46 protein-coding genes (1 of these 46 running past the window's edge) are annotated in these 44,035 nt (G+C 75.6%); 16 read left to right on the plus strand and 30 right to left on the minus strand.

Annotated features, from left to right (window positions below; translation table 11 throughout):
* The 8 genes from VKZ81_RS05090 to pta form a co-directional block, all read right to left on the minus strand.
* Nucleotides 1-464: the 5' end (the start) of a proton-conducting transporter transmembrane domain-containing protein gene (locus VKZ81_RS05090; RefSeq protein ID WP_324240233.1), read on the minus strand. 1,015 nt of this gene lie to the left of the window's left edge; only the first 464 of its 1,479 coding nucleotides appear in the window; it begins with the start codon at nucleotides 462-464; its stop codon lies off the left edge, out of view.
* Nucleotides 464-1,117 (minus strand): hypothetical protein, encoded by a 654-nt coding sequence (locus VKZ81_RS05095; RefSeq protein ID WP_324240234.1) that lies wholly within the window; start codon nucleotides 1,115-1,117, stop codon nucleotides 464-466. Before VKZ81_RS05095 ends, VKZ81_RS05090 begins: the two co-directional genes overlap by 1 nt.
* 3 nt (nucleotides 1,118-1,120) lie before the next feature.
* Complete coding sequence (locus VKZ81_RS05100; protein ID WP_324240235.1) at nucleotides 1,121-2,068, minus strand: respiratory chain complex I subunit 1 family protein; 948 nt, start codon at nucleotides 2,066-2,068, stop codon at nucleotides 1,121-1,123.
* On the minus strand, nucleotides 2,065-4,065 hold the full coding sequence (locus VKZ81_RS05105) for a proton-conducting transporter transmembrane domain-containing protein (RefSeq protein ID WP_324240236.1): 2,001 nt from the start codon (nucleotides 4,063-4,065) through the stop codon (nucleotides 2,065-2,067). Before VKZ81_RS05105 ends, VKZ81_RS05100 begins: the two co-directional genes overlap by 4 nt.
* Nucleotides 4,062-4,541, minus strand: coding sequence for an NADH-quinone oxidoreductase subunit B family protein (locus tag VKZ81_RS05110; protein WP_324240237.1), 480 nt, complete (start codon nucleotides 4,539-4,541; stop codon nucleotides 4,062-4,064). Before VKZ81_RS05110 ends, VKZ81_RS05105 begins: the two co-directional genes overlap by 4 nt.
* Entirely contained in the window at nucleotides 4,538-4,864 is a 327-nt protein-coding gene (locus tag VKZ81_RS05115) for an ArsR/SmtB family transcription factor (protein WP_324240238.1), read from the minus strand. The genes VKZ81_RS05110 and VKZ81_RS05115 overlap by 4 nt, the downstream gene beginning before the upstream one ends.
* A 79-nt stretch (nucleotides 4,865-4,943) precedes the next feature.
* Nucleotides 4,944-7,604, minus strand: coding sequence for a cation-translocating P-type ATPase (locus VKZ81_RS05120; RefSeq protein WP_324240239.1), 2,661 nt, complete (start codon nucleotides 7,602-7,604; stop codon nucleotides 4,944-4,946).
* 87 nt (nucleotides 7,605-7,691) lie between these two features.
* A complete protein-coding gene (pta, locus tag VKZ81_RS05125) occupies nucleotides 7,692-9,755 on the minus strand; it encodes a phosphate acetyltransferase (RefSeq protein ID WP_324240240.1) in 2,064 nt (687 codons plus the stop codon).
* A gap of 149 nt (nucleotides 9,756-9,904) precedes the next feature.
* Here pta and VKZ81_RS05130 point away from each other — a divergent pair, with 149 nt between their 5' ends.
* Nucleotides 9,905-10,378: an Hsp20/alpha crystallin family protein gene (locus tag VKZ81_RS05130; protein WP_324240241.1), complete on the plus strand. Its 474-nt coding sequence runs from the start codon at nucleotides 9,905-9,907 to the stop codon at nucleotides 10,376-10,378.
* Nucleotides 10,379-10,511: 133 nt separating this feature from the next.
* Here VKZ81_RS05130 and VKZ81_RS05135 read toward each other — a convergent pair whose 3' ends face one another.
* Nucleotides 10,512-11,339 (minus strand): hypothetical protein, encoded by an 828-nt coding sequence (locus VKZ81_RS05135; RefSeq protein ID WP_324240242.1) that lies wholly within the window; start codon nucleotides 11,337-11,339, stop codon nucleotides 10,512-10,514.
* Nucleotides 11,340-11,528: 189 nt separating this feature from the next.
* Here VKZ81_RS05135 and VKZ81_RS05140 point away from each other — a divergent pair, with 189 nt between their 5' ends.
* From VKZ81_RS05140 to VKZ81_RS05150, 3 genes are all read left to right on the plus strand, one after another.
* Nucleotides 11,529-13,019 (plus strand): bifunctional aminoglycoside phosphotransferase/ATP-binding protein, encoded by a 1,491-nt coding sequence (locus VKZ81_RS05140; RefSeq protein ID WP_324240243.1) that lies wholly within the window; start codon nucleotides 11,529-11,531, stop codon nucleotides 13,017-13,019.
* Nucleotides 13,020-13,153: 134 nt separating this feature from the next.
* Entirely contained in the window at nucleotides 13,154-13,807 is a 654-nt protein-coding gene (locus VKZ81_RS05145) for a response regulator transcription factor (RefSeq protein WP_324240244.1), read from the plus strand.
* A gap of 124 nt (nucleotides 13,808-13,931) precedes the next feature.
* Nucleotides 13,932-14,918 carry an Acg family FMN-binding oxidoreductase gene (locus VKZ81_RS05150; RefSeq protein ID WP_324240245.1) on the plus strand — a complete coding sequence of 329 codons (987 nt, stop codon included), beginning with the start codon at nucleotides 13,932-13,934 and terminating at the stop codon, nucleotides 14,916-14,918.
* 21 nt (nucleotides 14,919-14,939) lie between these two features.
* Here VKZ81_RS05150 and VKZ81_RS05155 read toward each other — a convergent pair whose 3' ends face one another.
* On the minus strand, nucleotides 14,940-15,524 hold the full coding sequence (locus tag VKZ81_RS05155) for an Rv1733c family protein (protein ID WP_324240246.1): 585 nt from the start codon (nucleotides 15,522-15,524) through the stop codon (nucleotides 14,940-14,942).
* Between the two features lie 204 nt (nucleotides 15,525-15,728).
* On the opposite strand from VKZ81_RS05155, the gene VKZ81_RS05160 reads away from it, so the two are divergent.
* From VKZ81_RS05160 to VKZ81_RS05170, 3 genes are read left to right on the plus strand one after another with little or no spacing between them, the layout of a single operon-like run.
* A complete protein-coding gene (locus VKZ81_RS05160) occupies nucleotides 15,729-16,727 on the plus strand; it encodes an Acg family FMN-binding oxidoreductase (RefSeq protein WP_324240247.1) in 999 nt (332 codons plus the stop codon).
* A 7-nt stretch (nucleotides 16,728-16,734) separates the two neighbouring features.
* A complete protein-coding gene (locus VKZ81_RS05165) occupies nucleotides 16,735-17,439 on the plus strand; it encodes a universal stress protein (RefSeq protein ID WP_324240248.1) in 705 nt (234 codons plus the stop codon).
* On the plus strand, nucleotides 17,436-18,416 hold the full coding sequence (locus VKZ81_RS05170; protein ID WP_324240249.1) for an Acg family FMN-binding oxidoreductase: 981 nt from the start codon (nucleotides 17,436-17,438) through the stop codon (nucleotides 18,414-18,416). Before VKZ81_RS05165 ends, VKZ81_RS05170 begins: the two co-directional genes overlap by 4 nt.
* Before the next feature lie 24 nt (nucleotides 18,417-18,440).
* On the opposite strand, the gene VKZ81_RS05175 is transcribed toward VKZ81_RS05170, so the two are convergent.
* Nucleotides 18,441-19,328 carry a universal stress protein gene (locus VKZ81_RS05175; RefSeq protein WP_324240250.1) on the minus strand — a complete coding sequence of 296 codons (888 nt, stop codon included), beginning with the start codon at nucleotides 19,326-19,328 and terminating at the stop codon, nucleotides 18,441-18,443.
* Nucleotides 19,329-19,501: 173 nt separating this feature from the next.
* Here VKZ81_RS05175 and VKZ81_RS05180 point away from each other — a divergent pair, with 173 nt between their 5' ends.
* Nucleotides 19,502-19,966, plus strand: a complete 465-nt coding sequence (locus VKZ81_RS05180; RefSeq protein WP_324240251.1) for a pyridoxamine 5'-phosphate oxidase family protein — start codon at nucleotides 19,502-19,504, stop codon at nucleotides 19,964-19,966.
* Here VKZ81_RS05180 and VKZ81_RS05185 read toward each other — a convergent pair.
* The 8 genes from VKZ81_RS05185 to eda all read right to left on the minus strand — a co-directional run bounded on the left by VKZ81_RS05185 (nucleotide 19,957) and on the right by eda (nucleotide 26,633).
* The gene (locus tag VKZ81_RS05185) at nucleotides 19,957-21,372 is read right to left on the minus strand and encodes a DUF4389 domain-containing protein (protein WP_324240252.1); all 1,416 of its coding nucleotides are present in this window, start codon (nucleotides 21,370-21,372) and stop codon (nucleotides 19,957-19,959) included. The genes VKZ81_RS05180 and VKZ81_RS05185 overlap by 10 nt on opposite strands.
* A gap of 175 nt (nucleotides 21,373-21,547) precedes the next feature.
* Nucleotides 21,548-21,946, minus strand: coding sequence for a VOC family protein (locus VKZ81_RS05190; protein WP_324240253.1), 399 nt, complete (start codon nucleotides 21,944-21,946; stop codon nucleotides 21,548-21,550).
* Nucleotides 21,930-22,385 (minus strand): MarR family winged helix-turn-helix transcriptional regulator, encoded by a 456-nt coding sequence (locus VKZ81_RS05195; protein ID WP_324240254.1) that lies wholly within the window; start codon nucleotides 22,383-22,385, stop codon nucleotides 21,930-21,932. Before VKZ81_RS05195 ends, VKZ81_RS05190 begins: the two co-directional genes overlap by 17 nt.
* Before the next feature lie 30 nt (nucleotides 22,386-22,415).
* Nucleotides 22,416-22,886, minus strand: a complete 471-nt coding sequence (locus VKZ81_RS05200) for a cupin domain-containing protein (protein ID WP_324240255.1) — start codon at nucleotides 22,884-22,886, stop codon at nucleotides 22,416-22,418.
* Nucleotides 22,887-22,933: 47 nt separating this feature from the next.
* The gene (locus VKZ81_RS05205) at nucleotides 22,934-23,923 is read right to left on the minus strand and encodes a helix-turn-helix domain-containing protein (RefSeq protein WP_324240256.1); all 990 of its coding nucleotides are present in this window, start codon (nucleotides 23,921-23,923) and stop codon (nucleotides 22,934-22,936) included.
* Nucleotides 23,924-24,005: 82 nt separating this feature from the next.
* On the minus strand, nucleotides 24,006-25,031 hold the full coding sequence (locus VKZ81_RS05210; RefSeq protein ID WP_324240257.1) for a methyltransferase: 1,026 nt from the start codon (nucleotides 25,029-25,031) through the stop codon (nucleotides 24,006-24,008).
* Between the two features lie 77 nt (nucleotides 25,032-25,108).
* On the minus strand, nucleotides 25,109-25,969 hold the full coding sequence (locus VKZ81_RS05215) for an SIS domain-containing protein (protein ID WP_324240258.1): 861 nt from the start codon (nucleotides 25,967-25,969) through the stop codon (nucleotides 25,109-25,111).
* 22 nt (nucleotides 25,970-25,991) lie between these two features.
* Complete coding sequence (gene eda, locus VKZ81_RS05220; RefSeq protein WP_324240259.1) at nucleotides 25,992-26,633, minus strand: bifunctional 4-hydroxy-2-oxoglutarate aldolase/2-dehydro-3-deoxy-phosphogluconate aldolase; 642 nt, start codon at nucleotides 26,631-26,633, stop codon at nucleotides 25,992-25,994.
* 148 nt (nucleotides 26,634-26,781) lie between these two features.
* On the opposite strand from eda, the gene VKZ81_RS05225 reads away from it, so the two are divergent.
* The 4 genes from VKZ81_RS05225 to VKZ81_RS05240 all read left to right on the plus strand — a co-directional run bounded on the left by VKZ81_RS05225 (nucleotide 26,782) and on the right by VKZ81_RS05240 (nucleotide 29,764).
* The gene (locus tag VKZ81_RS05225; RefSeq protein ID WP_324240260.1) at nucleotides 26,782-27,513 is read left to right on the plus strand and encodes an SDR family NAD(P)-dependent oxidoreductase; all 732 of its coding nucleotides are present in this window, start codon (nucleotides 26,782-26,784) and stop codon (nucleotides 27,511-27,513) included.
* Between the two features lie 100 nt (nucleotides 27,514-27,613).
* Nucleotides 27,614-28,111 carry a nuclear transport factor 2 family protein gene (locus VKZ81_RS05230; RefSeq protein ID WP_324240261.1) on the plus strand — a complete coding sequence of 166 codons (498 nt, stop codon included), beginning with the start codon at nucleotides 27,614-27,616 and terminating at the stop codon, nucleotides 28,109-28,111.
* Nucleotides 28,112-28,252: 141 nt separating this feature from the next.
* Nucleotides 28,253-29,020 (plus strand): oxidoreductase, encoded by a 768-nt coding sequence (locus VKZ81_RS05235; RefSeq protein ID WP_324240262.1) that lies wholly within the window; start codon nucleotides 28,253-28,255, stop codon nucleotides 29,018-29,020.
* A 3-nt stretch (nucleotides 29,021-29,023) separates the two neighbouring features.
* Nucleotides 29,024-29,764: an SDR family oxidoreductase gene (locus VKZ81_RS05240; protein ID WP_324240263.1), complete on the plus strand. Its 741-nt coding sequence runs from the start codon at nucleotides 29,024-29,026 to the stop codon at nucleotides 29,762-29,764.
* On the opposite strand, the gene VKZ81_RS05245 is transcribed toward VKZ81_RS05240, so the two are convergent.
* Nucleotides 29,765-30,655 carry a LysR family transcriptional regulator gene (locus VKZ81_RS05245; protein WP_324240264.1) on the minus strand — a complete coding sequence of 297 codons (891 nt, stop codon included), beginning with the start codon at nucleotides 30,653-30,655 and terminating at the stop codon, nucleotides 29,765-29,767.
* 190 nt (nucleotides 30,656-30,845) lie between these two features.
* Here VKZ81_RS05245 and VKZ81_RS05250 point away from each other — a divergent pair, with 190 nt between their 5' ends.
* The 3 genes from VKZ81_RS05250 to VKZ81_RS05260 all read left to right on the plus strand — a co-directional run bounded on the left by VKZ81_RS05250 (nucleotide 30,846) and on the right by VKZ81_RS05260 (nucleotide 33,139).
* Nucleotides 30,846-31,115, plus strand: a complete 270-nt coding sequence (locus tag VKZ81_RS05250; RefSeq protein ID WP_324240265.1) for a hypothetical protein — start codon at nucleotides 30,846-30,848, stop codon at nucleotides 31,113-31,115.
* A gap of 74 nt (nucleotides 31,116-31,189) precedes the next feature.
* Nucleotides 31,190-32,377 carry a low temperature requirement protein A gene (locus tag VKZ81_RS05255; RefSeq protein WP_324240266.1) on the plus strand — a complete coding sequence of 396 codons (1,188 nt, stop codon included), beginning with the start codon at nucleotides 31,190-31,192 and terminating at the stop codon, nucleotides 32,375-32,377.
* 546 nt (nucleotides 32,378-32,923) lie between these two features.
* Nucleotides 32,924-33,139 carry a hypothetical protein gene (locus VKZ81_RS05260; RefSeq protein WP_324240267.1) on the plus strand — a complete coding sequence of 72 codons (216 nt, stop codon included), beginning with the start codon at nucleotides 32,924-32,926 and terminating at the stop codon, nucleotides 33,137-33,139.
* A 7-nt stretch (nucleotides 33,140-33,146) separates the two neighbouring features.
* Here VKZ81_RS05260 and VKZ81_RS05265 read toward each other — a convergent pair whose 3' ends face one another.
* The 9 genes from VKZ81_RS05265 to VKZ81_RS05305 form a co-directional block, all read right to left on the minus strand.
* Nucleotides 33,147-33,941: an SDR family oxidoreductase gene (locus VKZ81_RS05265; RefSeq protein ID WP_324240268.1), complete on the minus strand. Its 795-nt coding sequence runs from the start codon at nucleotides 33,939-33,941 to the stop codon at nucleotides 33,147-33,149.
* A 128-nt stretch (nucleotides 33,942-34,069) separates the two neighbouring features.
* Entirely contained in the window at nucleotides 34,070-34,675 is a 606-nt protein-coding gene (locus tag VKZ81_RS05270; protein WP_324240269.1) for a TetR/AcrR family transcriptional regulator, read from the minus strand.
* Between the two features lie 57 nt (nucleotides 34,676-34,732).
* Nucleotides 34,733-35,713: an adenosine deaminase gene (gene add, locus VKZ81_RS05275; RefSeq protein ID WP_324240270.1), complete on the minus strand. Its 981-nt coding sequence runs from the start codon at nucleotides 35,711-35,713 to the stop codon at nucleotides 34,733-34,735.
* Nucleotides 35,710-36,606, minus strand: coding sequence for a dihydrodipicolinate synthase family protein (locus VKZ81_RS05280; RefSeq protein WP_324240271.1), 897 nt, complete (start codon nucleotides 36,604-36,606; stop codon nucleotides 35,710-35,712). Before VKZ81_RS05280 ends, add begins: the two co-directional genes overlap by 4 nt.
* Nucleotides 36,603-37,418 (minus strand): enoyl-CoA hydratase-related protein, encoded by an 816-nt coding sequence (locus VKZ81_RS05285; protein ID WP_324240272.1) that lies wholly within the window; start codon nucleotides 37,416-37,418, stop codon nucleotides 36,603-36,605. Before VKZ81_RS05285 ends, VKZ81_RS05280 begins: the two co-directional genes overlap by 4 nt.
* On the minus strand, nucleotides 37,415-38,596 hold the full coding sequence (locus tag VKZ81_RS05290; RefSeq protein WP_324240273.1) for a CaiB/BaiF CoA transferase family protein: 1,182 nt from the start codon (nucleotides 38,594-38,596) through the stop codon (nucleotides 37,415-37,417). The genes VKZ81_RS05285 and VKZ81_RS05290 overlap by 4 nt, the downstream gene beginning before the upstream one ends.
* A complete protein-coding gene (locus VKZ81_RS05295) occupies nucleotides 38,593-39,936 on the minus strand; it encodes an FAD-dependent oxidoreductase (RefSeq protein ID WP_324240274.1) in 1,344 nt (447 codons plus the stop codon). The genes VKZ81_RS05290 and VKZ81_RS05295 overlap by 4 nt, the downstream gene beginning before the upstream one ends.
* Before the next feature lie 7 nt (nucleotides 39,937-39,943).
* Nucleotides 39,944-41,248, minus strand: a complete 1,305-nt coding sequence (locus VKZ81_RS05300) for an MFS transporter (RefSeq protein ID WP_324240275.1) — start codon at nucleotides 41,246-41,248, stop codon at nucleotides 39,944-39,946.
* A 153-nt stretch (nucleotides 41,249-41,401) separates the two neighbouring features.
* Nucleotides 41,402-42,007, minus strand: a complete 606-nt coding sequence (locus VKZ81_RS05305) for a helix-turn-helix domain-containing protein (RefSeq protein WP_324240276.1) — start codon at nucleotides 42,005-42,007, stop codon at nucleotides 41,402-41,404.
* Between the two features lie 212 nt (nucleotides 42,008-42,219).
* On the opposite strand from VKZ81_RS05305, the gene VKZ81_RS05310 reads away from it, so the two are divergent.
* Nucleotides 42,220-43,410: an AI-2E family transporter gene (locus VKZ81_RS05310; RefSeq protein WP_324240277.1), complete on the plus strand. Its 1,191-nt coding sequence runs from the start codon at nucleotides 42,220-42,222 to the stop codon at nucleotides 43,408-43,410.
* Between the two features lie 109 nt (nucleotides 43,411-43,519).
* Here VKZ81_RS05310 and VKZ81_RS05315 read toward each other — a convergent pair.
* The coding region (locus VKZ81_RS05315; RefSeq protein ID WP_324240278.1) for a DsbA family protein at nucleotides 43,520-44,035 on the minus strand (516 nt) is incomplete at its 5' end.

Here is a 44,035-nt window from a genome sequence, read left to right on the forward strand (position 1 = left end):
ACCGCCGCGCGCGTGCGCCGCTGCCCGACCAGGAACGCGGTGACGATCGTGGTGCCCTCGACGGCGACCCACAGCACGCCCAGGTCGGCGGCCAGCACCGCGAGCGCCATCGCCGCGAGGAAGGCCTGCACGAGCACGACGTGGCGGGTGGCCGTGCGCGGCTCGATCCGCCCGGCCGCGAGCTCGGTCGCGAGGTGCGCGGGCGTGGCCAGCGCGACCAGCACCGCCACCGCGGCGATCGCGATCAGCATGAACGCGCTCACCGCGTCGGCGCGCAGCAGCGGCCCGGCCTCGAGCGGCCCCCGGACCACCACCTCCCGGGCGAGCAGCGCCGCCGCGAGCAGCGACAGCACCGCCGCCACCGCGGCCAGGCCCGCCGTCGCGCGCCGCCATCCGGCGGCGGCGTAGCCGAGGGCGCCGAGCGCGGGTACCGCGAACGGCGCCACCACCAGCAGGGTCTCCATCAGTCGTGCAGCTCCCGCAGCTCGTCGAGGTCGGTGTCGCCGAACGCCTCCCGCATCCGGCCGGTGAGCACCTGCAGCACGAGCACGACGAGCAGGACGTCCAGCGCCACCCCGATCTCGACGACCAGCCCGATGCCCGAGGTGGTGAGGAAGCCGACCGCCGTGATGCCGTTGTCCATCAACAGGAACCCGACCAGCTGCGACACCGCGTGCCGGCGCGTCACCAGCACGAGGAACCCGATCAGGACCACGGCGATCGCGAACGGGACCGCCCGCGACGCCGGCGTCGGCGCGAGATCCACCAGCGGCCGCGACACGGCGAGCGCGAGCAGCGTGAGCGCGGCGGCCGCGAGCAGCGACGTGGCGACGTTGATGACGGGCCGGGTCTCGCGCTGCACCTCGCCGGCGCCGGCGAGGGCGCGGCGCAGCAGCCACGGCAGCACCGCGCCGCGCAGCACGAGGCACCCGACGGCCACCGCCGCCAGCTCGGCCGAGCCCTCCTCCCGGGCCAGCGCGGCGACCAGCGCCGCGAGCGCGACGCCCTGGACCGCGAAGACCCGCACGATGACCGGCAGCTCGCGCCGCCACAGCACGAGCACGGCCGTGAGCAGCAGGGCGCCGGCGGCGAGGTTGAGCAACTGGATCGCGTGCACCACTCACCCCAGGACGTAGGCCGCGGTGACGGCGAGCACCGCGAGCAGGAACGAGCCGGCCAGGAGCTCGGGCACGCGGAACAGCCGCAGCTTGGCCAGGAACACCTCGGCGCAGGCCAGCGCGGCGCCGAGCGCCCCGACCTTCACCGCGAAGGCGACCGCGCCGACCAGCAGCGCCGGCACGCCGGGTTCGGTGGCCACCCCCCACGGCACGAACAGGTTGGCCAGCAGGCCGAGGTACACCGTGAGCCGCATGGCCGTGCCGAGCTCGACGAGCGCGAGCCGCGGTCCGGCGTACTCCAGCACCATCGCCTCGTGCACCATGGTCAGCTCCAGGTGCGTCGACGGGTTGTCCACCGGCAGCCGCCCGGTCTCGGCGATGATCACCATCGCGAGCGCGACCGCGGCCAGCAGGCTCGCCGGGGACACCACCCGCGCCGGGTCGTCGAGCGTGGAGCCCACGATCTCCGGCAGGCTCGTCGAGCCGACCCGCACCGACAGCGCGAAGATCGCCACCAGCGCGGTGGGCTCGACGAGGGCGAGGATCGTGACCTCGCGGCTCGCGCCCATCCCGCCGAACGCGGTCCCGGTGTCCAGCCCGGCCAGGGCGATCGCGACGCTGCCGTGCGCGAGCAGGGCCACCACGACGATCAGGTCGGCGACGGCGGGCAGCGCCGACGCGGTGCCGACGAAGGGCACGACGACCGCGACCACCAGCGTCATCGCCACCATCAGCACCGGCGCGACCCGGAACATCTCGCTCGTGCCGCGCGGGGTGATGGTCTCCTTGCGCAGCTGCTTGCGCAGGTCCCGCCACGGCTGGGCGATCCCGGGGCCCGCGCGGCCCTCCAGCCGGGCCCGGACCTGCCGCATCATCCCGAGCAGCAGCGGGGCCCCGCCGACGACCAGGACGGCCTGCAGCAGGCCGCCCACCAGCCCGAGCGCGCTCACCGGGTCACCACCATCAGCACGAGCAGGCCGCACAGCGTGGCGAACCCGTAGGTCAGGTAGCGGTGCACGCTGCCGTCGGCGAGCCTGCGCCCGGCCCGGCCCCATCCGCGCACCGCGGCGAGCACGGGCTCGTAGAGGCGGTGCTCGACCCGGTCGCGCAGGGTGCGCCGGTAGGCCACCGCCCGCACGAGGTAGCGGGACTCCTCGTAGTGGGTCACGTCGACGTCCTGGTCGGGGGCGAGCACGTTGTCGAACACGCGCTGCAGCGGCTCGGCGAACGAGGTGGCGGTGTACTCCATGCGGGCCGACATGGGCCCGCCGCCGCAGTCCCACAGCCGCGCCCGCCGGGCGGACCGCCGGGAGACGACCGCGGCGACGAGCGCGGTCGCGACGGCGAGCGCGGCGACCAGCAGCAGCGGTGACATCGTCCCCGACACGCCCGTGAGCTGGATCGTCACCGCGCCGGTCACCGCGGGGCCCGAACCGGTCACCCCGCCCGCGACGCCCGCCACGGCCGGGAGGACGACGGTGGGCAGGACCGCGAGCCCGACGCAGGCGAGCCCGGCCAGCGCCATCCCGGCCAGCATGGTCGGCGGGCTCTCGTGCGCCTCCGCGGCGGCGGCGCTGCGCGGCCGGGCGAGGAAGCCCACCCCGAAGGCCTTGACGAACGTCGCGACGGCGAGCCCCGCGGTGAGCGCCACCGCGCCCACCGCCACCGGCAGCACGATCGACGACGCCACCACCGTGCCGCTGCCCGCGCCGTGGACGAGCGCCTGCAAGAGCACCCACTCGCTGACGAACGCCGCGCCGGGTGGCAGCGCCGACGCCGTCAGCGCGCCCAGCCCGAACGCCACCGTCGTGAACGGCATGACCGGGCGCAGCCCGCCCATGGCGTCGAGGTCGCGCAGGCCGGTGCCGTGCAGCACCGAGCCCGCCGCGAGGAACAGCAGCGTCTTGAACGCGGCGTGCGCCACCACGTGCAGCAGCGCGGCGGTGAGCGCCAGCGCGGCGAGCACGGCGTCGCCGCTCGCGGCGAACATGCCGCCCGCGCCGACGCCGACCAGCACCAGCCCCATGTTCTCGGTGGTGGAGTAGCCCAGCAGCCGCTTGAGGTCGCTGCCCACCGCGGCCTGCAGGATGCCGTACACCGCGGACGCGGCGCCGAGCACCAGCACGGCGAGCCACCACCACGGCGCGCCGCCGCCGAGCAGGTCGAACCCCACGCGCAGGATCCCGTACACGCCGAGGTTGACCATCGCCGCCGACATCAGCGCCGACACGTGGCTGGGCGCCTCGGGGTGCGCCCGCGGCAGCCACGCGTGCAGGGGCAGCACGCCCGCCTTGGAGCCGAACCCGACCAGGCAGCAGACGAACACCAGCCCGGCCGTCTCGGGCGCCCGGGCCTGCTCCCGCACGGCCGCGAACGAGCCGTCGCCGGTCGCGCCGGCCAGCACCAGGAGCCCGACGAGGATCGCCACGAACCCGAGGTGGGTCATCACCGCGTACCAGCGGCCCGCCGAGGCCACCTCGGCGCGCTTGCCGTGCTCGGCGAGCACCAGCAGCAGCGACGCGAGCGCCATCAGCTCCCAGCACACGAGCAGCGTGCCGATGCTGCCCGCGGCCGGGACGAGCAGCAGCGATGCGACGAACACCGGCAGGGCCGCCTGCACGGCGCGCCCGTCGAGCCCGCCGCGGGCGTAGCCGATCCCGTACACGCCCGCCGCCACCGCGACCGCGCCGGTGACGGCGAGGAACACCCCGCCGAGCGGGTCCACCGCGAGCTCGACGCCGGTGAGCGGCAGCAGCCAGGGCAACGCCGCCGACCAGGCGACGCCCGCCATCGCCGCCACCCCGGCGAGGGTGGCGAGCGCACCGGCCGCGGCGACGCACGCGCCCACCACCACGGGCCGGACCGTGCGCGGCACGACGAGGCCCGCCACGCCCCCGCCGAACCCGGCGACGAGCGCCGCGACGAGGGCAACCCCTGTGACGTTCATCGGCCGGTCAGGCCCCTCAGCGCCGCGACGATGGCCTCCGGCCGGGGCGGGCACCCGGCGACCTCCGCGTCCACCGGGACGATCTCGGAGACCGGCCCGACCACGCCGTAGGCGCCGGCGAACACCCCGCAGTTGCGGGCGCAGTCGCCCACCGCGACCACGACCCGGGGCCGCGGCACGGCCTCGTAGGTCCGCCGCAGCGGCTCGGCCATGTTGCGCGTGACGGGCCCGGTGACGATCAGCGCGTCGGCGTGCCGCGGCGAGGCGACCAGCCGCGCCCCGTAGCGCTCGGCGTCGTGGACCGGCCCGAAGGCCGACCCGATCTCCACCTCGCACCCGTTGCACGACCCGGCGTCGACGTGCCGGATCTGCACCGAACCGGAAAGCGCCGGGGCGGCCGGGCCGGCCTCCGGCGCGGGCGGCGCGGGCTCGGCGACCCGCCCGGTCCGCCGGATCTTCCGCCAGAGCCCGATCACGACGAGGTCCTCTCGTCGAGCAGCTCGAGCTGGCCGGACAGGACACCGGTGAGGATCGACCGGGCCACCGCCAGCAGCTCCGAGACCTGCGGGCTGGTCAGCGCGTAGTACATCGACGTCCCTTCCCGGCGCGCGGTCACCAGACCCGCGCGGCGCAGCACCGCCAGCTGCTGCGAGAGGTTCGCCGGCTCGATCTCGATCTCCTTGAGCAGCTCCGACACGGCGTGCTCCCGGACGCTGAGCAGCTCGAGCACCCGGATCCGCACCGGGTGGCCGAGCGTTTTGAAGAACTCGGCCTTGAGCTGGTGCAGCGGCGTGCTCACGGCGTCTCCCTCGGCCTTGGCGGTCTTCGAAGTTGCGAACGTTAGCAACTGCTGAAGACGCTCCGATCACCGGATCGGGCTACCCGGTGCCGACGCGGCGCGCCCACCACTTCTCGACCGCGACGATCGGCACGACCACCGCGCCCGCGGCGGCGGCCAGCGCCCACTGCGCCGGCGTGAGGTCGGCGGTGCGGAACACCGCCTGCGCCACCGGCAGGTGCACCACGGCCGCCTGCAGCACCAGCAGGACCGCGATGCCGACGAAGACCCACCGGTTGGACGCCCATCCGACGGTGCGCAGCGGCGCGGTGCGGGTACGGCACATCACGAGGTAGAAGATCTGGAAGAACGCGATCGAGGTGACCGCGAGGGTCTGGGCCTGCGCCACGCCGTCGCCGCGGGCGAGCAGGAACAGCGCGATCGCGACCGCGGCCATGAGCGCGCCGACCCAGATCGTGCGCGTGACGACGAACCGCGACAGCAGCGGCTCGTCGCGCCGCCGCGGCGGCCGCTCCATCGCCCCCGGCTCGAGCACCTCGAACGCGATCGGCAGGGCCAGCGACACGGTCGCCACGAGGTTGATCCACAGGATCTGCACCGGCTCGATCGGCAGCACCGGCACTCCGCCGACCACGGGGAACGCGAGCACCGCGACGAGGACGACGAGCGCCTCGCCGCCGTTGGTGGGCAGCGCGAAGGCCAGCGCCTTGATGAGGTTGTCGTAGACGCGCCTGCCCTCCTCGACGGCGGCGCGGATGGTGGCGAAGTCGTCGTCGCCGAGGACGATGTCGGCGGCCTCCTTCGCGGCCGCGGTGCCGGCACGCCCCATCGCGACCCCGATGTCGGCCTGCCGCAGCGCGGGGGCGTCGTTGACGCCGTCGCCGGTCATCGCCGTCACCGCGCCACCGGCCTGCAGCGCCCGCACCAGCCGCAGCTTGTGCTCGGGGGCGACGCGGGCGAACACGTCGGTCGAGCGCACGCGCTCGCGCAGCTCCTCGTCCGAGCTGCGCTCGATCTCGGCCCCGGTCATCGCGGACGACTCGCCCTCGATGCCCAGGTCGCGGCCGATCGCGGCGGCGGTGGCCGCGTGGTCGCCGGTGATCATCTTGACCCGGATCCCCGCGCGCTTGCAGTCGGCGACGGCGTCGACGACCCCGGGCCGCGGCGGGTCGATCAGGGCGACGAGGCCGAGCAGCTCGAGCCGCCCGCGGTCCAGGACGGCCTCGTCCGCCGCACCGGGCGCGCGGGCGACCGCGAGCACCCGCATGCCGTCGGCGGCGTAGACGTCGAGGGCGCGCTGGGCCGCCGCGGCCACGGCGGGGTCGACGCGGGAGAGCAACACCTCCGGCGCCCCCTTGAGGAACGTCACGGCCGCACCCGCAGGCGTGCTCGCCATGAACCGGCGCTGCGGGTCGAACGGCACGACGGCCCCGGGCGGGCGCTCGGCGAACAGCGCCGCGAGGTCGATCCCGCCGCGCTCGGCGGCCACCAGCAGCGCCCCGTCGGTCGGGTCGCCGAGCACCGTCCGCTCGGCCCCCGCGCCGGACAGGTGCGCCTCGTTCGCGAGCGCGCCCGCCTCGAGCAGCGCCCGGACGGCGTCGTCGAGGCCCGCCGTCGGGGTGCGCACCCGCATCCCCCCGCCCTCGGCGTAGCCGACGCCGGAGAACTCGACCTCGCCGCCGCCGGGCACCCACGCCCGCCGGACCACCATCTCGTTGCGGGTCAGCGTGCCGGTCTTGTCCGTGCAGATGACCGACGTCGACCCGAGCGTCTCCACGGCGGGCAGCTCGCGGACCACCGCGCGGCGCCGCGCCATCCGCCGGACGCCGATGGCGAGCGCGATCGTCACGATCGCGGGCAGGCCCTCCGGGATCGCCGCGACGGCCAGCGTGATCGCGGCGAGGACGGCGTCGGCGGGCGGGTAGCCGCGCAGCAGCGCCACCGCGAGCAGCACGGCGGCGACCGCGCCGATCGCCCGCGTGACCAGCGCGCCGAGCCGGTCCATGGCGGCCGTGAGCGGCGTCCGGGTGACCTCGATGCCGCCGAGCAGGCCGGAGATGCGGCCGAGCTCGGTGCGGTCGCCCGTCTCCACGACGACCGCCTCGGCGGCGCCCGAGGTCACGATGGTGCCGCCGTGCAGCATCGAGCGCCGCTCCCCCAGCTCGGCGTGCGGCTCGACGGCGACCGGGTCCTTGTCGACCGGCACCGACTCGCCGGTGAGCGCGGACTCGTCGGCCCGCAGCCCGTGCGCCTGCAGCACGCGCAGGTCCGCGGCCACCCGGACGCCCGCCTCGACGGCGACCACGTCCCCGGGCACGAGATCCTCGGCCGGGGCGTTCGTCCACCGCCCGTCCCGGCGCACCCTGGCCGGCTCCGAGACCAGCCGGGCGAGCGCCCGGATCGCGCGGCCCGCGCGGTACTCCTGCACGAACCCGATCACCGCGTTGAGCACGACGACGCCGAGCACGACGGCACCGTCGGCGACGTCGCCGAGCGCCAAGGCGATGCCCGCGGAGATCAGCAGGGCGTAGATCAGGGGGCTGGCGAGCTGGCGGGCGAGCACGGCCCACGCCGACGGGCCCTCCTGCCGGGTGAGCCGGTTGGGCCCGTGGTGGCGCAGCCTGCGCTCGGCCTCGGCGCTGGTCAGACCGCCCGGGTGGCTGCCGAGGCGGGCAAGGGCCTCGTCCGCGCTCACCGCGTGCCACGCCGGGCGTGCGGGATCACGGACGGTCGGCTGCACGCCTCCGACGATCCCCGCCCGCCCGGCGCGCGCTCCAGGGCCGGACGTCGGCGCGGGTACCGCCGTTCGGCCCGGGTCGGCGGGCGGTCAACGGGCCTGGATGGCGGTGATCGCGATCGTGTTGACGATGTCGGTGACGGTCGCGCCGCGGGACAGGTCGTTCACCGGCCGCGCGAGCCCCTGCAGCACCGGCCCGATCGCGACCGCGCCCGCGCTGCGCTGCACGGCCTTGTAGGTGTTGTTGCCGGTGTTGAGGTCGGGGAACACCAGCACCGTCGCGCGGCCCGCGACCGGGCTGCCCGGCAGCTTGGTGCGCGCCACCTCGGGGTCGACGGCCGCGTCGTACTGCACCGGGCCCTCGACGGGCAGGTCGGGGGCGCGCTCGCGGACCAGCGCGGTGGCCCGGCGCACGTGGTCGACGTCGCTGCCCGAACCGGACTCCCCGGTCGAGTACGACAGCATCGCCACCCGCGGCTCGATCCCGAACATCTCGGCCGTGCCCGCGGCGGAGATCGCGATGTCGGCGAGCTGTTCGGCGGTGGGGTTCGGCACCACGGCGCAGTCGGCGTAGACCAGCACCCGGTCGGACAGGCACATGAGGAAGGCGCTGGACACCAGCGACACCCCGGGTGCGGTGCGGATCACCTCGAACGCCGGCCGGATGGTGTGCGCGGTGGTGTGCGCGGCGCCGGAGACCAGGCCGTCGGCGTGGCCCTGGCGCACCATCATCGTCCCGAAGTAGGTCGGGTCGGCCATCAGGTCGAGCGCCACCGGCACCGCCACCCCCCGGTGCCGGCGCAGGTCGGCGTAGGCCTGGGCGAACGGCTCGCGCCACGGCGAGGTCACCGGGTCGACCACCCGCGCCGCCGAGGTGTCCACCCCCAGCGCCGCGGCCCGCGACCGCACCTCGTCCTCGCGACCGAGCAACGTGAGGTCCGCGACGCCGCGCAGCAGCACCTGCTCGGCGGCCTGCAGGATCCGATCCTCGGTGCCCTCGGGCAGCACGATGTGCCGCCGGTGCGCGCGGGCACGCTCCAGCAGCTGCTGCTGGAACATGAGCGGGGTCGTCCGGGTGGGCCGGGCGACGGCGAGCCGCGCGCGCAGCCGCTCGTGGTCGACGTTGTCCTCGAACAGCGCGATGGCCGTGGCGACCTTGCGCGCGCTGTCGGCGGTGATCGCGCCGCGCACCTCGCGGACGGCGGTGGCCGTGTCGAACGTGTCGGTGTCGACCGCGAGCACCGGGATGCCCGCCTCCTCGAACCCGGGGGCGAGCCGGCGCACCGGCTCGGTGACCATCCCCCCGGACAGCAGCAGCCCGGCCACCGACGGGTACCCGGCGGACGCGCGCGCGGCGAGGATCCCCGCGACGATGTCGGCGCGGTCCCCCGGCGTGATCACCAGGTCTCCCTCGGCGATGCGGTCGAGGAAGGCGGGCAGGCCCATCGCGCCGACGATGATCCGCGTGACCTCGCGCGGGGCGGCGGGCGCGACGACCGGGCGGGCCCCCAGCCGGTCGGCGATCTCGGTGACGGTCGGCGCGGCCAGCAGCGCCACCTCGGGCAGCACGCCCCACACCAGGTCTCCCACCGCATCGGGCATGCCGGCGCGCACCGCGTCGACCTCGGCGGCGGGGACGCGGTTGGCGAGCACGCCCAGCACCGCGCAGCCGCGGTCGGCGAGCACCGCGACGCCCTGGTGGGCTGCCCGCAGCACCTGGTCCGCGCGGCGGGCGCGGCCGCCGACCACCAGCAGGACCGGCGCGGCGAGGTTGCGGGCGACGTCGACGTTGAGGTCCAGCTCGACCAGCGGGGACGCGGAGGTGAAGTCGCTGCCCTCCAGCAGCACGACGTCGGCGTCGGCGCCCACCCGCGCGCACCCGTCCAGCACGCGGGCGAGCAGCTGCTCGTACTCGTCGCGCGCGTCAGGGAGGTCGTCGGCGGTCAGCGCGAACGACTCGGCGTAGGCCTGCCCCAGCCGGTAGCGGCAGCGGACGAGCTCGACGTCCGGGTCCGGCGGGTCGGCGGCCGCGACCAGCGGCCGGAACAGCGCCATCCGACCCGCGTGCCGCGACAGCACCTCGGCCAGGCCGAGCACCACCGCCGACTTCCCGGTGCCGGCCTCCACCGCCATCACGTACACGTGCCGGGCCACGGACCCATCATCGACCGGCGGACGACGGTCCGCCCGGTTCGCGGTCTCCCGGCCGCCGCCCGCGGGTCGAAGGACCCTGCCCGCTCCCCGCGCTGCGCGGCACCGTCGCTGGTGCAAGGCAAGCAGACGCCGAGGGAAGGACACGGCACATGGGCAGCCTGATTCGGCGGGACCGCGGCGCGGACGCCGCCGGCCGGTTCAACCGGATGGACCGCATCTTCGACGAGTGGATGCGCTCGTTCCCGATGCGCAGGCCGTTCGGCTTCGCGTGGGACTGGCCGGGCGAGGACCTCATCCGCGTCGACGAGTACCGCGACGGTGACACCGAGGTGATCCGCGCCGAGCTGCCGGGCATCGACCCGGAGCGCGACGTCGAGCTCACCGTGGCCGACGGCATGCTCCGGATCAACGCGGAGCGGCGGATCGAGGACCGCACCGAGGACAAGGGCTACCTGCGGCACGAGCTGCGCTACGGCAGCATGAGCCGCACCCTGCCCCTGCCCGACGGGGTGAACGAGTCCGACATCAAGGCCACCTACAAGGACGGCATCCTGGAGATCCGCATCCCGGTTCCGCAGCGGGCCGAGACCCCGCCGACCAAGATCAAGGTCAAGCGGGCCTGACCACCCGCACGCACACGAGGAGGGCCCGTCCGATCCGGACGGGCCCTCCTCGTGTGCGTCTTCAGTGCCTGTCCCTGTCTCAGCGCCTGTCTCAGTGAGCCTGTCTCGGTGAGCCTGTCTCGGTGAGCCTGTCTCAGTGGGTGCCGGTGTCGACGTGGACCAGCAGGCGCGGGACCACGCCCAGGGCGTCGCGCCACCGCGGGCACGCGCCCGTCGCCGCCAACTCGACCGGGCCGGCCAGCACCGTTCCCGTCCAGCCGAGGGCCGTGGCCGTCCACAGCAGCCGCTGCAGGGCCGCACCCGCCCGCAGATCGCCCGCGGGCGGATCGTGGTCGGCGCCGAGCAGGGCCACGATGCCCCCGGGCGGGACGGCGTCGGCGTCGACGGGGATCAGCGACAGCAGCCGGTCGCGCTCCTCGGCGGTGACCGCCGTGCGCAGCCGGACCCCCTCGGTGTCGGCGGCGGTGCGCAGCAGGCCGCGCGTGGCCGTGACCGGGGCCGGGGCGCCCGGGCGGGCCGCGGAGCGCGCGATCCCCGCGGTGAGCAGCACCCGCTCCACCCGCGTCGGGGCGGCAGCCATCCCCGTGCGCACGACGGCGAGGACGCTGCGGGCGTGGCCGCCCGGTAGCAGGCTGGTGACCGGCCGGAACCCGGCCCACGCCACCGCCAGCCGGACGGACAGGACGGCGGCGCCCGCGGCCACCCGGGTCGCCGCGGCGACCGGGCCCGCCACGTGCGGGGTACCCGCGCCGTGCACCGCCGTCATCGAGCGGTCTCCGGTGACCCACCAGCGCCGAGCGCCCGGGATCACGTGCGACGACGCCGCGGCGCGCAGCGCCTCCAGTACCGGTCCCGGCACCCCCAGGACCCGGACCTCCGGCTCGGTGGTCGGCTCCGCGGCAACCACGGAGTAGAGCGCCGGGTCGACGGAGGCCGCGAATGCAGCATGTTCGGCCGTCACGCTGCCAGGTTGGCCGCCGGGGCGGCGCCGCGACGACGGTCGCACGGCCCCGCCGGCCCGGGCCGTTCGTCGGTCCGTCGGCCGGCCCCGGCGCGACCTCGGCCCGCCCGGGTACGGGTCCTCCGCCCCTGCCGGCGGCCGCCCGCGCGACGCAGCCTGGGGCCACGGACCCGAGACGAGGAGATCCACGTGGCCACAGGCGAGGATGGAGAGCAGCACGCGGCGGTCCACGAGACCCACGTCGGGGTCGTGCTGCTGCTCGGCGACCGCGCGTACAAGCTGAAGAAGCCGGTGCGCACGTCGTTCCTGGACTTCGGCACGCCCGAGCGGCGGCTCGCCGCGCTGCGCCGCGAGCTGGCGCTCAACCGCAGGCTCGCCCCCGACGTCTACCTCGGGCTCTCCCGGCTGTCGGCGCCGTCGGCCACCGGCGAGCCGGGCGACGACGGCGGGGCCGAGCCCCTGCTCGTCATGCGCCGGATGCCCGCGGCGCGGCGGCTGTCGACGCTGGTGCGCCGCGGCGCCGACGTCGACGCCTCCTTGCGCGCGCTGGCCCGCCTGATGGCCGCCTTCCACGCGCGCGCCGAGCGAGGGCCGCGGATCGCGCTCGAGGGCGACCGGGAGGCGCTGCGCGCCCGCTGGCTCGCCAACACCGAGGAGCTGCGCCGCCACGAGCCCGACCTGTTCCCCGCGGGGTCGGCGGACGAGGTCGACCGGCTCGTCACCCGGTTCCTGGCCGGCCGGGGCCCGCTGTTCGCCGAGCGGCTCGCCGACGACCGGATCGTCGACGGGCACGGCGACCTCATCGCCGGGGACGTGTTCTGCCTCGACGACGGCCCGCGGGTGCTGGACTGCCTGGAGTTCGACGACCATCTGCGGTTCGTCGACGCGCTCGACGACGTCGCGTTCCTCGCCATGGACCTGGAGCGGCTCGGGCGGCCCGACCTCGGCGAGCGGTTCCTCGACCTCTACGTCGCGTTCTCCGGCGACCGCGCCCCGGCGTCGCTGCGCCACCACTACACCGCCTACCGGGCGGGGGTGCGGGCGAAGGTCGCGTGCATCCGCCACGCCCAGGGCGACCCGGACGCGGGCGCCGAGGCCGCGCACCACCTCGCCATCGCGCTGCGCCACCTGCGCGAGGGCGCCCCGCGCCTGGCCCTGGTGGGTGGCCTGCCCGGCACCGGGAAGACCACGCTGGCCGGGGCGCTCGCCGACCGGTTCGGCGCCGTGGTGCTCTCCAGCGACCGCATCCGCAAGGAGCTGGCCGGCATCGACCCGACCCGCTCGGCCGCCGCCCCGTTCGGCGCGGGCATCTACGCCCCCGAGCGCACCGAGGAGCTCTACGCCGAGCTGGTGCACCGCGCCGAGGAGCTGCTCCGCCGGGGCGAGTCGGTGGTGCTCGACGCGTCGTGGACGTCCGCGACCCGCCGGGCCGCAGCAGTCGCGGTCGCCCGCCGCACGAGCAGCGAGCTGCTGCAGCTGGAGTGCCGGGCCGACGCCGCGACGACCGCCCGCCGCATCGCCGCCCGCCGCGGCGGCCCGTCCGACGCGACGGTGCAGGTCGCCACGCTGATGGCGGACGCGGCCGACCCGTGGCCGGAGGCCGTCGCCGTCGACACGGCGGGCCCGGTGGAGCACGCGCTGGAGCGGGCCGGGCACCTGTGGCGGCACGCGGCGGGTTGACCGCCGGTCAGTGACGATCGGGCCGATCCGAACAGGGCCGTTCGGCCCCCTTTCGTGGGCCGACTGCGGCTCGCGCGAGGGGGTACCCGCGACTACCGTCGTCGCTGTCCCACCGGATCGAAAGGCCTACCGCCGTGACCATCTCCGTGTTCCTGCTCGACGACCACGAGATCGTCCGGCGCGGGATCGCCCAGCTGCTCGAGGGCCACGATGACATCACGGTCGCGGGCGAGGCGAGCACGGCCGCGCAGGCGCTGGCCCGGATCCCCGCCCTGCGCCCCGACGTCGCCATCCTCGACGTCCGCCTGCCGGACGGTGACGGCGTCACCGTCTGCCGCGACATCCGCTCGGCCGTCACCCCGCCGCCGGCGTGCCTGATGCTCACCTCCTACGCCGACGACGAGGCGTTGTTCGGCGCGATCATGGCGGGAGCCTCGGGTTACCTGCTCAAGCAGGTCACCGGCGTCGACCTCATCGGAGCCGTCCGGACGATCGCGGCGGGCGGGTCGCTGCTCGACCCCAAGGCCACCGCGGCGGTGCTGGAGCGGCTGCGCAAGGGCGACGAGCCCGTCGACCCGCGCTACGAGTCGCTGTCCCCGCAGGAGCGGCGCATCCTCCACCTGATCGCCGACGGCCTGACCAACCGGCAGATCGGGGCGGAGATGTACCTGGCCGAGAAGACCGTGAAGAACTACGTGTCGTCGCTTCTGCACAAGCTCGGCTTCTCGCGCCGCACCGAGGCCGCGGTCTACGCCGCCGAGCTGCGCAAGAACGGCGGCTACCGCTGACCGTCGCTGGTCCGCCACCTGAGGGGCCGTTCGCCCGTACCGCGGCCGCCGTCGCGGGGTGAGGGTGGGCGCGCGAGCGCGGGCACAAGGGCCCGCGCTCCCGAGCGACGGCTGGATGTGACCGATGACGACCGCATTCCCCGAGACCCTCGGCCTCGCCCCCGACCGGGTCGAAGCGCTTCTGGTGACCGTCGGGCAGGCGCCGTCGCTGCACAACGCGCAACCCTGGCGGTTGCGGCTGGAACCGGCCGCCATCGAGCTGTACGCCGATCCGGAGCGCAGGCTCCCCGCCGTCGACCCGGAGGACCGCGAGCTGCGCATGGGCTGCGGCGCCGCCCTGTACAACCTGCGGCTAGCGCTGCTCGGCGACGGGATCCGGCCGGAGGTCACCGTCCTGCCCGACCCGGACCGGCCGGACCTGATCGCCGTGGTCCGCCACGGCGGGACCACCACGGCGACCCCCGAGCAGCTGCGGCTGCTGCGCGCCGTGCCGCTGCGCCGCACGAACCGCCATCCCTTCACCGACGAGCCGGTGGACCCGCCCGCCCGGGCGGCGCTGCGCCGCGCGGCGCTCGAGGAGGGCGCCCGGCTGGACATGGTCGACGACCCGGGCCTGCGCCGGGTGTTGCGCGAGATCGCCGCCCGCGCCCACCGCGCCCAGCTGGCCGACCCCGAGTTCCGGGCCGAGTTCGCCCGCTGGACGGCCCGCGCGGACGACGAGGCCGAAGGGGTCCCCGCGATCGCGGGCGCGCCCGCCGAACCGCACGACCGCTGGGTGCTGCGCGACTTCACCGGCGGGACCCGGCCCGGGCGACAACCCGGCAAGGACTTCGAGGAGGAGCCGCTCATCGCGGTGCTGACCGCGCACCTGCCCGGCCGCGCCGCGGACGTGCAGGCCGGTCAGGCGCTGCAGCGGGTCCTGCTCACCGCCACCGCGGAGGGCCTGGCCACCTCCTTCCTCTCCCACGTGGTGGAGGTGCCGCACGCCCGCGAGGAGGTGCGGCGCCTCGTCCGCGGCACGCGGGCCCCGCACGCCGTGCTGCGCATCGGCCACGGCTGGCCGGTGCCCCCGACGCGCCGGCGCGACCCGGCCGACCTCATCGCCCGGTAGCCGTCGCCCGGGGGCGGCGGGTCACAGGAGGGTGCGGCGCCACGTCGGCTCGACCCGCGCCCACTCCTCCTCCCACCGCCGCGCCGTGTACCGCGCCGTGAGGTGGCGGACGCCGAGCCACGCGACGAACAGGGGCGTCCACCCCGCGCACACCACCCCGATCGCTGCCACGAACCCGCCGATCACGGGGCTGGCCGGGTGCGCAGGGGCCGTGGTGGGCTCGCCGTCGGGGCCGATCCACACGGCCACCTCGGTGCCCGCGGGCTGCGAGCGCAGCGGCTGCACCTTGCCGACGTGCTCGCGCCCGTCGCGGTCGACCCAGCGCGCCTCGACCTTGGCGGGCATCCGCGCGTACTCCGCGTACACCACGTGGGCGTCCTCGAGCAGCACGGCGCGCGTGCGCCACGCGGTGTCGGCGGCGCGCTCCGCCCGCTCGGCCTCCCTGGCGTGCACCCCGAACCCGGTCAGCACGGCGAACACGAGCACGAGCAGGGCAGCCCCGGTCAGGAACCACGCGACGGCGTCCTCGACCCGGTCGACGGCGCGGCGCGGGAGCGGCCCGGGGACGGGTGCGCGATCCGGGTCAGGGCACGGATCACGACGCATGGCGACCCCCTCCCTTCACGGTCGGTGTGGGAACACTGCTCCGGCGGGCGGCCTGCGCGGAAGCGCCGGAGGCCCTGGTCGCGGGGGGCGAGAGTCCTGCCCCGCCGGGACCACCGCCGCTGGCCGGAAGCGCCGGTCCGGGCGGATCGTCGGCGGGGAAGGAGGAACTCCGACCTCCGTCGCCACCGCAACCGAGGAGCAGGGATGACCGAGCGCGTCGCTTCGGGCAGTGCCGATCAGCGCCGGGTCGATCAACGCAGCGTGATCAGCGCGCTGGAGCTGGCGGCGCACGCCCCCTCGGTGCACAACAGCCAGCCGTGGCGGTTCGTCCTCGGGCGGACGACCGTGCACCTGTACGCGGACGTCGACCGGTGGCTGCCCGCGACCGACGCCGACCGCCGCGACCTCGTCCTGAGCTGCGGCATCGTGCTGCACCACATGCGGATCGCGCTGGCCGCCGCGGGGATCCGCGCGACGGTGCACCGGCTGCCGAACCCGGACGAGCCGGACCACCTGGCCGCGCTCGAGCTGTGGCCGGAGCCGCCCGCCGACGCCGACCTCGGGCTCGCGAGCGCCATCCCGCGCAGGCGCACCGACCGCCGCCGCTTCACCGACTGGGAGATCCCGCGGGGTTTCCTCGACGAGCTCGCGGACGCGGCCGCCGGGCACGGCGCGCTGGTGCGGCACGTCGCCGAGGCGCGCGGCCGGTGGCTGCTGCTCGAGGCGATCCGCGAGGCCGCCGAGGCCCAGGCCGCGGACCCGGCGAACCGAACCGAGACGGCGCTGTGGAGCGGCCGCGTCGCCGACGACACCGGCGTGCCCGCCGCCAACCTGCTGCGCGAGCCGGGCGGCACCTCCCGGCGGTTCACCGCGGGCCTGCTCGAGCAGCCCGAGGCCCCCGAGGAGGACGGGGCGGCCCTGCTCGTCCTCGGCACCACCTCCGACGACCGGCTCTCGCAGCTGCGGGCGGGCGAGTCGGCGAGCGCGGTGCTGCTGCGCGCCACCGAGCTGGGTCTCGCGACGTGCCCGCTCAGCCAGCCGCTCGAGGTCGCCGACACGCGGGCCACCATCCGCGACGCGGTGCTGGGCGGGACCCTCTGCCCGCAGCTGCTGCTGCGCGTCGGCTGGGCGCCGCTCGGTTCGGAGCCGCCCCCGACCCCGCGCCGACCGATCGCACAGGTGATCGAGCGGCGGGACGGATGAGCGCGAGATGAACGCGACAACCACCGCACCAGGCGCCGGAACCCGACCGGGCCCCGGCGCGTCACCCGGCGGGACGCTCGTGGTCGTCGGCGACGAGGTCCCCGGCTGGGCGCTGCGCCGCAGCGCCGAGGCCGCCCGGCGGGTCGAGCGGCGGGCCGCCCCCGCGCACCCGGCGGACCCGGCGTCCTGCCGCCGGGTCGAGGAGCTCGCCGAGATCGGCGTCCGCGCCGCCCGCCGCGGCGACCCGGTGCTGGTCCTGCCCGGGCCGCACCGCGGCCGCGCCCGCCCGCCCCGGGTCGTGGCCGCGGTGCGGTCCTTCCCCGACGACGACGGCGTCCTCGCCGAGGCGGCCGCGTGCGCCGGCCACATGGGCGCGGAGCTGGTGGTGGCGCACGGGCTCCCCGCGTCGTTCGGCGAGCACAGCGTCGGCATCGACGCCGCGGCCGGCACCGCGGGCGACCTCCTCGCGGCGGCCGTCCGGGCGGCGACCCGCCGCGCCCCCGGGGTCCGGGTGCGCGGGTGGCTCGCCCGGATGCAGCCGCACGAGCTCGTCGGCGAACGGCTCGACGCGGACCTGCTCGTGCTCGGCGGCCCCCGCCGGGGCGGGCCGCTCGGCCTCGTCGCGCGCAGCGCGCTGTTCCACGCCCCGTGCGCCGTCCTGCTGACCCCACGGGCGCCGGCCCCGGTCGGCGCCGGCGGTGGCATCCGATGACGGCCGCGACGCTCGCCGACGCCGTCACCGACGCCCTCCGCGCGCCGTCGGTGCACAACACCCAGCCCTGGCTGTGGCGGATCGGCCCGGAGGACGTGCAGCTGCACGCCGACCCGCAGCGCCACCTCATCGCCACCGACCCGGACCGCCGCGACCTCGTCATCAGCTGCGGGGCGGCCCTGCACCACCTCCGCGTCGCCCTCGCCGCGCGCGGCCTGCACGCCGAGGTCCACCGCCTCCCCGACGCCGACGACGAGACCCTGCTGGCCACCGTCACCGTGCGGCCGGGCGGCGACCCGGCCGACGCCGAGCTGTTCTGCGCGATCGCGCGGCGCCGGACCGACCGGCGCCGCCTGAGCCGCCGCCCCGTCCCGGCCGACCACCTGCGCGCCCTCGTCGAGCAGGCCGCCCGCAACGGGGCGACGCTGGTCCCGGTGACCCGGCCGCAGGCGCGCGAGCGGCTGCTCGCGACGATCGGGACGGCCGCGCGGCTGCAGAGCGAGGAGGCCGGCTACGCCGCCGAGCTGCGGATGTGGACCCACCGCCTCCCCGGCGGCCACGACGGGGTGCCCGCCACCCACGTCGCCGCGCCACCGGTCGGCGCCACCGCCCCGTCCCCGCTACGCCGCTTCGGCCCCACCGGGCTCGCCCAGCCGACGCAGACGCCGGGCCGCGGCGCGGGCGACGACGGGGCCGAGCTGCTCGTCCTCACCACGGCCGCCGACGGCCCCGTCGACCGCCTGCGCGCCGGTGAGGCGGCCAGCGCGGTCCTGCTCGCGGCGACGAAGCTCGGGCTCGCCACCACCCCGCTCAGCCAGGCCACGGAGATCGACGACACCCGCCTGCGCATCCAGCGGGACGTGCTGGGGGTGCCGGAGCGGCCCCAGCTCGTCATCCGGGTCGGGTGGCCGGCGCAGGGCGCGCCCGAGCTGCCCGCGACGCCCCGCCGCGAGCTGCGCGCTGTGCTGTTGCGCTGACCGAGTTTGCTCCGACCGGGCGCGTCAGGGCCGCACGACGGCGACCGGGCAGGGCGCGCGGTGCACGAGGGCGTTGCCCACCGACCCGAGGACCAGCCCGGGGAACCCGCCCCACCCGTGCGACCCCACGACCACGAGCTGGGCCTGCTGCGCCTGCTCCAGCAGGCGGGGCGCCGGCCGCCCGCGCACCAGGACGCGGCGCACCGGCACGTCCGGGTGCTTGCCCGCCCACCGGGAGAGGTGCTCGGCGAGCCGCCCGTCCAGCGCCCGCAGCTCCTCGTCGGCCACCGCCGCGGGGTCGGCGAACGGGTCGTAGCCGAACGGCGCCGCAACCTCGTGCCACACGTGCACGGCGACCAGTTCCACCCCGCGGCTCGCGGCCGCGTCGAAGGCGAACGCGATCGCCTCCTCGCTCCAGGTGGCCCCGTCGACGCCCACCACGACCGGCAGCCGCTGCTCCTCGCCCGGGTCCCGTTCCTCCCCGCGGACGACGACCACCGGGCACGGCGCGCCGGCGGCGAGCGCGACGCCGACGGACCCGGCGAACAGCCCTTCGACGCGGCCGAACCCCCGGCTGCCCACGACGAGCACCTCCGCGCTGCGCGCCTCCGCTCCGAGCACCGCGCGCGGCGAGCCGACGACCACCTCGGCCTCGACCTCGGTGCACGGCGCCACCCGCAGCGCCTCGGCCCGTGCCTGCGCCAGCTGCGCCTCGGCACGGCCGCGCAGCATCTGGTGGTAGTCGAGGCGGAAGCCGCCCGGCCGTTCGCCCGGCCACCCGAACGCCGTGACCAGCCGCAGCGGGGTGCCGCGGCGCCCGGCCTCTGCCGCGCCCCACCGCACCGCGCGCAGCGCGTGATCCGACCCGTCCACCCCGACGGTGACCGTCCTCCGGCCGACATCCGTGCTCATCGGGCTCCCTCCGCTCGTCCGCCCCCACCGTGGCGCTCCAGCGGGGACGGCCGGTAGCGCCCGCCGCCCCGCCACCGGGGGCCGTTCGCTCGTGCGCGGCCGGGACTTCCGTCCGTCCCCGCGCGGCCCTCCGGCGGGATGACGGGGCCGCCACCGGGCGCGAGGGTGGGGGCGTGACCACCGACCGCGAGCGCGAGGCCGCCGAGATGCAGGTCCTCACCGCTGACGAGTGCTACCGGCTGCTCGCCACGCAGCAGGTCGGCCGGCTCGGCGTCAACGCCGAGCACTACCCGCTGATCCTCCCGGTCAACTACGCCCTGGACCGCGAGGTCATCGTGATGCGGATGGCGCCCGGCACCAAGCTCGCCGCCGCCGACCACGCCAACGTCGCCTTCGAGGTCGACGAGATCGATCAGCGCACCCGCTCCGGCTGGAGCGTGCTGGTGCGCGGGCTCGCCGAGGAGGTCACCCCCGCCCACCGCGCCGAGGTGATCGCCCGCACGCACGGAACCGGCCTGACCACGTGGGCGCCGGGCGAGCACGGCCACTGGGTGCGGCTGATCCCGCAGGCGATCAGCGGGCGGCGCATCGTCCCCGGCCACCTGCTGCCCGCGTTCGAGGACGCGGGCTACCTCTGATCGGCCCGCGGGACGGCGAAGGCCACCAGCAGCGCACCGGCCAGCAGCGCGATCCCGGCGCCGGTGAGCAGCCCGACCCACACCCAGCGCAGCCCCGGCGCGGTCGCCGCGGCCGACAGGTCCGCGACCACGGGCCTGCCCCCGTCGGCGTTCATGACCACCACGCTCCAGCGCCCGTCGGCCGCCCGCCACACGAGCCGCTGCTCCCCGGTGCCCGCGGCCGACGCCGCCCAGAACGGCTGCGCGGCCGGTGGCCCGGCGGGCGGGCCGCCCGTGATGTGCACCTGCACCCCGTGGCCGCCGTCGCCGATGTCGGCGAGGCGGTCGCGGTCGACCGCGCCGAGGTAGCCCGCGACGTCGGCGGCGGGGCCGATCCCGACGAACACCCCCTCCGGGTCCCGGCCCGCCGCGCGGATCCGCAGGTCGCCGAGCACCGCGCCCAGGTCGATGCCGCCCGCGCCGTCCCGCAGCTCGACCGGGTCGAACACCAGCGCGTACCCGCCGGACGTGTACTGCCGGAGGGGGCCACCGATGAAGCCCTCGGCGTCGCGGCCCGCCCGGTCGGCCGCGAGCAGCGCGATCCCACCAGCGGCGGCGCCCACGCCGCCCACCAGCAGCAGCGACCCGAGCACGACCGAGACGATGCGCCCGGCCGTCCACCCCGGCCGCCGCGGCGGGCCCGACGGCGCGGGCGGCGGGCCCTCGGCCACGGCGAGCGCCCCCGGCTCGGCACCGCCCAGGTCCAGCCGGAACGGCGGGTAGGCGTCGGTCATCAGCGCCGCGTAGGCCGCGACCCGCAGCACCCAGCGGTGCATGCCGAGCAGCAGGTCGAACACCCCGCGCGGGTAGCGGCCGGTGAACAGCAGCGCGACGGCGGCGAAGAAGGCGAGCAACCCGATCAGCCCGCCCGCGAACGACCACACGCCGTCGGTGTCGGTCCCGGTCGTCCACGCCCCCGACCGGTGGGCGGCGTAGGTCCCCCCGCCCATGAAGAACGCGATGACCAGGTAGTGCGGCAGCGCGAGCAGCCACCACTTGACCAGCACCAGGCCGCGCGACAGCCGCTCGGGGTAGGCGATCTCGAGCGTCGCCGGGTAGTCGGGCGCCTCCCCGAGCGTGAACGGCGGGTAGCGGTCGGTCCCGAGCGCGCCGTAGGCGTAGTAGCCGACGCGCCACGACCAGCGCAGCACGCCGACGTTGAAGTCGAAGATCGCGCGCGGGTAGCGGCCGGTGACCAGGATCGCGAGGAACGCGACGACGCTGAGCACCGCGAACGCCACCCACAGGAACGCGAGCACCACCGCGTGCGGCAGCACGAGCAGCCACTTCACCAGCCACAGCCACCGGCTCAGCGGGGCGTCCAACCGCGCGGTCACGCGCACCGGGCCGACGGCCTGCGACGTCATGACCCACCACCTCCACGCGCCCCGGCTCCGGCGCCGCACGGCGTGGGGAGATGCTCGGCGGGGGTGAGCGGGCGTTACACGGTCCTCCGGCCCACCGGGAGCGGGCCGGAGGGCCGGGCCGCGGTGGGAGCGGCTTCCGCGGGCGTCAGGAATGTGGCTTTCCTGAAGCGCAGCGTCAGGAATGTGGCTTTCCTGACGTTGAGGGCCGGGCCTTGGTCGGGTCCGCCGAGTAGTCGGTGACGCCCACGACGTTGCCCCACGCGTCCGCGTACTCGACGACCCATCCCGTGCGCACCTCGAACGGCGGCGCGATGGGGGTGAGCGGGCAGCGCCGGGCGAAGGCGCGCGCGTCGGCCACCTCCAGCCAGACCCTCGCCCCGTGCGGGGACGACGATGCGGTCTTGCCGGGGACGCCGCGCACCAGGAGGCCGGGGCGCTCGTCGCCGATCGCGTAGAGGACGATCCCCGCCTCGGGGAGCGCGAACCGCTCCGCCAGGCCCAACGAGCCGTAGTGCGCGCGAGCGGCGGCGAGATCGCCGACGTCGATGAGCACGTTGTCAATCCCGCGGATCATCGGCCCACCTCTCCATCCCGAACAACGACACCGCCTCCTCGAACGCGGCCGCGACGCGGGCCAGCGCCCCGGGGTCGGCGCTCACCGAGCGGAGCCGGCCCGGGCCGACCGGCGGCACGCGCGCGAGCAGTTCCCGCCCCTCCGCCGTCGCCGTGACGAGCCGGCGGCGCCGGTCCGCGGGGTCGGCGCGCAGCGTGACGAGGCCGCGTGCGGCCAGCCGGTCCAGGGCCTGCCCGAGCGTCGCGGGGTGCATGACGAGGTGCTCGCGCAGCTCCTTCATCGGCCAGGTCCCGCGTTCCGCCACGATGCGCAGGAGGGCGAGCTGCTCGCCGGTCACGCCGAACGTGCGCTCGACGTGCCTGCCGAACGCCGCGGTGGCCTGCTGCAGCCGGTACCAGGCCCGGATGAGCCGCAGCGCCTCGGGTGCGGGCGCGTTCACGAGATTATTATGTATCACATAATAACGACGTCAGAGCGCAGGCGGCGGTCCGATGATGTCGATCCCGTAGGCGTCGGCGATCTCGGCCAGCCGCGACGGGTCCTCGCCGCCCGCGGCCGCGGTGAACCGCTCGAACGCGGGCCCGTGGTGCAGGGTCAGGTAGCGGGCGGTCTCGCTGGTGATCACGAAGCCGTGGGGCCGCCCCGCGGGGAGCACCGCGGCGGCGCCCGCGCCGGCCTCGTACTCCTGCCCGTCGACGATCACCCGCAGCGTGCCCTCGAGGACGAGGAAGACCTCCGAGTCGTTGCGGTGCACGTGCATCGGGCTGCCGTGGCCGCGGCCGGCCTCGGTGTCCATGAGGGCGAAGGTGCCCGCGGTGTCGTCCCCGGAGACCCGCACGCGGTAGGACTGCCCCAGGAAGGGGATCGTGCGCTGGGTCTCCGGCGTCGTGAGCACCGGGGTGACGATGCGGGCCGCCGGGTCGGGCTGCGTTCCGGTCATGGGCCTCGAGTCTGCGCCCTCCCCCGCCGGCGCCGCAAAACCGCGCCCTACGGGGTGTGCCCGGTCATCAGCCGCCGGTAGGCGCCGGGCGGGGTGCCATGGGCGGCGCGGAACTGCCGGTGGAAGCCGGTGGCGTCGGTGAACCCCCACCGCGCGGCGATCGCACCGATCGGCCGGTCGGTGAGCGCCGGGTCGGCGAGGTCGCGCCGGCACCGCTCCAGCCGCCTGCCGCGGATCCACGCGGCGACGGTGTGCTGCTCGGGCTCGAACAGCTTGTGCAGCTGCCGCAGCGAGATGTGGTGCGCGGCGGCGATCGCGGCCGGCGTGAGCCCGGGGTCGGCGAGGTGCTGCTCGATGTGGGCGTAGATGCGGCGCAACAGCGCGTTGCGCCGGGCGTCGGGGGGCAGCGCCGGGCGCAGGTCGAGCCGCGCGGCCACCGAGGCGGCGATCAGGTCGACCAGCGCCGCGGAGACCCGGGTGGCGTCGGCCGGGTCGTACGCGTCGGCGTCCTCGGTGATCTGCCGCAGCAGCGTGGACACCAGCGCGGCGGTGCCGTGCCGCCCCGAGAACGGGACGGCCACGACGTCGGCGACCCGGGCGGGCGGAACCGGCAGCGCCACCCGGGGCAGGATCAGCGAGACCACGCGCTTGGCCGACCGGCTGCCGACGATCGCCGACGAGGGCCGGGCCGTGTCGACGATCGCGAAGTCGCCCGGGTCCAGCCGCGCCTGCCGGTCGCCCTGGCTCACGACGAACTCCTCGGCCGCGAGCGGGATCTTGATCTCGTAGCCGTCCGGGCGCCCGGTGTCGCGGGCCGTGCGGCGGGCCTCGCCCGCGGTGGGGACCGGGCTCCCGGCGTAGGACAGGACGGCCACCTCCGCCGGCCCGAGCGCGTGGATCTCGCAGCTGGCCCGGAAGTGCGGGTGCCTGCCGCTGAGCAGGCGCAGGTCGGTGTCGAGCGCGCCGCGGTGGCGGTCCAGCCAGTACTCGAAGCGCACGTCGTCCCGCACGTCCTCGGTGCTGAACCGGACGCCCACGCCGCCGCCTCCTCGGTTCCGGTGGGAGGGGGTCACCCGGTTCGACCGTAGCCCGCCCCGGCACGGGCCGCCCGTCGCAACCTCAGCGGCCGGCTGCAACGGCCTCGACCAGGTCGAAGGGCCCCGCGCGGCCGACGATGCCGGACATGGCGAGCCCGGAGCGCGCGAACAGCTCGCGGAACTCCGCCGCCGTGCGCTGCCGGGCCCCGCGGACGTTCATGACGAGCATCTCCAGGTCCACGAGCTTCGCCTCCGGCGCCGCACCCGTCTCCGGGAGCACCGCCTCGCCGAGCAGCACCCGCCCGCCCGGCTTCATCGCCGCGGCGCAGTTGCGCAGGATGCGCACGGCGCGGTCGTCGTCCCAGTCGTGGACGATGTTGGCGAGCAGGTAGAGATCGCCGCCCGCGGGCACCTCGTCGAAGAAGCTCCCGCCCACGTACTCGCAGCGCCCGCCGAGCCCGGCCGCCTCCACCACCTGTCCGGCCACGACGTCCGGCTGGTCGAACAGCACCCCGCGCAGGCCCGGGTTGGCCGCGAGGATCGCCGCGAGCAGGCCGCCCTGCCCGCCGCCGACGTCCACCACCGTGTCGACCCACCCGAAGTCGTAGACCTCGGCGATCGCGGCCAGGGTGCCGGTCGACGCGGACGTCATCGCGGCGTCGAGGATCCGGCCGTCCTCCGGGTGCGCGCGCCGGTGGTCCCACGGGGTCGCGCCGTGCACCCGCACGAACGCCGACTCCCCGGTCCGCACGCTGTCGACCAGGCCGGTCCACGCCGCGCGGTGGAACGGGCTGCCGATCATGATCGCCCAGTCGCGCAGGGAGCCGGGCTCGTCGCGGCGCAGCAGGTCGCCGAGCGGGGTCGGGGCGAACCGCGCCCCGCCGAGCTCGCCCACCACGCCGAGGTCGGCGAGCACCCGCAGCAGCCGGTGCAGGCTGTCCGCGTCCGCCCCGACGGCGGCCGCGATGTCGTCCACGTGGCGCGGGCCGCCCGCCAGCGCGTCGGCGACCCCCAGCTCGGCCGCGACGCCGACGGCCTGCGCCACCGCTGCACCCCACGTCAGCTGCATCATCTGCGCCCGCAGCGCCCGTGACCCGTCACCCGGCATGGCTGCCACCCTCGCCGCGCCGCGCGGCGCCGTCGATGGATCCGCGTGCACGGGCACCGGCAACGCGCGCACCGGGATCAGGCCCGCTGCGGGTCCTCCAACGCCGCCAGCGCCTCCCCCGCCTCCCGCACCCGCTGCAGGTGCGCGGGGCCGCGGCGGGCCGCGACGGCCGTGGCGAGGACGTCGACGAGCACGAGCCCGGCGAGCCGACCCACCGCGGGCGTGACGGCGTCGCCGGGGTCGTCGAACGCGCGCAGGACGATCGCGACGTCGGCGAGCTCGGCGAGCGGGCCGGGCCCGCCGGTGACGGCGACGACGGCGGCACCCGCGCGCTTCGCCCGCCCGGCGACCTCGACCACCGCGCCCGTGCGCCCGGTGGGGCAGATCGCGACGACCACGTCGCCCGGCCGGCACGCCGCCGCGGTCGCGTACTGCCGGTGCAGGTCGGCGGGGGCGGTGCACGGCACCCCGAACGCGACGGCGTGCCCCGCGGCGTCCTGGGCGACGACTCCGGCGGCGCCGAGGCCCACGAAGTGCACCGCCCGCGCTCCCACCAGCGCGTCGACGGCGGCCGCGAGGGCGGCCGGGTCCAGGCGGCGGCGGGCCCGGTCCAGCCCGCGCAGCGCGTGGCCGAAGATCGCGCCCGCGAGCGCGTCGACCGGGTCGTCGGGCGTGATCGCCGCCTGCGCGGTGGGCGGTCCGAGCACGAGCGCCTGCGCGAGCGCGAGCCGGAAGGCCTGGAAGCCGCCGAAGCCGAGGGCGGTGCAGAACCGCATGACGGTCGGCTCGCTGACGCCCGCGGCCTCGGCGAGGCCCGCCATGGCCATGTGCACGACCGCGCCCGGGTCGGCGAGCACCGCCGCGGCGACCTTCCGCTCGGAGGGCCGCATCCGGTCCTGCCGGTCCGCGATGAGCTCCAGCACGGACTCCCCGGTCATGCCGGCACCCGCGGGCGGGCGGTCACGGTCGCAGCCCGGCGGCCGCCTTCGCCCGCTCGGCGATGGCGTCCCAGCGGCCCGCCGCGATGTCCTCGCGCGGGGCGATCCAGGTGCCGCCCACGGCGAACACGTTCGGCAGCGCCAGGTACTCCCCCACGTTCTCCGGGCGGACCCCGCCCGTGGGCATGAACCGCGCGCCGGTCCAGCCGAACGGCCCGTCGAGCGCCTTCAGCGTCGCGATCCCGCCGTAGGCGCCCGCCGGGAAGAACTTGATGCGCTTCGCACCCGCCTCCAGGCAGGCGCCGACCTCGCTCGGGGTGACCGCGCCGGGCACGAACGGCAGCCCCGCCTCCTCCGCGGCGGCGAGGCACGCGCTCGACGACCCGGGGGAGACGCCGAACCGCGCGCCCGCCTCGGCGGCGGCCGTGACCATGTCCGGCAGCACGAGCGTGCCCGCGCCGAGCAGGAAGTCCGGCAGCTCCGCGGCGATCGCCGCCACCGCGTCGCGCGCGGCGGGCGTGCGGAAGGTGACCTCGACGACCGGCAGCCCCGCCTCGGCCAGCGTGCGGGCGAGCGGCACCGCCGCCGCGGCGTCGTCGATCTCGACGACGGGCACGACCGCGAGGGCCTCCACCGCGGCGAGGACGTCGGACTCGGGTGCCATCAGGGCGGTCCCCTTCCGGTAGCAGCGGCGATCGCTGTAGTTCTACTACAGGGGCTGCCCGTCGGAGCGGCGCCGCTTCCCCGATCCTTGCGCCCGTGGCCGCCGGTCGGCTAGTACTGCTACATCCGGCCGTGAGGGGGAACGGGCCATGACCGACCGGTTCGCGGGGCGGCGCGTCGCCGTCACCGGTGCCGCAGGGGGGATCGGGCTGGCGATCTGCGAGCGCCTCGCCGCGCAGGGGGCGCAGGTGCACGGGCTCGACCTGAAGGGCCTCGACGCCCTGCCCGCCGCCGTCACCGGCCACACCGTCGACGTGACCTCCGAGGAGTCGGTCACCGCCGTGGTGCGCGCGCTCTACGCCGACGACGAGCGCCCGGTCGACCTGGTCAACAGCGCCGGCATCGTCGAGAACAACGTGGCGGCCGAGGAGATGCCGCTGTCGGAGTTCGACCGGATCATGGCGGTGAACCTGCGCGGGGTGTTCCTCACCTGCCGCGAGTTCGGCCGCGAGCTGCTCGCCCGCGGCGGCGGGGCGATCGTGAACATCGCTTCGATGTCGGGCAACGCGATCGTCAACTTCCCCCAGCGGCAGTGCGCCTACAACGCCTCGAAGGCGGGCGTCAGCGCGCTCACCCGATCGCTCGCCGTGGAGTGGGGCCCGCGCGGCGTGCGGCTCAACACCGTCTCCCCCGGCTACGTCGACACCCCGCTCACCGCGGGGCGGACCGACATGCACGCGCAGTGGCGGAGCGGGATCGTGCTCGACCGCTTCGCGCAGCCGGCCGAGGTCGCCGCGGCCGTGGAGTACTTCCTGAGCGAGGACTCCGCCTACTGCTGCGGCGCCGAGCTGCTCATCGACGGCGGCTTCTCGCTGCGGTGACCGAAGACGACACCCGCGTGCAACGGCCTCGGCACGACCGCCCGACGGGGGTAAGTTCCGGGGCGCCTCGCTCAGCCGATCATGACCGGAGGGGAACGCGGTGACCACCGACCACGACATCCGCTACGGGACCACGGCGGCCGACTGGCGGGCCGTCCACGAGCGGGTCGTCGCAGCGTTCGCCAGGGGCTGGGACGCGCCCGAGCCGCACGCGTGGGACGGCCTCATGGCGGAGGACATCCAGCTCAACCAGCCGCTGCTGCAACCGGGCACGACCCGCACGACCTGGCACGACGAGGCGCAGCGCCTGGTGGCGCTCCTGCCCGACATCCGCGGCGTGGTCACGGGCTGGGCGGGCAACGAGGACATCGTGTTCATCGAGCTGCGGCTCACCGCCACCCTCGGCGGGAAGCCGCTCGTGTTCTCGGCGGTCGACAAGCTGTGGCTCACCCACACCGGCACGGTGCTGCGCCGGGACTCCTACTTCGACTCGGCCCCGCTGATGCAGGCGGTGCTGCGCAGGCCGTCGGCCTGGTTGCCGTGGTGGCGCTCGGGGCTCGGCCCGTTCGCGTTCCGGCGGCGGTTCCTCGGCAAGTGACCATGGCGTATAGGAATTGCCTATAGCGCCTGCTGCAAATTCGTCTTTGCGCCCGATTCCTCCCCGGACGTAGCGTTCGACCTGCCCGAACACAATTCTTCCGCTTCGGGCCGGCGGAACACGTTCGAAAGGATCGTTGGCATGACCTTGCCCGAGAACGGGTCGGAAAAGGGAGAGTTCGCGGGACGGCGGGCGCTCGTCACCGGCGGCACCCGCGGGATCGGCGCCGCCGTGGTGCGGCACCTGCTCGACGCGGGCGCCGAGGTGCTCACGACGGCCAGGTCGGCCACGACCCCGGCCCCGGAGGGGGCGGCCTTCGTGGCCGCCGACGCGCGGACCCGGGCGGGCGCGGAGGCGGTCGCCGCGGCCGTGCAGGAGCGGCTCGGCGGCGTGGACGTCCTGGTCCACACCGTCGGCGGGGCGCAGCCGCACCGGGGCGCCCTCGCCATCCCGGACGCAGAGTGGCAGGCCGCGCTGGAGCTGAACCTCCTGTCGGCGGTGCGCGTGGACGCGCTGGTGGCGCCGGGGATGCGGGAGCGGGGTTCGGGGGCGATCGTGCACGTGTCCACGGCCGCGACCACCCCGCCGGCCCCGCCGTTCCTGCACTACCAGGCGGCGAAGGTGGCGCTGGAGAACTACAGCAGAGGGCTGGCCGCCGAGCTCGCGCCGTCCGGGGTCCGGGTCAACACGGTGAGCCCCGGGCGGACCGACACCCCGGGCGGCGCGGCGACCCGGGCGTACTGGGCGAGGCTCGACCTGGGGCCGGGCGCGATCGCCACCCCGCCGCTCGGGCGGGAGGGCCTGCCCGACGACATCGCCCACGCCGTGTTGTTCCTCGCCTCCGACCGGGCTGCGTGGCTGACCGGCCAGGTGCTCGGGGTCGACGGCGGCGAGTACCCGCGGAGCTGAGGCATGGGCGACTACAGCGACAAGACGGCGGTGATCACCGGTGGCGGCGCGGGCATGGGGTTCGCGCTGGCGAAGCTGCTCGTCGACGGCGGGGCCCGGGTGGTGGTCACCGGCCGCTCCGCGGCCACGCTCGACGCCGCGCGGTCCCTCGGGCCCCACGCGGTGGGCGTGCGCGGCGACGTCGCCGCCACCGCCGACCTGCAGGTGCTGGCCGACCGCGTGGCGGACGAGCTGGGCCGGATCGACGCCCTGTTCGTCAACGCGGGCATCGCGGCGGCCACGCCCTTCGGATCGATCACCGAGCAGGCCTACGACGAGCTGTTCGCGATCAACGTCAAGGGTGCGTTCTTCACCGTGCAGACGCTCGCCCCGCTGCTCGCGCGCGGCGCCGGGGTCGTCCTCACCACGTCGGCCGCGAACGCCATCGGGATGCTCGACACCAGCGTCTACGCGGCGGGCAAGGCGGCCCTGCGCTCGATGGCCCGCAGCTTCTCCCGCGAACTGCTCCCGCGCGGGATCCGGGTGAACGCGATCAGCCCCGGCCCGATCGACACGGGGGTCCTGGAGAAGACGATGCCCGCCGAGGCCGCGGCCCGGTTCGTGGCGCAGGTGGTCGCCGAGAACCCGATGCAGCGGTTCGGCACCGTCGAGGAGTTCGCGAAGGCGGCCGCGTTCCTCGCCTTCGACGCCACCTACACGACCGGCGCGGAGCTCTCCGTCGACGGCGGCCGCACCCAGCTCTGATCAGGACACCAGCGAGACCGGGCCGGCCTCGTACCAGGTCTCCTGGCGCAGCAGGTCGAGCAGGGCCGTCTCGGCCGGCCCCGCGTGCGGCCGGACCACGGCGATGACGGGCTGGGCCACGGCCGGGGCCAGCGGGCGGGTGAGGCGCTCGTAGCCGTGGGGCACCGCGGAGGCGGGCACGAGCGCCACCCCCAGCCCGTCGGCGGCCCAGCGCACGGCCGTGGCCGTCTGGGACACGCGAGCGGCCGTGGGCGGGTCGTCGTCGCGCAGCGCGGTCAGCAGCACGCGGTCGAGCGCGCTGTCGCGGTCGAACCGGACCCACGGCTGCCCCGCCAGCGCCCGCAGCTCGACCCGGTCCGCGGCGAGCTGCGGGTGCCCGGCGCCGAGCACCACGACGAACTCCTCGTCGCCGAGGCGGTGCGCGTTCGCCGGGGACCGCTCGCACTTCGCCATCAGCGACAGGTCCAGCATGCCGCGGCGGCACAGCCGGTCCAGCTCGGCGGCGCTCGGCTCCTCGAAGACCGTGACCTCCACCCGCGGGTAGCGGCGGCGCAGGGCGCCCAGCGCGCCGGGCAGCTGCCGCGTGCCGAAGCCCATCTGCGCCGCGACCACCAGCTCGCCCACGAGCTCGTCGGCTCCGGCGCGCGCCGTGGCCCGCGCGCGCCGCGCCGCGGCCACCGCGATCTCGGCCTCCCGCAGGAACGCCCGGCCGGCCGCTGTGGGCACGAGCCCGCTCGCCGTGCGGGCGAACAGCGCTACCCCGAGCTCCCGCTCCAGGCCGCGGATCTGTTGCGACATCGACGGCTGGGCGACGTGCAGGCGCTCGGCGGCCGCCGTCACCGAGCCCTCCTCCGCGACGGCCAGCGCGTACTCGAACTGGCGAAGGCTCACCGGCTCCCCCTTCCCGCGGCGGAGCGCGGGTCCTGTGCTGTCAACGGTGTAATCGTAGCCGCAGGAGTGATCGCTTTCGGTAATGATCAAGCTACTCGTCGTGACAGCTCTGGATCGGCGTCGTTGTGCCGGTAACGACGCGGCGGGGAACCCGGCGCGGTCGTCCGGAACCGACGAGGAGCGGAGCACGATGATGTGGTTCTGGTCCGGGGCGCCCAGCTGGGGATACGCGGCCGCGACCGCCGGCATGGCCCTCTTCTGGATCCTGGTGGTCTTCACGGCGATCGTCGTCGTGCACCACGTCGGCGCGACGGGGCGCACCCCCGTTCGGAACGCACCCGCGGAGCGCATGGCGACCGTGACGTCGCTGTGCGAGCGGCGCCGCCGCGCGGCGCCGCCGGGGCGGGCGCGCGACCTGCCCGTCCGCGGAGCCGTCGTCGAGCTGCGCACGGGCTCCTGACCCGCTACCCTGCCCCGCCATCGTGATCTCCGTCCGGCGGAGGGTGCCGGGCGTTCCAGGGGGGAGTCGACGAGGTGACCGAGCGCGAGACCGAACACCGACGCCCGCCCCTGCTGCGCGCCGACGACGAGGCCCGCTCCGAGGTCGCGCCGATCGAGCTGTTCTTCGACCTGGTCTACGTCTTCGCGATCATCCAGATCTCGCACACGCTGCTCGCGGACCTGAGCTGGCTGGGCGCGGTGCGCACGGCGCTGCTGTTCGGCGCGGTGTGGTGGGTCTGGAACTACTCGGCGTGGGCGATGAACTGGCTCGACCCGCGCAGCGGCTCGGTCCGGGTGCTCAACGCGCTGCTCATGCTCGCCGCGCTGGGCATGTCGATCGGGCTGCCGCACGCGTTCGACGAGGACGGGCTGCTGTTCGCCGCCTGCTACGCCGCCGCGCAAGTGGGCCGCGCCGCGTTCGCCGCGGTGGCCTTCCGCGGCCACGTGCTGGGGAAGAACTACACGAACCTGCTGGCGTGGAGCACGGTCGCCGCCGCGCTCTTCCTCGTCGGGGCGTTCCTGCCGCCCGGCCCGCGGCTCGTCGTCTGGTTGGTCGCGCTCGCCGTCGACGTGGCGGCGCCCCGCTTCGACTTCCGCTTCCCCGGCCTCGGGTCGGCCCCGATGAGCACGTGGCCCACCGACGCCGAGCACCTCGCCGAGCGCAACCGGCTGGTCTTCATCATCGCGCTCGGCGAGTCGATCCTGATCATGGGCTTCACCCTGTCGGAGGTGGAGGAGGTCACGGCGGCCGCGGTGCTGACCACCGTCCTCGGGTTCGTCGGGCTGTTCGTGCTCTGGTGGGCCTACTTCGCGCTCGCGGGCCACGACACCGCGGCGAGCCGCGGCGAGGGCAGCACGGCGGCGCTGCGTTCGGCCTTCGCCTACGCGCACGCGCTGATGGTGGCCGGCGCGATCGTCGTGGCGGTGTCGATCGAGCTGCGCATCAGCCACCCGGAGACCGATGCCCCGCTGGTGCTCACGACCGTGGGCGGCCCGCTGATCTACCTCGCGGGCAACGTCCTGTTCCTGCGCTCGCGCACCGGGGTCGTCGCCCGCGACCGCTACCTCGCCGTGGCCGCCCTCGTGGTGATCGGGATCGTCGGGCTGGCGCTCGGCCACTCCCTGCCAGCGCTCGCGGTCGGCGTCGCGACCCTGGTGGTCACCACGACGCTGGCGGTGGCCACGCAGGTCAGGACGACGCGCGCGCGGGCGGCGGCCTGACCCCGCCGGCCGGACCCGGCCGGATCGCCGCCGTTCCACCACGTCCCGGAGCCGCCCGAGCGGTTCGAACCGGAGATCGACCGCGGCGAGCTGCGCGACCTGCTGCCCGGCTCGTTCGAGCTCGGCGCCGTGCGCCGGGACCACGACCTGCAGGCCGCGACGGCGCCACCGCCGAGGCCGACCTCGTCGTGGAGGCCGACGGCGCCTGGTCGAAGGTCCGCCCGCGCGGTCTCGCAGGCCACGCCGCGCCACACCGACACCCGGACGTCGCCGAACTCGTCGGCCAGGGCAGCGCCGCGGCCACCGACGGGGAAGGGGGCGGTTCGCCCAGCGCAACGTGGGCGACCACGTCCGCGTGTACGTCGTCCAGCGCGCCCCGCAAGACCGGGTCACCGCGAGCGCTACCGCGACCGGTCACCCCGCCCGCGCCGGCTGCTCACCGACGACGACGGCCCCTACGTCGACCGCCCGATCTTCGCCCTCCCCGTCCCGCGCACCTGGGAACACGACCCGACGGCGACCCTCCCCGGCGACGCCGCCCACCTCGTGCCCCCGCTCGGTTCGGCGTCGACCTCGCCCCTGCTCGACGCGGGCGAGCTCGCGCTCGCGATCGCCCGCCACGACACCGTCGACGCGGCCGTCCGCGCCGACGAGCTGGCGATGCTCCTCCGCTCCACCGGGATGGCCCGGCTCCTCGACGGCGCCGCCGACGGGCCGCTGTCGACCGAGCTCCCCGGGTTCGCCACCGCCGACGGCCGCTGATCCGCCGTCACACCCAGTGCCGGTCCCCGACCAGGAACGCCTCGGAACCGCCGTCGGCGAAGATCACCTGCCCGGTGACGAAGCGGTTCTCCGGGCCCGCCAGCCAGCTGATGAGGTGCCCGACCCACTCCGGGCGGCCCGGGAACCCGCCGAGGAGCTGCGGCGCGGCCGCCTCGACCGCGGCCCGCACCCGCTCGTCGCCGAGGATCCACGCGGCGGCCGGGGTGTCGACGACACCGGGTGCGACCGCGTTGAGCGGGATGCCGGCGCCCGCCCACTCGGGCGTCGGGGCGGTCCGCCGCACCCAGGCGTTCAGCGCGCGCTTGGCGATGCCGTAGGCGGCGTCGCGCAACGCCGGATCGGCGGCCACCAGCGCGGTCGCGGTTGCCTCGTCGCCCTCCGCGCAGGCGCGGAGCACGCGCTCGTCCGCGGGCGCCAGCGACGAGGTCGACGACACGGCGACGGCCCGCGGGGCGTCGCTTCCCGCCAGCAGCGGGCGCAGCCCCTCGAGCGTCGCGACCGCGCCGAAGTAGTTCGTCTCCAGCAGCCCGGTCCGGCCGCCGCCCGCGATCGCGAGCACGGCGTCGACGCACCCCCGCTCGGCCACCTGGTCGACCAGCGAGCGGCGGCCGTCGGGCGTCGACAGGTCGGCGACGACCTCGGCGTCGTCCAGGTCGCAGCCGATGACCTCGGCCCCCTGCTCGCGGAGGATCGACGCGGTGGCGGCACCGATACCCGAGGCCGATCCGGTGACGACGTACCGACGACCGGCCAATGGGCCGCCGGGGACGCTATTGACCATGCAGTCAACAGTACCGGCGCCCGCGGGATTGCAGGAAAGCCACATTCCTGAAGGTGGGCTTCAGGAAAGCCACATTCCTGACGCGGCAGACCTGACGCGGCAGGCCTGACCCTGCCCTGCCCTGCGCGTCAGGCCTGCATGCCGTCGAGCAGGACCTCGGCGAGCGCCGCCGCGTAGGCCCCGGGATCGACGTCGGGGTGCGCCTCGAGGTAGGCGAGCATCGTGTCGACGGCGCCCTGGTAGGTGACCGCCATGACCCGCGGGTCGAGCCGGCGCAGGCTGCCCTCGGCCTGGCCGCGCCGGAACAGCTCCTCCTGCGCGCAGTGGGTCTCCTCGTAGAAGTCGGCGGCCACGTCCTCCCCGCCCGCCCGGCGCAGGTTGTGCACGATGCGGTTCAGCGCGACGAGCTCGTCCCGGCGGGTCCGGACCAGCGCCGCGGCCGCGCGGAGGGCGGCCCGGATCACGTCCGGCACCGGACGGTCCAGGTCGATGCCTGCGACGACGTCGGCCCGCAGGGCCTCCATCGCCGCCCTCGCCGTCGCGCCCATCAGGTCGTCCTTGCCGGCGAAGTAGTGCCAGACCAGCCCTTTGGCGACCCCGGCACGCGCGGCGACCCGGGTCAGCGACGCGCCCTCGTAGCCGCGGTCGGCGACCTCCTGGAGCGCCGCCGCCATGATCTGCCTGCGTCGTTCGTCCTCGCCGAGGCGCCGGCGCGGGCGGGAGGCGGACGTCATGACGCGGGCATGCTAGTGCCGGTTCGACCTGGTGCCGGTGCGACCCGGCGCCGCGGCTCACCCGGCGGCCCACTCCTCGACCGCGGCGAGGGCGGGGGCGCGCCGGTCGGGCGGGCAGGAGCTCGCGGTGAGCGAGGTCCGCGCGATCGCGGCCAGCTCGCCGCGGCCGAGCCCGAACGCCTCCGCGGCGCGGCGGTACTCCTCCACCGCGTTCGTCGCGACGAACAGCGGGCAGTCGCTGGCCAGCGTCACCGGGACCCCGGCCGCGATCAGCCGCGGCAGCGGGTGTTCGGCGGGCGACGGGTAGACGCTCAGCGCGACGTTCGACGTGGGGCAGACGTCGAGGGTGATCCCCCGTTCCGCCAGCAGCTCGACCAGGGCGGGGTCCTCGACGGCGCGGACCCCGTGGTTGACCCGGGTGGCGCCGAGCGCCTCGACGCACGCCCGCACGCTCTCCGGTCCCGCGGCCTCCCCGCCGTGCGGCAGCGCGCGCAGGCCGGCGTCGCGGGCGCGGGCGAACACCTCGGCGAACCGGCCCGCCGGGTACCCGGCCTCGTCACCGGCGAGGCCCAGCCCCACGACGCCTGCGTCGGCGTAGCGGACGGCCAGCCGCAGCGAACGCTCGGCGGCCTCGATCGGCAGGCCCCGGTTCACCCCGACGATCACGCCCGCGGCCGGCCCCTGGCCCGCCCCGGCCGCGAGTCCGTCGAGGACCGCCTCGAGCACGGCCTCGTCGGGCCCGAGCCGCCCGGAGTAGGTGGGCGGGACGACGTGCACCTCCGACCACACGACGCCCTGCGCGGCCGCGTCCTCCACCAGCTCCGCCGCGACGCGGCGCAGGTCGTCGAGGGTGCCGACGAGGTCGCGGGCCGCCTCGTAGGCGCCGACGAACTCGGCGAGGTTCGCGAACGTCCCGGTGCGCGGCATCGGCAGCCCGTAGCGGTCGGCGAGCTCCGCGGCCGTCGCCGGGCGGATCGTCCCCTCCAGGTGCAGGTGCAGCTCCGCCTTCGGCAGGGCCACCAGGTCCGGCGCGCTCATCGGCGACCGGCGGGCACCGGGACCGCGTCGAGGTGCCTGCGCAGCTGCGCGCGCAGCGCCGCGGGCATCGGCGCGGCGGGCGGGCGCACCGCCGGGTCGGCGATCAGCCCGCGCACGTGCAGGCACTCCTTGCGGATCGCGAGCGCGAGCCGCGGCTGCTGCTCGGCGTTGACCAGCGGCAGGTAGGGCAGGAACGCCCGCCGGGCCGCCGCGTACCCGCCGTCGAACCACGCCTCGACGCACGCGACGAGGCCCTCGGGGAACGAGAAGCCGGTCATCGCGCCCGCAGCGCCCGCAGCGAGCTCGTCGAGCAGCCCGATGCCACCGAGCCCGCCGAACACCGGCACGTCCAGGGTGGCGGTGAGGGCGGCGATCGCGACCGGGGTCGGCGGGGCCTCGGCCTTGACCGCCGCGACGAACGGAAGCTCGCGCACGGCGGCGGCGAGCGCGTCGGCGCCGATCGTCACGCCGCTCGCAACCGGGTAGTCCTGCACGACGACCGGGACGCCGGTGGCGGCGTGCACCGCGCGCAGATGGGCGGCGAGCACGCCCGGGTCCGGGGAGTTGACCTGCAGCATCACGGCCGCGAGCCGGTCGCCCGCCGCCCGCTGGGCGGCCCGCACCTCCTCGATCGCCGGTGCGGTCGCGAGCGCGGTGACGCCGGCGACGATCGGCAGGCCCACCGCGTCGCGGACGGTGCCGAGCACGGCCGCCCGCTCGGCCGCGTCCAGCCGGGCGGCCTCTCCGAAGACGCCCAGGACGGTGAGGCCGACGGCGCCGGTCCGCTCGTAGTGGGTGGCGAGCCGGGCCAGGCTCGTGTGGTCGACGGCGAGGTCGGGTCCGGCGAACGGGGTGGCGACCACGCCCCAGACGCCGCGCTGCAGCGCGCTCACCGGCCCGGCCAGACCGGGGGCCGCTTCTCCTGGAAGGCGCGCACCCCCTCCTTGCTGTCCTCGCTGTCGAGCGCCGCCATCAGGGCGGGCAGCCGCTGTGCGCGCGCGTCCTGCGCCGACAGGTGCGCGGTGCGCTGCACCATCTGCTTGACCGCGCGCAGCGACGTGGGGGCGCAGGCGAGGATGTCGGCGAGCCAGCGGTCGACCGCGGCGTCCAGCTCCGCGGCCGGCACGACCTCGTTGACCAGCCCCATCGCCTGCATCTCGGCCGCCTTCGCGCGCCTTCCGGTGAGCAGCATGCCCATCGCCTGGGTGTGCGGGATCCGGCGGACGAGCTGGAAGACCCCGCCGTCGAGCGGGATCCGGCCGACCCGGGGCTCGGTGAGCCCGAACTGGGCGTGCTCGGCGGCGACCACGATGTCGCAGCCGAGCACCATCTCCATGCCGCCGCCGAGCGCGTAGCCGTTCACCCGCGCGATCACCGGCACGTCGAGCGTGGTGCGCAGGCTGAGCCCGCCGAAGCCGTTCGGGTCGAGGTCGGCCCAGTACTCCAGGCCGGTCTTGGCGATCGCGGCGGCGGACATGTCGGCGCCGACGCAGAACGCCCGCTCCCCCGCCCCGGTGAGGACGACCGCGCGGACGTCCGGGTCGGCCTCGATCCGGTCCCAGATCTCGCAGAGCCGCTCGTGGGTGGGCCCGTCGACCGCGTTGAGCACGGCCGGTCGGTCGATGGTGACCCGGGCGACGTGGTCGGTGACCTCGAGCCGGACCTCGTCCCGGGGCTCGGCGCCGGGCTCGGTGGGGCGGCTCACCGCAGCACCTTCTTCTCGACCAGCGCGGCCACGTCGTCGGCCGCGTACCCGTGCTCGGTCAGCACCTCCGCGTTGTGCTCGCCCAGCCGCGGCGGCACCCGCCGGACCTGCGCAGGCGTCGCCGACAGCCGGATCGGGGCGTCGAGGGCCTTCACCCGGCCCGCGACCGGGTGCTGCATCTCGAGGATCATGCGGTTGACCGCGGTCTGCTCGTCGGCGAGCGCCTGCTCGAGGCTGCGGACCGGGGCGCAGAGGATGTCGACCTGCTCCAGCCGCTTGATCCAGTACTCGGTGGAGTTCGTGGCGAACCGCTCCCGGAAGATCGCCTGCAGCTGCGGCCGGTGCGCGGCCTGCCGGTCGAGGTCGGCGAACTCGGGGCGCTGCGAGAGGTCCTCGTCCAACTCCAGCGCGGTGGAGATGTCGCGCAGCGGGTTCTCCTTGAACGCGCCCACCATGCAGACGGCGCCGTCGGTCGTCTCGAACACCCCCGACAGCGGCATCGCGGCCCAGTTGATCTCGTAGCCGCGGTTGAGCTGCATGCAGGCCTCCTGCATCTGCATGTGCAGCATCGAGTCGTACATGGTCACCTCGACCTTCTGGCCCTCGCCGGAGGTGTTGCGGGCCAGCAGGGCGAGCAGGATGCCCTGCATGAGGTGCATGCCGGTGGTGTAGTCGCACAGCGTGGTCGGGTAGACCGACAGCGGCACGTCCTCGCTCTCCCGCCGCCACATCACGCCCGAGTAGGCCTGCGCGATGACGTCCTGCCCGCCCTTGTGGGCGTACGGGCCCGAGGTGCCGAACCCCGTGCCCGACGCCCAGATGATGCGGGGGTTGAGCTCGCGGCACTTCTCGTAGCCGAACCCGATGCGCTCCATCACACCGGAGCGGAAGTTCGAGACGACGACGTCGGCGTCGCGGATCAGCCGGTGCACGACGGCGACGCCCTCGGGCGTGCGGGTGTCTATCGACACGCTGCGCTTGTTGCGGTTGATCGACAGGAAGACCGGGTTGTCCAGGCCGGCCGGGTCGCTGATCGACGTCCGCGACAGGTCACCGACACCGGGGCGTTCGATCTTGATGACGTCGGCGCCGTAGTCGCCGAGCAGCTGCGTGCAGCTCGGCCCCATGTAGACCTGCGTGAAGTCGACGACGGTCACGCCGGCGAGCGGCTGGGTCATGATCGGACCTCCACGGGCTCGGAGAGGGTGGCGTTGGCCGACGGCACGTCACCGGGGTCGGCGCCCTGCGCGCGCATCGCGCGTTGGATCGCCGTCGGGTCCACCTCACGGACGGTGGTACCCGCGTCGACGGCCAACCCCGCGGCGACGCCCGCAGCCTGCCCCATCGCCATGCACGGCGGGATCTCCCGCGAGATGCGCTGCGCGTCCGGGGTGGCCGAGTAGTGGCGCCCGGCGACCAGCAGCTGGTCCACGCCGCGCGGCAGCAGCGCCCGGTAGGGGGTGTAGTAGTCACGGCCGCGGGCGACCGAGTCCGGGAAGTGGCGGCGGCTGGTGATGTCGTCCTTGGTCACCACGTACTCGCCCTGCAGCAGCCGGGTCTGGCGCACGCCCATCTGCTCGGCGACGTCGACGACGTAGCAGCGCTCGAACCCCGGCAGGTGCTCGCGGATGTAGTCCACGACCGAGGCGATGCGGGCCCGCGCGTCGAACTCGGCCTCGGTGAGCGACTCGGGGTCGGCGCCGTCGTAGCCGGTGAGGTGCGGGCAGTTGCACCACACCACGCCCGGCAGCGGCGTCTTGAGCCACCACAGCTCCCACGCGCCGCCGAGCATCCGCTTGATCGTCCGGTTGATCGCCCGGGCCTCGCGCGGGTTCTCCTGCTCGAACCGCTCGGCGGCGTCGGTGTCGACCCCGCCGAGCCGGAACACCAGCGTGGTCAGGTAGCTGTCGTGCACGTAGTCGGCGCCGGCGCGGGAGGCGACGTCGATGTCGCCGGTGGTGTCGATGACGACGTCGCCGAGCACGGCCTGCGGCCCCTGCTTGGTCTCGCACACCACCCCGGCCAGCCGGTTGCCGTCGAGCACGGGCCGGGCGAACCACGAGTGCAGGCGCAGGTGCACGCCCGACTCGCGGACCAGGTCGTTCGACACCCGCTTCCAGCCGTCGGGGTCGAACGCGACCGCGTAGCAGATCGGCTTCGGGGTGATGTGCTGGTGGAAGTCGAAGACCCCGTAGCGGCCCCAGCGGTTCCACGTCTCGGTCGAGGAGTACCGGTCCGACTCCGGCGGGTAGACCGCCAGGCCGATCTTCTCGAGGCGCTCGACGTACTCCGACACGATCCCGGAGACCGAGATCTCGGTGCCGTTCACCATGTCGTCGAGGACGAGCACCATGCCGCCGGAGGCCAGCCCGCCCAGCGCGGCGTACCGCTCGAGCAGGGTGACGCTCGCGCCGGTGCGCGCCGCGGCCACGGCCGCGCTCACCCCCGCCGGGCCACCGCCCACGACGACGACGTCGGAGCGGCGGACGACCGGGTCGGTCAGGTCGGACAGCTGCATCGCTTCCTCATTCACCCGCGAAGGTGCCGTCGCGGCGGCGGGCCGCCACGTAGAGCACCACACTGACAAGGGACAGGACGGCCGTGTAGGCCGGGAAGAGCCAGTCGAGGCCGCGCTGCTGCAGCCACACCAGCAGGTAGGAGGCCGTGCCCCCGAACAGCGCGACGGCCACGCCGTACCCCAGCGCGACGCCGGTGGCGCGGCAGGTCTTCGGCATCAGCGAGGTGGCGACGACGTTGTAGAGCGTCATGTTGAGCACCAGCACGACCGACCCGCCCAGCAGCACGGCGGCGAACCCGGCGATGCCCGGCTCGTGGTAGAGCAGCATCAGGAACACCGACGGCACGGCGAGCAGCCGCGTCACCAGGAACGTGCGGGAGAGCTTGTAGCGGTCGGCGAGCGCGCCGGTGACCAGCGAGCCGACGAGCAGCACCACACCGAGCGCCGTGGTGAGGGCGAACACCGCGGTGGGGTCCTCGCGGAACGTGCCGCGGGCGAGGTTGGGCAGGCCGACGTTCCACGCGTAGTTGTAGGCCTGGGCCGAGCCGACGACGAACACGATGGCGAGCAGCCCGAGCCAGTGCCTGCCGACGCCGCGCGCCACGGTGCCGGACGACGCCTCGGCGCGTTCCTCGTCGTGCAGCGTCTCCGGCAGGGCGCGGCGCAGCCAGATGACGACGACGCCGAGCGCGGCCCCGATGACGAACGGGACCCGCCAGCCCCACTCCTGCATCGCGCCCCCGCCGATGATCCCACTGGTCGCGAAGCTGACGAGCGACGCGAGCAGGATCCCGAGGTTGACGAAGAAGCTGATGTAGCCCGCGGCTCGGCCCTCGCGGCCTGCCGGGTTCAGCTCCACGGCGTACGCCGTCGACAGCGGGGCCTCGATCCCGGTGGAGACGCCCTGCAGCAACCGGCAGGTCACGAGGATGATCCCCGCCCAGACCCCGATCTGGCCGTAGGTCGGCGTCACCGCGATGACCAGCGTCGTCACCGCCATGAGGGCGACCGAGCCCAGCATCACGCGCCTGCGCCCGATCAGGTCGGCGGCGACCCCGAACAGCACCCCGCCGAGCGGCCGCACGGCGAACCCGACGGCGAAGACCGCGAGCGCGCTGAGCGTGGACGAGACGGGGTCCTCCGCGGGGAAGAAGTGCGGCCCGAGGAACGCCGAGAGCAGGCCGAAGACCATCCAGTCGTACCACTCGAGGGTGTTGCCCAGCCCGAGGCCGAGCATCGCCCTGCGCGTGGTCGCGGACGGACCGGTGGAGCGGTGGGGGGTGGCCGGAACCGTCGAAGGAGATGCAGTCATGGTGTTGGCCTTCGCATCCGGAGGACGCGCGGGGGCGCGCGTCGGACGAGGGGGGCACGCGGCAGGCCGGCGACGTCGGGCGGCCGGGGCGGCGTGTTCAGACCGCACGCGCGGCGCGTGCGCGTTGTGCGGCGGGCCGGGTGGCCCGGCGCGTCACCAGGTGGGCGGGGTGATCACCCAGATGGCTTTGCAGACTTCGTCGCCAGGGTTGACGTACCAGTGCGGTGTGGTGGACGGATAGCGGATCGAGTCACCCGGACCGAGCTCGTAGCGCACCCCGTCCAGGTAGACGTCCTTTCGCCCCGACAACACCAGCCCGAACTCCTCACCCTGGTGCCGGTAGGGGTTGGCGCTCGAGTCGTATCCGGGCGGGGTCTCCACCCAGGTCGCCTCGAGGGCACCGGTGAGGTCCGGGGTGAGCAGTTCGTAGCGGCCGCCGTCGTCCACGATGCCGTGGCCTTCCAGGCGGCGACGCTCCGACTTGCGCACCACCGGCGAGCGGTGCCGGTCGGAGACCTGGAACAGGGCGCCGACCGGAATGCCGAGACCATGCGCGAGTTGGACCAGCGTTCCGAACGACGGGTTGGCCAGCCCGCGTTCGATCTGGCTGACGATCCCGGTGCTCAGCCCGGACAGCTCCGCGAGCCGTTCGAGCGTGAGACCAGCCTCCTTGCGCAGAGAACGGACCTGGTTGCCGACCTCGCCGAGCATCGCGGCGACGGGCAGGTCCTGCCCGGGGCTGGGAGCCTTGTCGGCCATGGCGGTCGTCCTCTCCGCGTCGCGGTGCGCTTCAGAATACTGAAGCACTTCACCCGCGCAACCCTCAACCGACATCAAGTTGAAGATTTTCGCTTGGTTGTCGATCGCGGTAACCCGCCTGCAACACCCCTCCCGCCCCGACGGCCGCCGCTGCCGCCGTTGGGCGGCGCGTCCAGCGGGTACGTCACCGGCGACCGCGTCGAGGAGGTGCGATGACCACGACCGGACGCCCCGCACCGGTCCTGCCTCCGCAGGAGCGCGACGTCGGGCTGTCCGTCCCCCGGAGCCTCGCGATCAGCGCGGCCCTGGGGTGGCGGATGCTCGTCGTCGTGGCCGCGCTCGCCGTGATCGGCGTCGTGGCCGTCCAGCTGTCACGGGTCGTCGTCCCCGTCGCGATCGCGCTGCTGCTGGCCGCCCTGCTCGTCCCGGCCGTGGGCTGGCTCGTGCGCCACCGCGTGCCCCGCGCGCTCGCGACCGCGCTCGTGATGGTCGGTGGGGTGGCCGGGCTCGGCGGCGTCCTCACGTTCGTGATCGTCACGTTCGTCCGGGGCATCCCCCAGCTCGGCGATCAGCTCTCGGCCAGCGTCGACGCGGTCGTCGGGTGGCTGTCGACCGGCCCGCTGCGGCTCAGCGACGAGCAGCTGCGCTCCGTGCAGGACGAGCTGATCGAGACGCTCACCGCCAACCAGTCCGCCATCACGGTCGGCGCCATCACCACGGCGGCCACGATCGGCGAGCTGCTGACCGAACTGCTGCTCGTGGTGTTCACCCTCGCCTTCTTCCTCCACGACGGCGGCTCCATCTGGCGGTTCCTGCTGGGGGCGGTGCCGGAGGGCACGCGCGACCGGGTGGACGTGGCCGGGCGGCGCGGGCTCGCCGCGCTGGTGAGCTACATCCGGGCGACCGCGGTCGTGGCGGTCGTCGACGCCGTCGCCATCGGGCTCGCGCTCGCGCTGCTGTCCGTCCCGCTGGCCGTCCCGCTGGCCGCGCTGGTGTTCCTCGGCGCGTTCGTGCCGATCGTCGGCGCCGTCGTCGCGGGCGGCGCCGCGGTGCTCGTCGCGCTCGTCGCGCAGGGCCCCATCACCGCGCTCGTCGTGCTGGCCGTGATCATCGGGGTGATGCAGCTGGAGGGCCACGTCCTGCAGCCGCTGCTGCTCGGGCGGGCGGTGAAGCTGCACCCGCTCGCCGTCATCCTCGCCATCGCCGCCGGGCTGGTGACCGCGGGCATCGCCGGGGCGCTGCTGGCCGTGCCGCTGCTCGCCGTGCTGAACTCGGGGATCCGGTCGCTGCGCAGCGACGCCGACAAGCACACCCGGCCCGAGGACGTGCACACGAGCGAGCCCGAGGCGAGCGGGCCGGACGACCCGGAGCTGGAACGGGAACCCACGCTCGAGGGGGAGTGAGGCCGGTTCCGACCAGCGAACCGCTCCCGTTCCGACGAACGGCGCGCTGGTCGGAACCCATCCGACGAACGCGCCGTTCGTCGGGATCGGAGCCCGGCCTGCGGGGAGATCAGCGCCGGACGACGGTGTGCTTGAACTCGTTGAGCTCCGGCCATCCGGTGATCATGTCGATGATCCGCTCGATCGCCCGCCGCGACGGCGCCGGGTCGCTGCCCTCCGGGGCGCGGTCCATCAGCCGCACGAACACGGCCTCGTCGCCGACGATGAACGTCGGCACGCCCCACACGGTGTGCGAGGCGACGTACTGTTCGTGCTCGCGGCGCACCCGCTCGAGCGCCTCACCCGAGTCGATGCGGGCGAAGACCTCCTCGCTCGGCACGCCGGCCGCGGTCAGCACCTTCTCCACGACGGCGCGGTCCTCCAGGTGCAGCCCCTCGTCGTGGCGGGCGGCGAACAGCCCGCGGTGCACGGCGGGGAAACGCTCCGGGAACTCGTCGCGCACCACGACCCCCGCCTGCAGCGCGAGGATCCCGGTGTCCTGCGACGGGTCGTCCCACACGCTCACCCCGCCCTCCTCGACGTGCGCCTGCCCCAGCGAGAACGGCAGGAAGCGCACGTCCCAGCC

Origin of the sequence: Pseudonocardia sp. (assembly GCF_035305885.1) — a bacterium.
Taxonomy (GTDB): Bacteria; Actinomycetota; Actinomycetes; order Mycobacteriales; family Pseudonocardiaceae; genus Pseudonocardia.

What these genes read in the sequence shown, in the direction of transcription:
- VKZ81_RS05105 (WP_324240236.1), bottom strand. Translation starts at nt 4,065, where the DNA reads ATGAACGTCACAGGGGTTGCCCTCGTCGCGGCGCTCGTCGCCGGGTTC.
- VKZ81_RS05130 (WP_324240241.1), top strand. Translation starts at nt 9,905, where the DNA reads ATGGGCAGCCTGATTCGGCGGGACCGCGGCGCGGACGCCGCCGGCCGG.
- VKZ81_RS05150 (WP_324240245.1), top strand. Translation starts at nt 13,932, where the DNA reads ATGACGACCGCATTCCCCGAGACCCTCGGCCTCGCCCCCGACCGGGTC.
- VKZ81_RS05155 (WP_324240246.1), bottom strand. Translation starts at nt 15,524, where the DNA reads ATGCGTCGTGATCCGTGCCCTGACCCGGATCGCGCACCCGTCCCCGGG.
- VKZ81_RS05160 (WP_324240247.1), top strand. Translation starts at nt 15,729, where the DNA reads ATGACCGAGCGCGTCGCTTCGGGCAGTGCCGATCAGCGCCGGGTCGAT.
- VKZ81_RS05165 (WP_324240248.1), top strand. Translation starts at nt 16,735, where the DNA reads ATGAACGCGACAACCACCGCACCAGGCGCCGGAACCCGACCGGGCCCC.
- VKZ81_RS05170 (WP_324240249.1), top strand. Translation starts at nt 17,436, where the DNA reads ATGACGGCCGCGACGCTCGCCGACGCCGTCACCGACGCCCTCCGCGCG.
- VKZ81_RS05175 (WP_324240250.1), bottom strand. Translation starts at nt 19,328, where the DNA reads ATGAGCACGGATGTCGGCCGGAGGACGGTCACCGTCGGGGTGGACGGG.
- VKZ81_RS05185 (WP_324240252.1), bottom strand. Translation starts at nt 21,372, where the DNA reads ATGACGTCGCAGGCCGTCGGCCCGGTGCGCGTGACCGCGCGGTTGGAC.
- VKZ81_RS05190 (WP_324240253.1), bottom strand. Translation starts at nt 21,946, where the DNA reads ATGATCCGCGGGATTGACAACGTGCTCATCGACGTCGGCGATCTCGCC.
- VKZ81_RS05200 (WP_324240255.1), bottom strand. Translation starts at nt 22,886, where the DNA reads ATGACCGGAACGCAGCCCGACCCGGCGGCCCGCATCGTCACCCCGGTG.
- VKZ81_RS05210 (WP_324240257.1), bottom strand. Translation starts at nt 25,031, where the DNA reads ATGCCGGGTGACGGGTCACGGGCGCTGCGGGCGCAGATGATGCAGCTG.
- VKZ81_RS05215 (WP_324240258.1), bottom strand. Translation starts at nt 25,969, where the DNA reads ATGACCGGGGAGTCCGTGCTGGAGCTCATCGCGGACCGGCAGGACCGG.
- eda (WP_324240259.1), bottom strand. Translation starts at nt 26,633, where the DNA reads ATGGCACCCGAGTCCGACGTCCTCGCCGCGGTGGAGGCCCTCGCGGTC.
- VKZ81_RS05225 (WP_324240260.1), top strand. Translation starts at nt 26,782, where the DNA reads ATGACCGACCGGTTCGCGGGGCGGCGCGTCGCCGTCACCGGTGCCGCA.
- VKZ81_RS05235 (WP_324240262.1), top strand. Translation starts at nt 28,253, where the DNA reads ATGACCTTGCCCGAGAACGGGTCGGAAAAGGGAGAGTTCGCGGGACGG.
- VKZ81_RS05240 (WP_324240263.1), top strand. Translation starts at nt 29,024, where the DNA reads ATGGGCGACTACAGCGACAAGACGGCGGTGATCACCGGTGGCGGCGCG.
- VKZ81_RS05250 (WP_324240265.1), top strand. Translation starts at nt 30,846, where the DNA reads ATGATGTGGTTCTGGTCCGGGGCGCCCAGCTGGGGATACGCGGCCGCG.
- VKZ81_RS05265 (WP_324240268.1), bottom strand. Translation starts at nt 33,941, where the DNA reads ATGGTCAATAGCGTCCCCGGCGGCCCATTGGCCGGTCGTCGGTACGTC.
- VKZ81_RS05270 (WP_324240269.1), bottom strand. Translation starts at nt 34,675, where the DNA reads ATGACGTCCGCCTCCCGCCCGCGCCGGCGCCTCGGCGAGGACGAACGA.
- add (WP_324240270.1), bottom strand. Translation starts at nt 35,713, where the DNA reads ATGAGCGCGCCGGACCTGGTGGCCCTGCCGAAGGCGGAGCTGCACCTG.
- VKZ81_RS05290 (WP_324240273.1), bottom strand. Translation starts at nt 38,596, where the DNA reads ATGACCCAGCCGCTCGCCGGCGTGACCGTCGTCGACTTCACGCAGGTC.
- VKZ81_RS05295 (WP_324240274.1), bottom strand. Translation starts at nt 39,936, where the DNA reads ATGCAGCTGTCCGACCTGACCGACCCGGTCGTCCGCCGCTCCGACGTC.
- VKZ81_RS05300 (WP_324240275.1), bottom strand. Translation starts at nt 41,248, where the DNA reads ATGACTGCATCTCCTTCGACGGTTCCGGCCACCCCCCACCGCTCCACC.
- VKZ81_RS05305 (WP_324240276.1), bottom strand. Translation starts at nt 42,007, where the DNA reads ATGGCCGACAAGGCTCCCAGCCCCGGGCAGGACCTGCCCGTCGCCGCG.
- VKZ81_RS05310 (WP_324240277.1), top strand. Translation starts at nt 42,220, where the DNA reads ATGACCACGACCGGACGCCCCGCACCGGTCCTGCCTCCGCAGGAGCGC.